General features: G+C 74.3%; 47 protein-coding genes. 23 read left to right on the top strand and 24 right to left on the bottom strand.

All coding sequences use genetic code 11. The features are described 5' to 3' along the window. The first annotated feature begins 245 nt into the window (after nucleotides 1–245). The 3 genes from AB0L21_RS36625 (at nucleotide 246) to AB0L21_RS36615 (ending at nucleotide 3,684) form a co-directional block, all read left to right on the top strand. Nucleotides 246–2,111, top strand: coding sequence for a M1 family aminopeptidase (locus tag AB0L21_RS36625; protein ID WP_365788437.1), 1,866 nt, complete (start codon nucleotides 246–248; stop codon nucleotides 2,109–2,111). 84 nt (nucleotides 2,112–2,195) lie between these two features. After that, complete coding sequence (locus AB0L21_RS36620; protein ID WP_365788436.1) at nucleotides 2,196–3,098, top strand: lysozyme; 903 nt, start codon at nucleotides 2,196–2,198, stop codon at nucleotides 3,096–3,098. Between the two features lie 70 nt (nucleotides 3,099–3,168). Continuing rightward, nucleotides 3,169–3,684: a molybdenum cofactor biosysynthesis protein gene (locus AB0L21_RS36615; protein WP_365706597.1), complete on the top strand. Its 516-nt coding sequence runs from the start codon at nucleotides 3,169–3,171 to the stop codon at nucleotides 3,682–3,684. A gap of 63 nt (nucleotides 3,685–3,747) precedes the next feature. Here AB0L21_RS36615 and AB0L21_RS36610 read toward each other — a convergent pair whose 3' ends face one another. After that, nucleotides 3,748–4,887 (bottom strand): aromatic acid exporter family protein, encoded by a 1,140-nt coding sequence (locus tag AB0L21_RS36610; RefSeq protein WP_365788440.1) that lies wholly within the window; start codon nucleotides 4,885–4,887, stop codon nucleotides 3,748–3,750. 136 nt (nucleotides 4,888–5,023) lie between these two features. After that, nucleotides 5,024–7,132 (bottom strand): heavy metal translocating P-type ATPase, encoded by a 2,109-nt coding sequence (locus AB0L21_RS36605; RefSeq protein ID WP_365788439.1) that lies wholly within the window; start codon nucleotides 7,130–7,132, stop codon nucleotides 5,024–5,026. A gap of 100 nt (nucleotides 7,133–7,232) precedes the next feature. Between AB0L21_RS36605 and AB0L21_RS36600 the strand changes: the two genes are divergently transcribed. Then, entirely contained in the window at nucleotides 7,233–7,631 is a 399-nt protein-coding gene (locus AB0L21_RS36600) for a metalloregulator ArsR/SmtB family transcription factor (protein ID WP_365706595.1), read from the top strand. A gap of 185 nt (nucleotides 7,632–7,816) precedes the next feature. Then, nucleotides 7,817–8,221 (top strand): hypothetical protein, encoded by a 405-nt coding sequence (locus AB0L21_RS36595; protein ID WP_365788435.1) that lies wholly within the window; start codon nucleotides 7,817–7,819, stop codon nucleotides 8,219–8,221. Nucleotides 8,222–8,351: 130 nt separating this feature from the next. Here the strand turns inward: AB0L21_RS36595 and AB0L21_RS36590 are convergent, their stop codons facing one another. After that, nucleotides 8,352–9,509, bottom strand: coding sequence for an FAD-dependent monooxygenase (locus AB0L21_RS36590; RefSeq protein ID WP_365788434.1), 1,158 nt, complete (start codon nucleotides 9,507–9,509; stop codon nucleotides 8,352–8,354). Nucleotides 9,510–9,597: 88 nt separating this feature from the next. Here AB0L21_RS36590 and AB0L21_RS36585 point away from each other — a divergent pair, with 88 nt between their 5' ends. Beyond that, nucleotides 9,598–10,155: a TetR family transcriptional regulator C-terminal domain-containing protein gene (locus AB0L21_RS36585; protein WP_365706589.1), complete on the top strand. Its 558-nt coding sequence runs from the start codon at nucleotides 9,598–9,600 to the stop codon at nucleotides 10,153–10,155. Nucleotides 10,156–10,224: 69 nt separating this feature from the next. Here AB0L21_RS36585 and AB0L21_RS36580 read toward each other — a convergent pair whose 3' ends face one another. The 4 genes from AB0L21_RS36580 to AB0L21_RS36565 all read right to left on the bottom strand — a co-directional run bounded on the left by AB0L21_RS36580 (nucleotide 10,225) and on the right by AB0L21_RS36565 (nucleotide 13,698). Beyond that, complete coding sequence (locus tag AB0L21_RS36580) at nucleotides 10,225–11,400, bottom strand: AI-2E family transporter (protein WP_365788433.1); 1,176 nt, start codon at nucleotides 11,398–11,400, stop codon at nucleotides 10,225–10,227. Between the two features lie 253 nt (nucleotides 11,401–11,653). After that, complete coding sequence (locus AB0L21_RS36575; protein WP_365788432.1) at nucleotides 11,654–12,142, bottom strand: ANTAR domain-containing protein; 489 nt, start codon at nucleotides 12,140–12,142, stop codon at nucleotides 11,654–11,656. 430 nt (nucleotides 12,143–12,572) lie between these two features. Continuing rightward, on the bottom strand, nucleotides 12,573–13,007 hold the full coding sequence (locus tag AB0L21_RS36570; RefSeq protein WP_365706583.1) for a DUF2267 domain-containing protein: 435 nt from the start codon (nucleotides 13,005–13,007) through the stop codon (nucleotides 12,573–12,575). A 199-nt stretch (nucleotides 13,008–13,206) separates the two neighbouring features. Continuing rightward, nucleotides 13,207–13,698, bottom strand: coding sequence for a DUF1360 domain-containing protein (locus tag AB0L21_RS36565; RefSeq protein WP_365788431.1), 492 nt, complete (start codon nucleotides 13,696–13,698; stop codon nucleotides 13,207–13,209). Between the two features lie 156 nt (nucleotides 13,699–13,854). Between AB0L21_RS36565 and AB0L21_RS36560 the strand changes: the two genes are divergently transcribed. After that, nucleotides 13,855–15,126 carry an FAD-dependent oxidoreductase gene (locus AB0L21_RS36560; protein WP_365788430.1) on the top strand — a complete coding sequence of 424 codons (1,272 nt, stop codon included), beginning with the start codon at nucleotides 13,855–13,857 and terminating at the stop codon, nucleotides 15,124–15,126. Between the two features lie 141 nt (nucleotides 15,127–15,267). After that, nucleotides 15,268–15,792: a hypothetical protein gene (locus AB0L21_RS36555; protein WP_030641793.1), complete on the top strand. Its 525-nt coding sequence runs from the start codon at nucleotides 15,268–15,270 to the stop codon at nucleotides 15,790–15,792. Nucleotides 15,793–16,005: 213 nt separating this feature from the next. Here the strand turns inward: AB0L21_RS36555 and AB0L21_RS36550 are convergent, their stop codons facing one another. Next, nucleotides 16,006–16,236 carry a hypothetical protein gene (locus tag AB0L21_RS36550; RefSeq protein ID WP_365788429.1) on the bottom strand — a complete coding sequence of 77 codons (231 nt, stop codon included), beginning with the start codon at nucleotides 16,234–16,236 and terminating at the stop codon, nucleotides 16,006–16,008. A gap of 3 nt (nucleotides 16,237–16,239) precedes the next feature. Here AB0L21_RS36550 and AB0L21_RS36545 point away from each other — a divergent pair, with 3 nt between their 5' ends. Genes AB0L21_RS36545 through hypE form a run of 7 tightly spaced genes read left to right on the top strand, consistent with a single transcriptional unit; the run spans nucleotide 16,240 to nucleotide 24,174 of the window. Continuing rightward, nucleotides 16,240–17,949, top strand: a complete 1,710-nt coding sequence (locus AB0L21_RS36545; RefSeq protein WP_365788428.1) for an enoyl-CoA hydratase-related protein — start codon at nucleotides 16,240–16,242, stop codon at nucleotides 17,947–17,949. Next, nucleotides 17,946–18,524, top strand: coding sequence for a hydrogenase maturation protease (locus AB0L21_RS36540; RefSeq protein ID WP_365706573.1), 579 nt, complete (start codon nucleotides 17,946–17,948; stop codon nucleotides 18,522–18,524). Before AB0L21_RS36545 ends, AB0L21_RS36540 begins: the two co-directional genes overlap by 4 nt. 56 nt (nucleotides 18,525–18,580) lie before the next feature. Then, on the top strand, nucleotides 18,581–19,300 hold the full coding sequence (hypB, locus tag AB0L21_RS36535) for a hydrogenase nickel incorporation protein HypB (RefSeq protein ID WP_365706571.1): 720 nt from the start codon (nucleotides 18,581–18,583) through the stop codon (nucleotides 19,298–19,300). Beyond that, nucleotides 19,297–21,666: a carbamoyltransferase HypF gene (hypF, locus tag AB0L21_RS36530; RefSeq protein ID WP_365788427.1), complete on the top strand. Its 2,370-nt coding sequence runs from the start codon at nucleotides 19,297–19,299 to the stop codon at nucleotides 21,664–21,666. Before hypB ends, hypF begins: the two co-directional genes overlap by 4 nt. 3 nt (nucleotides 21,667–21,669) lie before the next feature. After that, a complete protein-coding gene (locus tag AB0L21_RS36525) occupies nucleotides 21,670–21,960 on the top strand; it encodes a HypC/HybG/HupF family hydrogenase formation chaperone (RefSeq protein WP_365788426.1) in 291 nt (96 codons plus the stop codon). Beyond that, entirely contained in the window at nucleotides 21,957–23,102 is a 1,146-nt protein-coding gene (hypD, locus tag AB0L21_RS36520) for a hydrogenase formation protein HypD (RefSeq protein ID WP_365788425.1), read from the top strand. Before AB0L21_RS36525 ends, hypD begins: the two co-directional genes overlap by 4 nt. After that, the gene (gene hypE, locus AB0L21_RS36515; RefSeq protein ID WP_365706565.1) at nucleotides 23,095–24,174 is read left to right on the top strand and encodes a hydrogenase expression/formation protein HypE; all 1,080 of its coding nucleotides are present in this window, start codon (nucleotides 23,095–23,097) and stop codon (nucleotides 24,172–24,174) included. Before hypD ends, hypE begins: the two co-directional genes overlap by 8 nt. Before the next feature lie 20 nt (nucleotides 24,175–24,194). Here the strand turns inward: hypE and hypA are convergent, their stop codons facing one another. The 10 genes from hypA to AB0L21_RS36465 form a co-directional block, all read right to left on the bottom strand. After that, nucleotides 24,195–24,551: a hydrogenase maturation nickel metallochaperone HypA gene (hypA, locus tag AB0L21_RS36510; RefSeq protein WP_365706563.1), complete on the bottom strand. Its 357-nt coding sequence runs from the start codon at nucleotides 24,549–24,551 to the stop codon at nucleotides 24,195–24,197. A 7-nt stretch (nucleotides 24,552–24,558) separates the two neighbouring features. Further along, nucleotides 24,559–24,780 carry a hypothetical protein gene (locus AB0L21_RS36505; RefSeq protein WP_365706561.1) on the bottom strand — a complete coding sequence of 74 codons (222 nt, stop codon included), beginning with the start codon at nucleotides 24,778–24,780 and terminating at the stop codon, nucleotides 24,559–24,561. Nucleotides 24,781–24,788: 8 nt separating this feature from the next. Next, nucleotides 24,789–24,995: a hypothetical protein gene (locus AB0L21_RS36500; RefSeq protein WP_365706559.1), complete on the bottom strand. Its 207-nt coding sequence runs from the start codon at nucleotides 24,993–24,995 to the stop codon at nucleotides 24,789–24,791. A 26-nt stretch (nucleotides 24,996–25,021) separates the two neighbouring features. Further along, on the bottom strand, nucleotides 25,022–25,609 hold the full coding sequence (locus AB0L21_RS36495) for a DUF5947 family protein (protein WP_365706557.1): 588 nt from the start codon (nucleotides 25,607–25,609) through the stop codon (nucleotides 25,022–25,024). Beyond that, on the bottom strand, nucleotides 25,606–26,148 hold the full coding sequence (locus AB0L21_RS36490; RefSeq protein ID WP_365788424.1) for a NifU family protein: 543 nt from the start codon (nucleotides 26,146–26,148) through the stop codon (nucleotides 25,606–25,608). Before AB0L21_RS36490 ends, AB0L21_RS36495 begins: the two co-directional genes overlap by 4 nt. Beyond that, on the bottom strand, nucleotides 26,141–27,940 hold the full coding sequence (locus AB0L21_RS36485) for a nickel-dependent hydrogenase large subunit (protein ID WP_365706553.1): 1,800 nt from the start codon (nucleotides 27,938–27,940) through the stop codon (nucleotides 26,141–26,143). The genes AB0L21_RS36490 and AB0L21_RS36485 overlap by 8 nt, the downstream gene beginning before the upstream one ends. A 48-nt stretch (nucleotides 27,941–27,988) precedes the next feature. Further along, nucleotides 27,989–29,080, bottom strand: a complete 1,092-nt coding sequence (locus AB0L21_RS36480) for a hydrogenase expression protein HypE (RefSeq protein WP_365706551.1) — start codon at nucleotides 29,078–29,080, stop codon at nucleotides 27,989–27,991. Next, entirely contained in the window at nucleotides 29,077–29,622 is a 546-nt protein-coding gene (locus AB0L21_RS36475; protein ID WP_365788423.1) for a hemerythrin domain-containing protein, read from the bottom strand. The genes AB0L21_RS36480 and AB0L21_RS36475 overlap by 4 nt, the downstream gene beginning before the upstream one ends. Continuing rightward, entirely contained in the window at nucleotides 29,609–31,129 is a 1,521-nt protein-coding gene (locus tag AB0L21_RS36470; protein ID WP_365788422.1) for a hypothetical protein, read from the bottom strand. The genes AB0L21_RS36475 and AB0L21_RS36470 overlap by 14 nt, the downstream gene beginning before the upstream one ends. Nucleotides 31,130–31,245: 116 nt before the next feature. Then, entirely contained in the window at nucleotides 31,246–32,142 is an 897-nt protein-coding gene (locus tag AB0L21_RS36465) for a LysR family transcriptional regulator (RefSeq protein WP_365788421.1), read from the bottom strand. A gap of 62 nt (nucleotides 32,143–32,204) precedes the next feature. Here AB0L21_RS36465 and AB0L21_RS36460 point away from each other — a divergent pair, with 62 nt between their 5' ends. Next, nucleotides 32,205–32,555 carry a DoxX family protein gene (locus AB0L21_RS36460; RefSeq protein WP_365706543.1) on the top strand — a complete coding sequence of 117 codons (351 nt, stop codon included), beginning with the start codon at nucleotides 32,205–32,207 and terminating at the stop codon, nucleotides 32,553–32,555. A 767-nt stretch (nucleotides 32,556–33,322) separates the two neighbouring features. After that, the gene (locus tag AB0L21_RS36455) at nucleotides 33,323–34,861 is read left to right on the top strand and encodes a hypothetical protein (RefSeq protein ID WP_365788438.1); all 1,539 of its coding nucleotides are present in this window, start codon (nucleotides 33,323–33,325) and stop codon (nucleotides 34,859–34,861) included. A gap of 68 nt (nucleotides 34,862–34,929) precedes the next feature. Here AB0L21_RS36455 and AB0L21_RS36450 read toward each other — a convergent pair whose 3' ends face one another. The 4 genes from AB0L21_RS36450 to AB0L21_RS36435 form a co-directional block, all read right to left on the bottom strand. Continuing rightward, nucleotides 34,930–36,012 carry a class I mannose-6-phosphate isomerase gene (locus tag AB0L21_RS36450; protein WP_365788420.1) on the bottom strand — a complete coding sequence of 361 codons (1,083 nt, stop codon included), beginning with the start codon at nucleotides 36,010–36,012 and terminating at the stop codon, nucleotides 34,930–34,932. Nucleotide 36,013: 1 nt separating this feature from the next. After that, nucleotides 36,014–36,427, bottom strand: a complete 414-nt coding sequence (locus AB0L21_RS36445; RefSeq protein ID WP_365788419.1) for an SRPBCC family protein — start codon at nucleotides 36,425–36,427, stop codon at nucleotides 36,014–36,016. Between the two features lie 104 nt (nucleotides 36,428–36,531). Then, nucleotides 36,532–36,636 carry a LuxR C-terminal-related transcriptional regulator gene (locus AB0L21_RS36440; RefSeq protein ID WP_365706702.1) on the bottom strand — a complete coding sequence of 35 codons (105 nt, stop codon included), beginning with the start codon at nucleotides 36,634–36,636 and terminating at the stop codon, nucleotides 36,532–36,534. A gap of 159 nt (nucleotides 36,637–36,795) precedes the next feature. Further along, entirely contained in the window at nucleotides 36,796–37,590 is a 795-nt protein-coding gene (locus AB0L21_RS36435) for a serine hydrolase (RefSeq protein ID WP_365788418.1), read from the bottom strand. Nucleotides 37,591–37,785: 195 nt separating this feature from the next. On the opposite strand from AB0L21_RS36435, the gene AB0L21_RS36430 reads away from it, so the two are divergent. The 5 genes from AB0L21_RS36430 to AB0L21_RS36410 all read left to right on the top strand — a co-directional run bounded on the left by AB0L21_RS36430 (nucleotide 37,786) and on the right by AB0L21_RS36410 (nucleotide 42,321). Continuing rightward, nucleotides 37,786–38,880 carry a permease gene (locus tag AB0L21_RS36430; protein WP_365788417.1) on the top strand — a complete coding sequence of 365 codons (1,095 nt, stop codon included), beginning with the start codon at nucleotides 37,786–37,788 and terminating at the stop codon, nucleotides 38,878–38,880. Further along, nucleotides 38,877–39,608 carry a TIGR03943 family protein gene (locus tag AB0L21_RS36425; protein WP_365706533.1) on the top strand — a complete coding sequence of 244 codons (732 nt, stop codon included), beginning with the start codon at nucleotides 38,877–38,879 and terminating at the stop codon, nucleotides 39,606–39,608. Before AB0L21_RS36430 ends, AB0L21_RS36425 begins: the two co-directional genes overlap by 4 nt. A gap of 263 nt (nucleotides 39,609–39,871) precedes the next feature. Further along, entirely contained in the window at nucleotides 39,872–40,474 is a 603-nt protein-coding gene (locus tag AB0L21_RS36420; protein ID WP_365788416.1) for a hypothetical protein, read from the top strand. 193 nt (nucleotides 40,475–40,667) lie between these two features. Next, a complete protein-coding gene (locus AB0L21_RS36415; RefSeq protein WP_365706529.1) occupies nucleotides 40,668–41,117 on the top strand; it encodes a peptidoglycan-binding domain-containing protein in 450 nt (149 codons plus the stop codon). A gap of 139 nt (nucleotides 41,118–41,256) precedes the next feature. Then, a complete protein-coding gene (locus tag AB0L21_RS36410; protein WP_365788415.1) occupies nucleotides 41,257–42,321 on the top strand; it encodes a YihY/virulence factor BrkB family protein in 1,065 nt (354 codons plus the stop codon). 308 nt (nucleotides 42,322–42,629) lie between these two features. On the opposite strand, the gene AB0L21_RS36405 is transcribed toward AB0L21_RS36410, so the two are convergent. After that, a complete protein-coding gene (locus AB0L21_RS36405) occupies nucleotides 42,630–43,379 on the bottom strand; it encodes an SDR family oxidoreductase (protein ID WP_365706525.1) in 750 nt (249 codons plus the stop codon). Nucleotides 43,380–43,925: 546 nt separating this feature from the next. Here AB0L21_RS36405 and AB0L21_RS36400 point away from each other — a divergent pair. Then, on the top strand, nucleotides 43,926–44,993 hold the full coding sequence (locus AB0L21_RS36400; RefSeq protein ID WP_365788414.1) for a type II CAAX endopeptidase family protein: 1,068 nt from the start codon (nucleotides 43,926–43,928) through the stop codon (nucleotides 44,991–44,993). A gap of 264 nt (nucleotides 44,994–45,257) precedes the next feature. On the opposite strand, the gene AB0L21_RS36395 is transcribed toward AB0L21_RS36400, so the two are convergent. Continuing rightward, nucleotides 45,258–45,579: alpha/beta hydrolase fold domain-containing protein (locus AB0L21_RS36395; protein ID WP_365706522.1), on the bottom strand; the 322-nt coding region annotated here is incomplete at its 5' end.

Raw genomic sequence — 45,579 nt, 5'->3', positions numbered from 1 at the left:
GCGCCGCCCGCGGACCGGCGGGCGGCGCCGGCAACAGGCCCCGCAGCGGGCACCCCTGGCCCTCGCTCTGGCATGGACCGGTCAAATCTGTCACGCTTTCGGCAGTCCGCGCCCCGACCCGCAGGGGCGCGCCGCACCTCCCGCACAGCGATCGCGCAAGCCCCACCCCGACCGCCCCGGCGCACCCCGGCCGGCCGGGCGGTCTTCGAGCAGGCCGGACCCCGGCCGCCGCAAAGGAGTAGCGTGTGAGACCGACCCCCCACAGGGCCCTCGGCGCAGGCGCGGTCACCGCCGCCGCGCTGGCCGCCCTCTGCCTCCCCGGCACCTCCTCCGCTGCCGCCCGGCCCGCCACGGCTCCCGTGGCCGCCGCCTGCACCCCGGCGCAGGCGGTCGCCAACGGCGGCTTCGAGAGCGGCACTTCACCGTGGACCCAGTCGGCGTCCACCGTGATCACCAGCCGCTCCGGGCAGACCGCCCACGGCGGCGGCTCCTACGCCTGGCTGGACGGCGTCGGCGGCACCCACACCGACACCCTCGGCCAGAGCGTGACCATCCCGTCCGGGTGCGGTGCCGCCACCCTCACCTTCTGGCTGCACATCGACACCGCCGAGACGACCTCGTCCACCGCCTACGACAAACTCACGGCCAAGCTCGGCAGCACCACGCTGGCCACCTACTCGAACCTGGACAAGAACACCGGCTACGTGAAGAAGTCGATCGACGTGTCCTCGTTCGCCGGCCAGAGCGTGAACCTGTCCTTCACCGGCACCGAGGACTCCAGCCTCCAGACGAGCTTCGTCCTGGACGACATCGCCCTGGACACCTCGGACGGCACCACACCACCGCCCGCCGACTCCACACGGACCCCGGCGGCCCCGTCGTACACCGTCAACCTGAGCGGCGACACCAGCGGCACCGTCTGGACCGGGCACGAGAGCGTGACCTTCACCAACGCCTCCGCCACCGCGCTCGGCGAGGTCTACCTGCGGCTGTGGGACAACTACCACGGCACCTGCGACGCGATGCCCATCAAGGTGAGCAACGTCACCGGCGGCACCGCGGGCACCCCCACCGTCGCCTGCACCGCCCTGAGGATCGACCTGCCGAGCCCGCTCGCCCAGGGCCAGAGCGCCACCATCGGCTTCGACCTGAACATCACCGTGCCCAGCGGCGCCGACCGCTTCGGCCACGACGGCGCGTTCAGCTTCGTCGGCAACGCCCTGCCCGTCCTCGCCGTCCGCGACAGCGCCGGCTGGCACCTGGACCCGTACACGAACAACGGCGAGTCCTTCTACTCCCTGGCCGCCGACTTCAAGGTCAGCCTGGACCACCCCAGCACCCTGCTGGTCCCCGCCACCGGCACCTCCACGGACACCCCCGGCTCCAGCGGCCGTACCGTCACCACCGCCACCGCCTCCAAGGTCCGTGACTTCGCCTGGGCCGCGGGCCCCTTCACCAAGATCTCCGGCACCTCGGCCGCCGGCGTCCCGGTGAACGTCTACTCCGTCTCGGGGATCAGCTCCACCAGCGCCCAGTCGATGCTCAGCACCGCCAGGAGCGCGGTCGACGCCCACGCCTCCCGGTTCGGCGCCTACCCGTACGGCGAGCTGGACGCCGTCATCGACAACAACTACTGGTTCGGCGGCATGGAGTACCCCGGCTTCGTCCTCGACGTGGTCAGCACCACCGCGCTCACCCACGAGATCGCCCACCAGTGGTGGTACGGCATCGCCGGCGACGACGAGTACACCAGCCCCTGGCTGGACGAGTCGTTCACCGACTACGCCACCGACCTCGCCCAGGGCAAGACCGGAACCAACTGCTGGAGCAGCGTCTCCTGGGCCTCCAGCGCCGAGAAGATCAGCAACTCGATGGCGTACTGGGACGCGCACTCCTCCCGGTACTCCACCGTCGTCTACGGCTACGGCAAATGCGCCCTGCACGACCTGCGGCGCGTCCTCGGGGACACCGCCATGGCCAAGCTGCTGAAGGACTACGCGACCGCGCACTGGTACGGCGTGTCCACCACGGCCGAGTTCAAGGCGGCGGCCCAGGCCGCCACGAGCACGGACCTGACCTCCTTCTGGACGCAGCACCGCATCGAGGGGTGACAGACACCCACACGGGTTGAAACCGGCCGCGTACGGCCTCGTTGGGCGCAACCCGGAGTGCACGAGGACCCGGCCCCGGGTCGGATGGATTCCGTGCGAATCCCCATATCCCGTCCCCGCGGCCGGTCCCGCCTGTGCCTCACCGGCACCCTGACCTGCCTGCTGCTGTTCCTGTCCAGCCCCCCGGCCGCGTCCGGCGCGACCGGGGGCGCACCCGTGCGCGGCACCGCCTACATGGGCATCGGCGTCCTCGCCCACGACGGCGACTCCGGCGACCCGCCCCCGGACCCCCGCGCCTCCCAGACCGAGGGCGTGGACGTCTCCAGCCATCAACGCGACGTCGACTGGCCGACGCTGTGGAACAGCGGCACCAAGTGGGCGTACACCAAGGCCACCGAGGGCACGTCCTACACCAACCCCTACTTCACCCAGCAGTACAACGGCTCGTTCGACGTCGGCATGGTCCGCGGCGCCTACCACTTCGCCACCCCGGACACGGCCGGCGGCGCCGCCCAGGCCGACTGGTTCGTGCAGCACGGCGGCGGCTGGTCGAACGACGCCCAGACCCTCCCCGGCGCCCTCGACATCGAGTGGAACCCGTACGGCGACGCCTGCTACGGCAAGTCCAAGAGCGGCATGGTCAGCTGGATCCGGGACTTCCTCGACCGCTACAAGTCCCGCACCGGGCGGGACGCGGTCATCTACACGGCCACCAACTGGTGGATCCAGTGCACCGGCGACTACGCCGGCTTCGGCCGGACCAACCCGCTGTGGATCGCGCGCTACGCCTCCACGGTCGGGCCGCTGCCGGCCGGCTGGACCACGTACACGATGTGGCAGTACACCTCCAGCGGCAAGACGGTCGGCGACCACGACCGCTTCAACGGCTCCCAGGACGGCCTGAAGGACTTCGCCACCGGCAGAGCACCGGACGCGGAGGTCCTGCAGATGCAGACAGCCGGCTCCGGGACGGCGTCACGATCCTGAGCACCGCGTGGCGGCCGGACCGCAGAGCACCGGGCACCGGGAACGGACCGGCACTGGTTAGGCTCGACGCGTGCCGCATGTCGAGATCCTCCAGCTGCTGGTGTCCCCGGTGCACCGCCTCTCCGGCCGGCCGGGCGACGGCCCGCCCGAGCTGCCGCCCGGCGAACTCGTGACGACGGCCGAGGTCCGCGCGGGCCTCGGCATCGTCGGGGACCGGTACTTCAACCACCCCGCCCACCGCAACGCGTCGATCACCCTCATGGCCGCCGAGCGGCTGCCGCAGCCGGGGCCGTACCCTGCCGACCTGCTGCGGACCCGGCGGAACGTCCTGCTGCGCGGGGTCGACATCGACGCCTTCATCGGCAGGACCGTCTTCCTCGACTCCGGTTCCGGCCCGGTCGAACTGGAGGTGCGCAGCGCCGCCCGGCCCTGCGCCTGGATGGACACCACCCTCGGCCCCGGCGCCCAGCGCGCCCTGCGCGGCGGCGGCGGAGTGCGCTGCCGACCGCTGACCGACGGCGTCCTCACCGTGGGCCCCGCCCTGTTCGGGGTGCGCGAACCGGGGGACACGGCGCCCGGCGCCTGAGACCCGACGACCGGGGACGGCGCCGGGGAGGGGCGGCGAGGCGGCGACCGGCCGGAACCGCGCTCACCCACCCGAGGTGGCCAGCTGACCGGCCAGCCGGTGGGCCTGGGCGAGCAGCGCGCCGTAGGTGGCGACCTCGTCGGGGTCGTCCGTCGTGGAGCGGGCCAGGTCCCGGCGCAGGTCGCCGAGCGTGCCGCGCAGCCGCGCCACCGCCTCGTGCAGCTCGTCCTCGCACTCGTCGCCGAACCGGCTGTGGCTGTAGAGCCGCAGCGCGCGGGCGGTCTCGCACAGGAACTCCGCGTACCGCTTGGCGAGCCCCGGGTGGGGCCGGGGCGCCGAGCGGTCCTCGTCGGCGGCCTCCAGTACCGTGCGGGTCACCCCCGCGGTGTGCACGGCGGCGTAGTCCAGCACCACGAGCGCGTCGTCGTACCCCTTGCCGGGCAGCGGCACGGCCGGCTTGCGGCGCCCGCGCAGGTTGACGCGCAGGCTCTCCCGGCTCCACTCGACCGCCGAGCGGGCCTGCTCGACCAGCCCGTGCAGCCGCAGCGCGCGTTCGTGCCAGGCGCCGGCCTCCTCCGCGTCCCAGCGGCTCCCGGCCAGTCCGTCGGCCACGCCCCGCAGGATGTCGTGGGCCTCCTCGGTCGCGTCCCGCAGCACGGCACGGGTGTCGCGCAGATACAGCGGCGGCCGGACCAGCGCGTTGACGGCGATACCGACCACCGCCCCGAACAGGGCCTCGGCGAGCCGGGCCGCGGAGGTGGCGACGGTGACCGACCCGTTGGTCAGGACGAACAGGGCGCCCGTGGCCGCGTAGATGCCCTGACTGCCCAGGCGCCGCCACTGGCCCAGCAGCATCACGAGGGGCAGCACCACCGCCATCGCGGCCACCGTGCTGTGCAGCAGCAGTCCGACCGCGGTCGCCGCGACGGTGCCGGCCGCGATCGCCGCGAGCTGCTGCAGGCCGTGCGCGATCGAGCGGTACACGGTCGACTCCACCAGGACGACCGCCACCCACGGCGCGACGAACGCCACCGGCGCCCGCAGCCACCAGCCCGCCACCGCCCACGCCACCCACGCGGCCAGCGCCGCCTTCACCGCCTGGACGGCCAGGTCCCGTTCCCGGCACGGTCCCGCCCAGGCCCGCCGCGCCGCGCCCACCGCGCCCGCCGCATCACGCCGTACGCCCTGCCAGATCACTCGTATCCCACGCACGGCGCCCCGGGTGCCACCGTTGGCACCGCCTCATGCCACCGAGGCCGTACGGAAGCGTCGCGGGGGTAGCGGGGCGGCCGACGCCGCCGGGTCGGACGGGGTGTGCGCGCGTGGGCGTCGCCCGGGTTCAGGCCGAGCGTCGCGGAGCAGCCGGCGGCGCCGCCGTCCAGGCGGTCTCGCGCAGCAGGCGCAGGCCGTTCAGGCCGACGAAGACCGTGGAACCCTCGTGACCGAGGACGCCCAGCGGCAGCGGCAGCGTGCCCGCGAGGTCCCAGACGACCAGGCCGGAGATGAACACCGCCGCGATGACGAGGTTCTGCACGACCAGACGGCGGGCGCGGCGGGAGAGGGCGACGACGGCCGGCACCGCGGCCAGTTCGTCGCGCACGATCACCGCGTCGGCGGTCTCCAGCGCCAGATCGGAACCGGCGCGGCCCATCGCGACCCCGGTGTGCGCGGCGGCCAGCGCGGGCGCGTCGTTGACGCCGTCCCCGACGACCAGCACCCGGCGGCCGGCGTCCTGCCGTTCGCGCACGGCGGCCACCTTGTCCTCGGGCAGCAACCCGGCCCGGACGTCATGGATGCCGACCTCGTCGGCGAGCAGGGCGGCGGCACGTGCGTTGTCCCCGGTCAGCAGCGTCGGGCGGGCACCGGTCAGCGCGGTGAGCGCGGCGACGGTGCCGGCGGCGTCCGGCCGGAGCCGGTCCGCGACCCCGAGCACTCCGGCCGGAACACCGTCCACCACGACCAGCACGGCGGTACGGCCACCGGCTTCGAGCCGTGTGACGAGGGCTGCGGCGGCGCGGTCGGGGGCCTGCCGGGTGGTGACCGGAGAAGCGGTGGAGCCCGGCGCGGCGGGGGCGGTGGCGGCGGGGGAGTCCTGCCGGTCCGCGGGCAACGGCTCGGCCGGTGTGCCGTCGTACGGCGTCTCGCTCAGCAGGCGGGCCGGCGCGCCCACCGTGACCGTGCGGTCCCCGACCGTGGCGGTGACGCCGATGCCCGGTGCGGAGCGGAAGCCGTGGGCGTCAGGGACGGCGAGGTCACGGGCGCGGGCGGCGTCCACCACGGCCCGGGCCAGCGGGTGTTCGCTCGGATGCTCGGCCGCCGCCGCGAGCGTGAGCAACTCCCGCTCGGTGAGACCGGCACCGGGCAGCGGTACGACGTCCGTCACCCGCGGGGTGCCCTCGGTCAGGGTGCCCGTCTTGTCCAGTGCCACCGCGTCCACCTGCCCGAGGCGTTCCATCACCACCGCCGACTTGACCAGCACCCCGTGCCGGCCCGCGTTGGCGATCGCCGACAGCAGCGGCGGCATGGTCGCGAGCACCACCGCGCACGGCGAGGCGACGATCATGAAGGTCATGGCCCGCAGCAGCGACCCGGTCAGCGCGGCGCCGAAAGCGAGCGGCACGGCGAACACGGCCAGCGTCGCGGCGACCATGCCGAGCGAGTAGCGCTGCTCGACCTTCTCGATGAAGCGCTGGGTCGGCGCCTTGGTCTCGGACGCCTCCTGCACCAGGCGCACGATCCGGGCGATCACCGAGTCGGCGGCGTCCCGGCCGACGCGCACGCGCAGCGCGCCGGTGCCGTTGAGGGTGCCGGCGAACACCTCGTCGCCGGGTTCCTTGGCGACGGGCAGCGGTTCACCGGTGATGGTGGCCTGGTCGACCTCGCTCGTCCCCGCCAGCACCCGGCCGTCGGCGCCGATCCGCTCCCCGGGCCGCACCAGGACGGTGTCGCCGACGGTGAGGTCCGCCGGCGCGACCGTCTCCTCGGTGCCGTCGGCGCGCAGCCGGGTCGCGGTGGCGGGGGCGAGGTCGAGCAGGCCGCGCACCGAGTCGGCGGTCCGGGCGGTGGCCAGCGCCTCCAGGGCCCCGGAGGTGGCGAAGATGACGATCAGCAGGGCGCCGTCCATCACCTGGCCGACGGCCGCCGCACCGAGCGCCGCCACGACCATCAGCAGGTCGACGTCCAGGGTCCTGTCGGCCAGCGCCCGCAGCCCCGCCCACGCGGGCTCCCAGCCGCCGGCCGCGTAGGCGAGCGCGTACGGCACGCCCCAGGCCCAGCCGGGCGCGCCGGTGAGCTGGAGGGGCAGGGCGAGCAGGAACAGCACCGCGGCCGCCGCCGCCCAGCGGGCCTCGGGCAGCGCGAGGACCCGGGTGCGGCGCCGGGGGGCTGCGGGCTCGGCGCGGGCGGCCCGGGCGGGAAGGGAGCGGCGGTCGGTGAGGACGGAGGGCATGGCGAAGGAACCCTTCGGCAGGGTGGACGATGTGGCAGCGATGCCCACCATACAGGTACATATGAAGAACCTTTCAAGTGTCATCTGTATGATGACTGCCATGGGCCATGGAGCGACTCCCGCGCGGACGGCGGTTCCCCGAACACGCCTGGACGCGGACAGCGCCACGCGCGTGGCGACCACGCTCCAGGCCCTCGCCACTCCGTCCCGGCTCCTGATCCTGTCCCGGCTGCGCGAGGGTCCGTGCGCGGCCACGGAACTCGCCGCCGAGGTCGGCATGGAACAGTCCGCGTGCTCGCACCAGTTGCGGCTGCTGCGCAACCTCGGCCTGGTCGTCGGCCGCCGCCAGGGCCGCTCGGTGATCTACGCCCTGTACGACGGCCATGTCGCCGAACTCCTCGACCAGGCCGTCTATCACATCGAGCACCTGCGGCTCGGCCTGAGCGACGGCGCGGACGCCGGCCTGCCGGAGGAGACGCCGACCGGAACCGCGCGTTAGGGGTTCGCCGGAAGAGGTCTTCGCGGGAGGGAGCCGGGCGATGGGCCGGGGGACACGGAACGCCGCAGTGGACGAGGAAGCGCTGCGCAGGGCGGAACAGGCCGCCGCCGCCCACGGGTGGGGCGAAACGGACGCACGCACAGCGCATCGGCAGCCGGATCACCGGCCTGGGCTGCGTGTCACTGATGCCCGCACTGCTCTGCCTGATCTTCGGTGCCGGCATCTTGACCGGCCCCTACGGCCCCGGGGCGAAAGCCGTCGCCGTCGGTCTCCTCGTCCTGATGGCCGCCCTCCCCGTGGCCGGTTTCCTCGCCGAGGGCCGGCTCACCCACCGGGACACCCGGCTCCGTGTGTTCGCCGGGGGCGTCGTGGTGACCGAGGGCGTGGCCCGCACCCACGCCCTCACCTGGCCCCGGCTGACCGTCACCGAACGCACCAAGACCACGTCCTACGGCCAGAACAGCCACGGCCCCACCGTCCACTGGCTGTATCCGGCCGACCCGGACGGCACCCCGCTGGCCCGGATCAGCACCCACAACCCCGCCGGCACGGCCATCGCCCGCGGGAAGGCCGAGCGGACCGGGACCTGATCGGCTGAACCGGTTCCGGGGCGGGCGTGCGGGCCTGCGCGGTGACGCGGGAGCCGTCCCCCGGCTGTCCGAACCTGGACGAGACGGCCCCCGACCGGCACTGATGAGCGCCGGCGACCCGGCCGCCCCGTCACCCCAGGCTCGGCGGCGTCCAGTCGGCGTGGCGCAGGATCGCCCGCATCGTCGCCCGGGAGGGGGCCAGGCGCAGCGCGGTGTCGCGCAGGGCGACGGCCAGCGGCTGGGACAGCTGCTGGCCCAGTCGGCCGGCCTGCCGGGCGGCGCGGGCGACCGCCTGGGCGCGGGGGCGGCGCTCGGCGTCGTACCGGGCCAGTGCCGCGCCGACCGACGCCTCCCCGGCCAGCGCGGCGGCCAGGGTGACCGCGTCCTCCAGGGCCTGGCAGGCGCCCTGGCCGAGATGCGGCGTCATGGCGTGCGCCGCGTCGCCCAGCAGCGCCACCCGTCCCGCCGCGAACGACGGCAGCGGCGTGGCCAGTTCATGGATGTCGTGGTGCAGCACGGCCTCGGGCCGGGTGGCGGCCAGCAGCGCGGGGACCGGGTCGTGCCAGTCGCGGAAGCGGTGGCGGAGCGTGCCCAGCGGGTCGGCGTGGCGGACCCCTGGCGGCGCGTTGAGCACCGCGTGCCACTCGGCGCGGCCGTCGGTGAACGCGATGTGCCCGAACTCGGCCCCCGCACCCCAGGTCAGCTCGAAGTCGGTGGCCACCTCCAGCGGTCCTTCGGTGACGGCCCGCAGTACCGTCGAGCCGGCGTACACCGGCCCGGAATGGTCCGGGAACAGCAGCCCGCGCAGCCGGCTGTGCACACCGTCCGCGGCGACGACCAGGTCCGCCTCCAGGACACCGTCCCCGGCGGGCACGCCCACCCGGCCGGGGGCCGAGAGGTCGAGCGTGTCCACGGTCGCGCCGACGAGCAGGCACTCCTCGGGCAGGGCCGCGCGCAGCAGGCGGTGCAGGACCGCGCGCGGGATGCCGACGATGGCGGAGCCCAGCTCGCGCTCCAGCAGGGTGCCGTCCATGCGTGACAGCCACCGGCCCGCCGGGGTGCGCGTACCCCCGGTGTACTGCGGGCGCGCCGCCGCCCGGACCGCCGCGCCGACCCCCACGGCGTCCAGCGCGCGCAGCCCGTTGGCGTGCAGCGAGATGCCCGCGCCCGCGTCGGCGAGGACGGCGGCCCGCTCCACCACCCGGACCTCCCAGCCGATCCGGCGCAGGCCCAGTGCCGCGGCCAGCCCGCCGATACCGCCCCCGACCACCACCGCCGTACCGCCCATGCCGGTCCCCTCCCCTGGGTTTCTACATCTGTAGAAGCACCCTAGCGCGCCGTTCTACAGCCGTAGAAGGCGGGTGTAGAAAGAGGGGGTGGCCACAGACCGACGGACTCTCCTCGCCGACACGGCGATCACCGTGCTCGCCGACACCGGCATGCGCGGGCTCACACACCGCGCCGTGGACCGCGCGGCCCAGCTGCCGCCCGGCACCACCTCCGCGTACTACCGCACCCGGCAGGCCCTCCTCACCGCACTGGTCCGGCGTCTGGTGGCGCTCGACCAGGCGGAGCTGGAGGAGAGGGGCGCCGCCACGCCCGTACCGCGGACCGCCGACGAACTGACGGCGGGCATCGCCGCGCTGGTCGCGGTACGGCTCACCGGGGAGGGCCGTCGGCGGTCCCTCGCCCGCTACGCCTGCGCCGTCGAGAGCGCGCACCACCCCGAACTGCGCGAGATCCTCGTGCCCCGCGAGAACCAGGGGCGGCGGATCGTGCGCGCATTCCTCGCCGCGCAGGGCGTCGCGGACCCGGAGGACCGCACGGTGACCCTGCTGACCTGCGTGGACGGCCTGGTCTTCGACCGCCTGGTGCACGGCGGGAGCGTCCAGGAGGAGGAGATCCGCGGCCTCGTCGCGGCCGCCCTGCGCTGAGCCGTACGACGACGGCTCCTCACGATGACGGGGGCGGCCCTCTTCAGCGCCACCGCCCGTGGGGTCCCGTCACGGTGGCACCGCGCGCAGCGCCCGCAGAACCGCCCAGACGACCGAGACCAGCGGGACCGCGACGACGGCGCCGATCACCCCGGCGACGATGCTGCCCGCGATGACCGACACGGCCACGACGAGCGGATGCAGCCGCACCGCCCAGCTCATCACCAGCGGATGCAGCACATGTCCCTCCAACTGGCCGATCACCACGATCAGCACCAGCACGCCGACCGCCGTCAGCGGACCCCGCCCGGCGAGCGCGACGACCGTGGCGACCCCCAGCGCCACCGGAGAGCCCACCAGCGGCACGAACGCGGCGAAGAACTCCAGCAGGGTCAGCGGCAGCGCGAGCGGTACCCGCAGCACCAGCAGGACCACTCCCACCAGGACGGCGTTGGTGGCGGCCACGATGATGATGCCGCGCGTGTATCCCGCGAAGGTCCGCCAGGCCGCCCGCCCCGCCCGGTCCCACACCGGGCGGGCACCGCTCGGCAGCAGCTGGTCCCGCGCCCAGCTCCACAGGTGCTCGCCCGAGTACAGGAAGAAGACCGAGGCGAACAGCGCCAGCGCGGCGCCCGCGATCAGCTCCACCACCCGGCCCAGCTCGCTGACCGCGCTGCTGAGCAGAGCCGCCCGGTGGGTGGAGACGTAGTGCGTCACCTGGCGCTGCAGCCCGGCGAGCGCGTCGGCGCTGAGCCGGAACGGCGGCCGTCGCAGCCACTCCTCGATGCGGTGGACACCGCCCCGGAACTCACCCGCCAGCCGGGCCGACTCGCCCGCCACCGCGCTGCCCACCAGCGCGAGCAGGCCCAGCAGCAGCACCAGACTGCCCACCAGCACGATCGCCACGCTCAGCGGCCTCGGCAGCAACCGGCTCAGCAGATCGGTCAGCGGGCGCAGTACGGACGTCACGACCAGCGCGAGGAACAGCGCGACGGCGATGAGCTGGAAGCTGCCGAGAACGCTGAAGACGCCGTAGACGACGACGCCGACGAGGATCAGCCGCCAGGCGTAGGCCGCGGCGATCCGCAGCCACGGCACCGTCCGCTCGGCCGGCGGCACCCGCGGCTCCGGGCGGGTGACGGACGGCAGCCGCACGGAGTACGCCGGCCGGCTGCCCGGCACCGCGCGCCCGGCCCGCCGCCCACCGCTCCGCCGGGCCACCCGCCGGCGCGCATCGCCCACCACCGTCCCACCTCCTCTCCGCCCTGAGAGGCACCTGACAGCCGGTCACCTCCACAGCACCGTAAGCACAGGACGCGGAAGGGGCGCGCCGAACGCACCCGGGGGCCTGTGGCGCGAAGGCCTGCCGTCCGAGAACGTTTGGAAAGGATCACGTCGGGACAGAGCGCGCCACAGGACCTTCACCACCGGCGAGGGGGGACGCACCAGGTCCCGGGCACCGCCGGGTGTCGCCGGCAGGAGGGGGTACCTCCAGCGATCACCGTCGCGCTTGTGCTGCTCCCCGTGCCCGGTCTGCCGCTGTACCGGCGGGACCAGGCCGAGGACCGGTGGCTGGAGCGGCCCCGGGCGGCCCGTCGTGCCCGGCACCGTCTGCCGACGCGGGCAGGTCGTCACTGAGCACCGCGGGCTCCTCGCACCGGCGGTAGCGGACGATCGCCTTCCCGAGTTCGATCCGTTCCGGCTCCGGAAGCGTGCCGCCCTGCGCGTACGCCAGGATGTGCTCGGCGACCGTGCGCAGCTTGACGTTCGTGCGCTGGGAGACGTCCCGCAGCACACGCCAGGCCTCCTCCGGTGCCGTCCGCCCGAGGACGACGACGGCACCGATCGCCTGGTCGATCACGGCATGCGAGGTCACGGCGCGCTGCAGTTGCCGGTTCTCTTCCTGCAATCGGTGGTACTCCGACGCGAGGTCGGTGGCTGAGAGCAGGACCAGGGGCTGGTGCCGGGAGAGGGCGAAGAAGGCCATGGAGCACCTTTTCGGATGGGGGGCGTCACTGCTACGCCTGCCCCCGGTGGGCGCTTGCACACGAATTCAACCAGCCTCGCGGACCCCGGTCACGCTGTGCGGCCCGCGCGGTGCGGCGCACCCCACCCCGAACACCCGTCTCCCGACGCCGTCCGGACGCCTGCGAGCCGGCTCCTCGTGGGCCGGGCTTCGTGTCAGCCCGGCATCTCACGGGCCGGGCTTCGTGTCCGCCCGGCTCCTCACAGGCCCGTGTTTGCCCGGCTCCTCACGGGCCCGACTCCGTGCCAGCCCGGTTTCTCGTGGGCCGGGCTTCGTGTCCGCCCGGTCCTCACGGGCCCGTGCCAGCCCGGCTCCTCACGGGCCCCACTCCGTGTCAGCCCCGCTCCCCGCCGCCCCGGCTCACGTCAGCCCGGCAACCCCGGCAACGGTGTCAGCCCCACCTCCCCGTGTCCTGGACCGCGCGCTCCACCGGCAGCAGTTCGCGGATGTCAGCCGGCAGCGCCCCGGCCATCCGCTCGGTCAGTTCCGGGGCGAGGGCGGCGTCCAGCACCTCCATGACGGCGGCGGCCTCCCGCAGCGCCGTCTCCTCGTCGGTGCCGGCCCGGACGGCGATGCGTCCGGCGAACGCCGTCAGCCCGAACCGCTCGGCCGCCGTACCGGAGTCCGGTCCGGCGGACGCGTCGGCCGCCTCCCGCATGGCCGCCGCCATGTCCGGCGGCAGCTGGGCGGCCACATGCCGGGCCAGCCCGGCCGGTAGCCGCTCCGCCAGCGTGCTCGCGACCGCGTGCGCCGCCCGCTCGGCCGTCCCCCGGTCCGGCAGCTGGGCCAGCGCCTGCACCTTTCCGATCATCTCGTCGTGCCGCATGAGACCGGTCCCTTCCGCACGAAGTGCCGACCACGCCCGTCCCCCCCGGGCGCAGCGGCACCGGGCGAGTACCCCGCAGCGGCGCCCGGTCACCGACCGACGTGCGCGGTGTGCACGGCGGACGCGGGGCCGGCGCCGACCGCCCCGACGGACGACGGACAGCCGGACGACGAACAGCCGTCACCGCCGCGGTCCGGCCTCAGCTCTCCGTCGTCTGCTGGGTCCACGTCCACGCGTACTGCAGCCAGTCCGCCACCGTCAGCGCGCCGAAGCCCCCGCACACCAGCCGGGTGAACCGGGGCGCCGCCGCGTAGGAGCACACCAGGGCCCCGGTGGTCCAGGCGGCGACGCAGAACGGGCAGGACACCAGGTCGCCGACCGCGCGCCGGAGCCCGTCGCCGCGGGGCTCGTCCATGACCTCGCTCGCCTCGCCCTCGTCCGCGCGACGGGTGAACGGCGCCCGCAGAAAGCTGGTGATCTTGTCCTTGGCCAGCACCCGCGACGTCTTGTACGCCGCCGCGCCCAGCAGCGCCACGTCCCAGGGCGGCACCTGCTGCGGCAGGCGGACGCCCCGGTGCCGGGCCAGCAGCGCGAAGGTGCCGGTGCTCGCCAGGAACACGCTGGCGAGGGCGGCATAGCCTCCCAGCGGGACCTCGCCCCGTTCGTCGTAGCGTGCGGCGTCCGTGGCCATGTGACCTCCCAGCCTCCCGGGGCGTCTGCGGTCCTGCTCAGGAAGCGCAACGAGTTCCCCCCTCCACGGTGGCGACACGTGACCTTCCGGTCCGCCCGGGGTATAGTATTCATCATCTGATGAATTACTGCTCTCGACGAGAAGGGCAGAACCACCATGGAAAAAACCACATGCTGTGTCGTCGGGGGCGGCCCCGCGGGCATGGTGCTCGCCCTGCTGCTGGCCCGGGCCGGGATCGCGGTGACCGTGCTGGAGAAGCACGCCGACTTCCTGCGCGACTTCCGCGGCGACACGGTCCACCCGTCGACCCTGGCGCTGCTGGACGACCTCGGTCTGGCCGGGGAGTTCGCCCGGCTGCCGCAGCGCCCCGTCCGCACCGTCCAGCTGCCGCTGGGCGCCGGCCGCTCGGCGGTCACCGTCGCGGACCTCTCCGCGCTGCCCGGTCCGCACAACTACGTCGCGATGGTGCCCCAGTGGGACCTGCTCGACCTCCTCGCCGACCAGGCCCGCCGCGAGCCGTCCTTCGAGCTGAGGATGAACACGGAGGCCACCGGCTTCATCGTCGGGTCCGGACGGGTCACCGGGGTTCGCTACCGCACCTCCGACGGTCGCACCGGCGAGCTGCGCGCCCTCCTCACCGTCGCCTGCGACGGCCGCGGCTCACTGGCCCGCTCCCTCCCCGAACTGGGCCTGCACCACTTCACCTGCCCGATGGACGCCTGGTGGTTCCGCCTGCCGCGGCGCGAAGGCGACCCGAGCGGGCTCGTCGGCGGCGCAGGTGAGGGCTTCCTCACCGCGATGATCGACCGCGGCGACTACTGGCAGTGCGCCGCGCTCATCCCCAAGGGCACCGACGCCGAGCGCCGCGCCGCCGGCCTGGACCGCTTCCTGGCCGCCTTCGCCGATGCCGTCCCCTGGATCGCCGACCGGACGCACACCCTGCGCTCCTGGGACGACGTCAAGCTCCTCGACGTCCACCTGGACCGGCTGCGCCGCTGGCACCGCCCCGGTCTGCTGTGCATCGGCGACGCCGCGCACGCCATGTCCCCGGTCTTCGGCATCGGGATCAACCTCGCCGTGCAGGACGCCGTGGCCACGGCCCGCCACCTGGTCGGGCCCCTGCGCCGCGGCACGGTGGGGCTGCGTGACGTACGCGGTGTGCAGCGCCGCCGCCGTCCCACCACGGTCGTCACCCAGGCGCTGCAGCGGGCGGCCCACGCCCGCGTCATCGCGCCGGTCCTGCGCGGCCGGCCGCCCCTGGGCGGCGCGGAGCGCGCCCAGCGCCTCGCGGACCTGCTCAGCGGCGCGCCGTGGCTGCGCCGCGTCCCCGCGTACTTCATCGCCTACGGCGCCCTGCGGGAACGCCCGCCCGAGGAGGCGGTGCGACCGCGGACGGCGGGCACACCGGCGGGCGGAAGCTCCCGGTGAGCGGGTGAGAGGCGGGCGGAGGGGCCCGGTGCGTGGGTCAGGTCACATATGACCTGGTACGCACCCCCTCCCGGCCGTGCCCGGCGCGGGGCTACCGTTGCGTGGAGCCCTGTACCCCTTCGCACCTCGGACGGCCCGGCTGTGCTCACTGATCTGTCTCCCCTGATAGCCGCGACGGCGCGCTGGCTGACGGTCGCCTACCCCCCGTGCGGCGGCGCGCTGGCCTCCGCGCTGTGCGAGGCACAGGCCCGGCAGGCGGTGACGGTCGCCGCCTGGCTGCGGTATCCCACGGCGATCGACGCCGGCCTGGTCACCATGGCGGGTCCCGGAGGCGCGGCCCGCCTCGACTGGATCGCCGGCGCCGAACGCGCCGGCGAGCACCCGGCCGAGGACTGGGCCTGGCGCACCTGGGTGGACGAGGTCGTGGCCAGCTGGGCCGCGGCCCTGCTCACCGACCCCGAGCTGGCCGATCTGGCCGTCGCCGCACTCGCCGGCAGCGAGCACGCCGCGACGCCGACCGAGTTCCGCCGGCTGCTCACCCCCGACGACGGCGACCGCCGCGCGGCGGCCCTGCTCCGTCACCCCGACCTGCTGTGGCCGGTGGCCGAGCTGCACCACGACCAGCTCGTGGACCGCCTCGCCCCGGGGGAGACCCTCGCGGCCTGAGACGGCGGGGCCCGCCGCGGCGCGCGTCCGTTCCGGCGGACTCACCGGCACAGCACAGGCCCCCGGTGTCGTACGCCCCCACAGGGGTCTGCTGACCTGATGCGGAAGCCGCCCGTCGCGGGAAAAGCCCGGCCATGACCTTCGAGAACCCCGTCCACCGCGGCGGCCCGCGCCGCGGCCGGTTCGAGCAGCTCGCCGGATACGCCTCGAACTTCACCAGCTCACCGCTGTTCTTCCGGTTGTGCCGAGACGCGCGCCGAGCACGCGATCCAGCGCAAGCTCGACGCGATCGCCGCCGCCCTGCTGGAGGCGCACCGGGACGACCGGAGCCAGGCCTTCGAGGATCTGCGCGATGCGATCCGGATGGAGGAAGAGACCTGACCGCGGCCGGCGAAACGCCGCAGCGGTCCTTCCCGGCACCCGGGCGAGCGACGACCATGCCATGTCATGGACATTCTGCTCGTCGCCAGCGCGTTCAACAGCCTCTCCCAGCGCCTGTACGCCGAACTGTCGGACCTCGGGCACCAGCTGGACGTCGTGCTCGCCGCGCACGGCCCCGACCCCGTCCGGGCCGCCGTGCGCGAGCTGCGCCCCGACCTGATCATCGCGCCGATGCTCAGGACGGCCCTGCCCGAGGACGTGTGGCGGGAGCACACCTGCCTGATCGTGCACCCCGGCCCGCCGGGCGACCGGGGTCCGTCCTCGCTTGACTGGGCCCTCGCCGGCGGGGCCGGGCAGTGGGGCGTGACCGTGCTCCAGGCCGAGGCGGCGATGGACGCGGGCCCGGTCTGGGCGGCCGAGCCGTTCCCCGTGCCGCCCGTCGGCAAGAGCGACCTGTACCGCAACGAGGCCTCCGACGCCGCCGTCACCGCCGTCCTGACGGCCGTACGGCGCTACGCAGACGGCGCGTACAAGCCCCTCCCGCAGACCGACGAGTCGGTCACGGTCGTCTGGCGCGACGCCTTCCGGCAGGAGCGGCGGCGGATCGACTGGGAGCACGACGACACCGGGACGGTCCTGCGCAAGCTCCGCGGCGCCGACTCCCAGCCGGGCGCCCTGGACGAACTCCTCGGCCACGAGGTGTTCCTGCACGGCGGGCACCCGGAGGACGAGCTGCGCGGCCGTCCCGGCACCCTGCTGGCCCAGCGCGCGGGCGCCGTCTGCCGGGCCACCCGGGACGGCGCGGTCTGGATCCCGGAACTGCGCCCCCGCAAGAACTCCGGCGACCCGGCGCCGTTCCGGCGCCCGGCCGCCTCGGTCCTCGCCGCGTACCGGCCCGGCCTCGCCCTCCCGGAGGTCCCCGCCCCGCTGGACCTCCCGCCCGGCCGGCGCACCTGGACCGACATCCGCTACCGGCAGCACGGCGACACCGGCTTCCTCGCCTTCTCCTTCCCGGGCGGCGCGATGAGCACCGACCAGTGCCGCAGACTGCTCGCCGCCTACACCGAGGCGCTCACCCGCCCCACCCGCGTCCTCGTCCTCGGCGGCACCCGCGACTTCTTCTCCAACGGCATCCACCTGAACGTCATCGAGGCGGCCCCCGACCCGGCCCAGGAGTCCTGGACCAACCTCACCGCCATGGACGACCTCGTGGAGGCCGTACTGCGCACCACCGACCGCCTGGTGGTCGCCGCGCTCGCCGGCAACGCGGCGGCCGGCGGCGCCATGCTCGCCCTCGCCGCCGACCAGGTGTGGTGCCGCACCGGCGTCGTCCTCAACCCGCACTACCGGCGCATGGGCCTGTACGGCTCCGAGTTCTGGACGTACACCCTGCCGCGCCGCGTCGGTCCCGAGCAGGCCGAACGGCTGACGACGCAGGCCCTGCCGGTCAGCGCCGCGACCGCCGCACGGCTCGGCCTCGTGGACCGGCTGGTCCCGGCCACGCCGCGGGACTTCGCGGCCGAGGTCGAGCGGCTGGCGACCGGGCTCGCCGCCACCCCCGACCTGGACCGGCGGATCGCCGCCAAGGCGGCGGCCCGCGCCGCCGACGAGCGGGAACGGCCCCTCGCCCGGTACCGGGAGGCGGAACTGGCCCGCATGCACGCCCTCTTCTTCGACCCCGAGGCGCCCTACCACGCCCTGCGCTCGGCCTTCGTCCGCAAGACACCGGGCGGCTCGGCCCGGCCCCTCGCCCCGGCCGCCGGACACACCCGGTGACGCCACGACTGCTGGTGGCCGGCGTCGGCAACATCTTCCTCGCCGACGACGCCTTCGGCCCCGAGGTGATCCGCGCCCTGGAACAGCGCCCGCTGCCACCCGGGGCACGGGTCCACGACTACGGCATCCGCGGCCTGGACCTCGCCTACGACCTGCTGTCCGGCTGTGCCACGGCCGTCCTCGTCGACGCGGCCCCGCGCGGGCACCGCCCCGGCACCCTCTCCCTGATCGAGGCCGAGCCCCCCGACGGGACCGTCCCGCCCGAGGCCCACGGCATGGACCCGGCGAAGGTGCTGGCCCTGGCCACCCACCTGGGCGACGAGCCTCTGCCCAGGGTCCTCGTCCTCGCCTGCGAACCCGGCGTCCTGCCCCGCGACGACGACCTCCTCCCGGGCCTCAGCGCACCGGTGCGGGAGGCGGTCGACCGGGCCGTCGACGCGCTGCACGCGCTCGTCCCCGCCCTCCTCGCCGACCCGGCCGGGCCCCTGCCCCCGTTGGGCTGCCCGATGGAATCCGGGACCCCGCACCCGGCTGCGCTGCCCGGCACGGCGCCCGGCGCAGCCGAAGATCGGTGAGACCCCCGGGCCGCAGGACGCGGCCCGGGCATCACCGCACCCGAGGAGCAGCGCCCATGTGCCGGTCCGACGTCAAACAGGCCGTGCTGGCGAAGAACGACGGCCTGGCCGCGAGCCTGCGCGACGACCTCGCCCGGCAGGGCGTCACCCTGGTCAACCTGCTGTCCAGCCCGGGCAGCGGCAAGACCGAACTCCTCGCCCGGGTGCTGGCCCGCGCCGGGGAGCGGGGCGTCCCGGTCGCCGCGCTCACCGCGGATCTCGCGACCGAGAACGACGCCGTCCGGCTGGCCCGGTCCGGCGCGCCCGTCCAGCAGCTGCTCACCGACGGGCTGTGCCACCTGGAGGCCCGGCAGGTCAGCGCCCGGCTGACCGGCTGGCTGCCGCCGGACACCTCGGTGCTCTTCGTGGAGAACGTCGGCAACCTGGTCTGCCCGGCCGCCTACGACCTGGGGGAGACCCTGCGGATCGTGCTGATGGCGGTCACCGAGGGCGAGGACAAGCCGCTGAAGTACCCGACCGCGTTCGGCTCCGCGCACCTCGTCGTGATCACCAAGACCGACCTGGCCGGACCAGCCGGCTTCGACGAGAGCCTCTTCCACGAGAACGTGCACCAGGTCAACCCGGGCGTGGAGATCATCCGGACCTGCGCCCGCACCGGCACCGGCGTCGGCACCCTGCTCGACCGCGCCCTCGCCGCCCGCGACGGCGCCCCGCCGCACCGCCCGCCGCTCGCCCCGCACCCGCACCACCACCCCGCCTCCGCCCCCGTCTCGTGACCGCGCCCGTCACCGGCCCGGTCCGCCGCCGGATCACCGTGCGCGGCACGGTCCAGGGCGTCGGCTTCCGGCCGTACGTGCACCGGCTGGCCGCCGGGCTCGCGCTGACCGGGTTCGTGAGCAACACCGCGGACGGCGTGCTCATCGAGGTCGAGGGCCCGCCGGACGACGTGAACCGGTTCGCCGGCCGGCTGACCGAGCACCCGCCCCCGCTCGCGACCGTCACCGGCGTCGGCTGCGAGGACGTCCCCGCCACCGGCGCCACCGGCCCCTTCACCATCCGCCCCACGGAACACTCCCCGGGCCGCACCCAGCTCCCGCCCGACACCGCGACCTGCGCCGACTGCCTGCGCGAACTCGCCGACCCAGGCGACCGCCGGCACCGCCACCCCTTCGTCACCTGCACCCACTGCGGCCCCCGCTTCACCGTCGCCACCGGCATGCCCTACGACCGGCCGGCCACCACCATGGCCGGCTTCCCGCTGTGCCCCGCCTGCGCCCGCGAGTACGGCGACCCGGCCGACCGGCGTTTCCACGCCCAGCCCGTCGCCTGCCCCGACTGCGGCCCGCGCCTCGCCCTCGTCCCGGCCGCGGGCCTAGGCGTCCGCCCGGCCCGGGACGCGGAAGCCCTCACGACGGCACGGGCACTGCTCGCCGCCGGGCGGATCGTCGCCGTCAAGGGCGTCGGCGGCTACCACCTGGCCTGCGACGCGACCGACGCCCGGGCCGTCGCCACCCTGCGCCGCCGCAAGGAGCGGGGCGGCAAGGCCTTCGCCGTGATGTGCGCCGACCTGGAGACGGCGGAACGCGTCGCGGTGCTCTCCGCCGCCGAACGGGCCGCGCTCACCAGCGCCCGCCGCCCCATCGTCCTGCTGCGCCGCCGCACACCCCCGGACGGCCTCCGTCTCGCCGACCAGGTCTGCCCGGGCAGCCCGCACGTCGGTCTGCTGCTGCCCTACACCCCCGTGCACACCCTGCTCCTCGGCCTGCCCGGCGACCCGTCCGGGCCCCGGATCCTGGTCATGACCAGCGGCAACCGCTCCGGCGAACCCATCGTCACCGACGACGCCGAGGCGCTGACCCGGCTGGCCGGACTCGCCGACGCCTGGCTCACCCACGACCGGCCCATCGCCTCCCCCTGCGACGACTCCCTCCTGCGGGTCCGCCCCGACGGCACCGCACAGGTCCTGCGACGCTCCCGCGGCTACGTCCCCCGCCCCCTGCGCCTCCCCCTCCCGGTCCGCCCCACGCTCGCCACCGGCGGCGACCTCAAGAACGCCCTCTGCCTGGGCGAGGGCGACCAGGCCTGGTTCGGGCCGCACATCGGCGACCTCGGCGGCCTGGCCGGCCTCGCCGCCGCCGAACGCGCCGAACGGCACCTCACCCGCCTCACCGGAGTCACCCCCCGCCTGGTGGCCGCCGACCGCCACCCCGGCTACCACTCGACCCGCCGGGCCGCGCGCCTCGGCCTGGGCGAACCGGTGCTGGTCCAGCACCACCACGCCCACATCGCCTCGGCGATGGCCGAACACGGCCTGGACGGCCGCACACCCGTGATCGGCGTCGCCTTCGACGGCACCGGATACGGCGACGACGGCACGGTGTGGGGCGGCGAGATCCTGCTCGCCGACTACACCGGCTACCGGCGCCTCGCCCGTCTGACCCCCGCCCCGCTGCCCGGCGGCGACACCGGCGTCGCCAACCCCTGCCGGCTCGCCCTGGCCCGGCTGTGGACGGCGGGACTGCCGTGGGAACCCGCACTGCCGAGCGTCGAGGCCTGCACCGAGACCGAACTCACCGTCCTGCGGCAGCAGTTGACGCGCGGACTGGCCTGTGTGCCGACCTCCGGCATGGGCCGGCTCTTCGACGCCGTGTCGTCCCTCGTGGGGCTGTGCCACCGCGCCGGCTACGAGGCGCAGGCGGCGCTGGAGCTGGAGGCGGCGGCGCTGCAGGCCTGGGACGCGGACACGGGCGCTTACCCGCTCGGGGTCACCGAGTGGCGTCAGCCGGCCGGCCGGCAGCTCCCGGCCGGCTGGGAAATGAACCCGGCCCCCGCCCTCCGCGCCCTGCTGCACGACCGGGCCCGCCGCACCCCCGTACCCGTCCTGGCCGCCCGGTTCCACCGGGGCGTCGCCCGGGCGGTGGCGCAGCTCTGCCGCCGGACCCGGGCGGAGACCGGCCTCACCACCGTCGTCCTCACCGGCGGTGTCTTCGCCAACGCCCTGCTGGAGGAGGAGACCACCGCGCTGCTCACCACGGCCGGCCTCACCGTCCTCCGGCACGGCGAAGTCCCCCCGAACGACGGCGGTCTGGCACTCGGCCAGCTGATGGTCGCGGGAACAGCAGCCCACCACGAGACGGAGTGACCCATGTGTCTGGCAGTGCCCGGCAAGGTCGTGTCCATCGACCACCGTGCCGACCCGCTCACCGGCCTGATCGACTTCGGCGGCGTACGCAAACAGGCCTGTCTGGAGTACCTGCCCGACATCCAGGTGGGGGAGTACGTCATCGTCCACGTCGGCTTCGCGCTCCAGCGCCTGGACGAGGAATCGGCCCGCGCGTCCCTGGAGCTGTTCGGACAACTGGGGCTGCTGGAGGAGGAGTTCGGTGACGCCTGGGAGCAGGCGGCACGGCAGGAGAGCGGGACGGAGGCCCGGTGAAGTACATCGACGAGTTCAACGACCCGGAACTGGCGCGCCGGCTGCTGGACGAGATCCACGCCACGGTCACCCGGCCCTGGGCCCTGATGGAGGTCTGCGGGGGCCAGACCCACTCCATCATCCGCCACGGCATCGACCAACTCCTCCCACAGGAGGTGGAGTTGATCCACGGCCCCGGCTGCCCGGTGTGCGTGACCCCACTCGACGTCATCGACAAGGCCCTGGAGATCGCCGCGCGCCCCGACGTCGTCTTCTGTTCCTTCGGGGACATGCTGCGCGTGCCCGGCACCGGCCGGGACCTGTTCCGGGTCAAGGGCGAGGGAGGTGACGTACGGGTCGTCTACTCGCCGCTGGACGCCGTGGACCTGGCCCGCAGACACCCCGACCGGCAGGTCGTGTTCTTCGCCATCGGCTTCGAGACGACCGCCCCCGCCAACGCCATGGCCGTCCACCAGGCCCGCCGCCTGGGCCTGGCCAACTTCAGCCTGCTGGTGTCCCACGTCCGGGTCCCCCCGGCGATCGAGGCCATCATGGCGGCCCCCACCTGCCGGGTGCGCGGCTTCCTCGCCGCCGGGCACGTGTGCAGCGTGATGGGCACCGCCGAGTACCCGGACCTCGCCGAACGGCACGGCGTCCCGATCGTCGTCACCGGCTTCGAGCCGCTGGACATCCTCGAAGGCATCCGGCGGGCCGTCCACCAGCTGGAGCGCGGCGAGCACCGGGTGGAGAACGCCTACCCCCGTGCCGTGCGCGACCAGGGCAACCCGGCGGCCGTCCGCATGATCGAGGAGGTCTTCGAGGTCACCGACCGCAACTGGCGGGGCATCGGCCGCATCCCGGACAGCGGCTGGCGGCTGTCCGACGCCTTCCGCGCGTACGACGCCGAACACCGCTTCGACGTCACCGGCATTCGCACCGAGGAACCCGCCGTGTGCCGCGCCGGCGACGTCCTGCAGGGGCTGATCAAACCCACCGAGTGCGCGGCGTTCGGCACGACCTGCACCCCGCGCACCCCGCTCGGCGCCACCATGGTCTCCAGCGAGGGCGCCTGCGCCGCCTACTACCTGTACCGCAGGATGACCGACAGCCCGGCACCCCAGGGATCCCGTATCCCGCGCGAGGAGATGAACCCCGTTGGCTGACCTCGCCACCACGGACACCGCTCCCGTCGACCCCGCGAACTGGACCTGCCCCGCACCCCTGCGCGACCAGCCGGTCGTCGTCATGGGCCACGGCGGAGGCGGCGCCCTGTCGGCGGAACTGATCGAGCAGGTCTTCGCCCCCGCCTACGGCAACCCCACACTCGCGGCGCTCACCGACTCGGCCGTCCTCGGCCTCGGCGGCGCCCGGCTGGCCTTCTCCACCGACTCCTACGTCGTACGCCCGCTGTTCTTCCCGGGCGGCAGCGTCGGCGACCTCGCCGTCAACGGCACGGTCAACGACCTGGCGATGAGCGGGGCCCGGCCCGCCCACCTCTCCGCGGCCTTCATCCTGGAGGAGGGCGTGGAACTGGCCGTGGTCGAGCGCGTCGCCCGCGCCATGGGTGACGCGGCCCGGGCCGCCGGCGTCACCATCGCCACCGGGGACACCAAGGTGGTCGAGTCGGGGCACGGCGACGGCGTGTACGTCACCACCGCCGGCGTCGGCCTGGTCCCCGAGGGAGTGGACATCCGCCCGCAGCGCGCCCGGCCCGGCGACGCCGTCCTCGTCAGCGGTCCGATCGGCCTGCACGGGGTGGCCGTCCTGAGCGTGCGCGAGGGCCTGGAGTTCGGCGTGGAGATCACCTCCGACACCGCGCCGCTCGCGGACCTGGTGGCCGCCATGCTGGCGGTCACCCCGGACATCCACGTGCTGCGCGACCCCACCCGGGGCGGCCTCGGCGCGTCCCTCAACGAGATCGCCCGCGCCTCCGGCACCGGTGTACGGCTGCGGGAGCGGGCCGTCCCGGTCCCGGACGAGGTCGCGAACGCCTGCGGCTTCCTCGGCCTCGACCCGCTGTACGTCGCCAACGAGGGCCGGCTCGTCGCCTTCGTCCCCGCGGAGCACGCCGAGGCCGTCCTGGCGGCCATGCGCTGCCACCCGCAGGGCACGGGCGCCGCCCTCGTCGGCGAGTGCGTCGCGGACCACCCGGGCATGGTGGTCGTCGCCACCGGCCTCGGCGGCACCCGGGTGCTGGACCTGCCGCTGGGCGAGCAGTTGCCCCGGATCTGCTGAGACCGCCCCCGGCCCCGCCGTCAGGCCGGGGCCGGGACCGGCTCCACGTCCGTGATCTCCAGCTCCCGGCCGCCGCGCAGCTCCTGCGAGGGCCGGTCGCAGCGCGGGCACCAGAAGAACGGCGGCATGCCGAGCGCGAACTCCTCGGCACACGCCTCGCACCAGGCCCGCGCCGTCACCTGCTCCACGATCAGCCGGGCTCCGGCGAGCGCCGTGCCGTCGCGGGCCACCTCGAAGGCGAAGTGGAGCGCGTCCGGCACGACACCGGCCAGCTCCCCGACCCGGACGGTCACCGAGGCCACACCGTCCGCGCCGTCCGCGCGGGCGATCTCCGCCGCCTGTTCCACGATCGCGGTCGCGATCGACAGCTCGTGCACGGCCGGCTCAGCGCGGACGCCCGGCGCCGGACCGCAGCTTGATCATGCGCCAGATGCGCACCTCCCGGACGATGCCCGGGAGTTCGAGGACGAGCAGCCCGAGCGTGAGGGCGCCGAGCGCGACACCCTGTGCGATCAGCACGCGCTGCGCCGTCGTCCCCGTCCGCACCGGTCCGGCCGTCGTTCCCGCCGGCCGCATCCTCATGGCGATGCCCTTGTGCTGTCTCATCCTGTTCCTCATCCCGGGGAGATGTTCGGCATGATCTTCATGGTGGCGTTGTGCCGCTTCCAGTGGATCCCGGTGGAACGGCGCGCGTCGGACGTGCCGTCCTTGTGGTGTCCGGTCTGGTGCTTGTAGGGCCCCTTGTTGCCCTGGTGCAGCCCGCGCACATGCCCGGGTGTGTCGGGCTTCGCCTGCGGGCGGCCCACTCGGATGGTGCTCATCGCCGTTCTCCTCTCCTGCCAGGCCCTCACGGCCGCTCGGTGAGCTCCGCGAAGAACCGCTCCACGGCCGGCCAGACCCGGCCGCCTCCGGCGAGGCCGCGCCACTCCCGGCGGACCAGCGCGACCATCCGGAAGCAGTCGTCCACCGGCACGATCCAGTGGTGGTCCAGGCCCCGCACGGTGTTCACCAACAGAGCCTCCACCTCGGGTGCCATGGTCGCCAGCGCGGGACACGCGGCGCACATCTCCGCCCAGCGGTCCGCCTCCACCTCCCAGCGCATCGCCCCGGCCGGGCTCGGGCCCTGCGCGGTGAGCGTGCCGTCCGCGCGCGGCACGAAGAACACCAGCCCGACCGGCACCCCGAGCGGCCCGGTGTCCACCGGGGCCAGCCGCACCCGGCGGCTCGGCACCAGCAGATACCGGCCGCCGCCCGCACCCTCACCGGCGAACAGCACCGCGCACGCCCCGCAGGCGCACAACAGCTCCTCGCGGTCGGCGGCGTACAGATGGCGGTGCTCCTCCGGCACGGCCTGCGCGCACAGGTCGCACCGCTCGGGACGGTCCCGCTCGGCGGCCGAGCGGATGACCCGGGCCAGCGCACCGTCCACTCTCACCGCGCCTCCCGCACCAGCAGCGAGTCCAGCGGTACGAAGGCGGGGGCGGCCGGAGCGGGCAGCTGCTCGACCGCCGTCAGCTCGGGGGCGGCCGCCAGCACGGCCTCCCGTACGGCGTCGGCGACCGTCGGCCCGCCGCCGCAGCCGGACCCGCAGCCACCCGCCTCGGTGACCCGCACCCGGGCCACCTGCCCGTCGACGCCGACCAGTTCCACGTCGCCGCCGCGCTCGCGCACCGCCGGCCGCAGCCGGTCGAGGGCGCGTTCGGCCCGCCGCGCGGGCGGCTCGGGGTGCAGCCCGTGCAGCACCAGCAGATGCCCCAGCAACTCGTCCTCGGCGAGCCGTGCGGCCGGCTGCTCACCGGCCAGGTCGAGCACCCGGGCCAGGGCCTCGCCGTAGACCTCGGTCAGCACCCGCACGGCCTCGACGGCGCCGGCCGCCGCGGGACCGGGCGCGGACTCCAGCCCGGCCAGCAGCTCGTCCAGCCGGGCCAGCCGCGCCTCGACCACCGGATCCGCGAGCCGGACGGCGTCAGCCATGGTTCGCTCCGTACGTCGGCGAGTGCACGGTGCTGAGCGTCCTGCCCTTGCCCATGTACATGTGCACTCCGCAGGGAAGACAGGGGTCGAAGCTGCGCACGGTGCGCATGATGTCGACGCCCTTGAAGTCGTCGGGGCCGTTCTCCTCGAAGATCGGCTGGCCCTGGACGGCGTCCTCGTACGGGCCGGGGGTGCCGTAGATGTCGCGCGGGCTGGCGTTCCACGGGGTGGGCGGGTACGGGTGGTAGTTGGCGATCTTCTGGTCCCTGATCACCAGGTGGTGGGAGAGGACACCGCGCACCGCCTCGTGGAAGCCGCAGCCGATCGCCTCGTCCGGCACCTCGTAGTCCTCGAAGATCTTCGTCTCGCCGGCCCGCAGCAGCGCCATCGACTGCTCCAGGAACTGCAGGGCCATGGCGGCGGCGTAGGCGACGAAGTAGGGCCGGGCGCGGTCCCGTTCGATGGTGTTGCTCCATTGGGGGATGCGCCACTCCAGGGTGGTCTCCGGCAGCTCCTCCCCCCTGGGCAGGGAGATGCGCACGCTGTCGCCGGTGGCCTTGACGTACGGCGTGTCGACCAGGGCGCTCAGCGCGGTCGACCACAGCCGGGCGAGCGGGCCGCCGCCGGTGTCCAGCGCCAGGTGCTGACCCGTCTCGGGGTGGTACCAGCGCGGGCTCATCACCCAGCTGTAGTTGCCGGCGAAGTCCCGCTTCTGCGGCACCGGGACGGTGGTCTGGTTCCAGGGGTGGCGCATGTCGACGGGGTTGCCGAGCGGGTCGTGGGTGACGAACGGCTGCTCGTTGACCCAGTCGTCGTAGAAGGAGCTGCCCAGCAGGACGCGCAGGCCGAGGTTGATGTCGATCAGGTTGTTGGTGACCAGCTTGCCGTCGACGATGATGCCGGGGGTGACGTACATCGCCTTGCCCCAGCGGTCCATGTTCTCGTACCGGTAGTCGACCACGTCCGGGTCCTGCCAGGCGCCCCAGCAGCCCAGCATGATGCGGCGCCTGCCGACCTCCTCGTAGCCCGGCAGGGCCTCGTAGAAGAAGTCGAAGACGTCGTCGTTCATCGCCACCGCCTTCTTCACGAAGTCGATGACGCGCATCAGCCGGGCGAGGTAGTCGGTGAAGGTGTTCGGCTGCGGCATCGTGCCGACGCCGCCCGGGTACAGCGTGGAGGGGTGGACGTGCCGCCCCTCCATCAGGCAGAACATCTCCCGGGTGACCCGGCTGACCTTCAGCGCCTCTTTGTAGACCTCGCCCTCGAAGGGGTTGAAGGCCCGCATGATGTCCGCGATGGTCCGGTAGCCGTGGATGTCCCCGCGGGGCGCGTCGGTGCGCTCTGCGCGAGCCAGCACACCGGGGTTGGTCGCCTTGACCATCGCCTCGCAGAAGTCCACGAAGACCAGGTTGTCCTGGAAGAGCGTGTGGTCGAACATGTACTCGGCCGCTTCGCCCAGGTTGGTGATGTTCTCGGCCATCCGCGGCGGCTTGACGCCGTAGGCCATCTGCTGGGCGTAGTTGGAGCACGTGGTGTGGTTGTCGCCGCAGATGCCGCAGATCCGGGAGGTGATGAACCCGGCGTCGCGCGGGTCCTTGCCCTTCATGAACACCGAGTAGCCCCGGAAGAGCGACGAGGTGCTGTGGCACTCCACGACTTCCCGGTTGGCGAAGTCGATCTTCGTGTAGATGCCGAGGTTGCCGATGATCCGGGTGATCGGGTCCCAGGACATGTCCACGATCTGCGCGGGCTTGCGCCCGGTGACCCGGGTCGGGTCCTCGGTGGTCGTCATGTCGCTTCCTGCCCCTCGTTCGTCGTAGGCGTGGGTGGGTGCCGGCGCTCAGGGACGCCAGTGCGGGTCGTAACCGGTGGTGAGTTCCGGCCCGTTGTGGTGCCACTTGGGTTCGCGGTTCACCGCGATGCTGGTCAGCCCGCGCAGCCGTCGGATGACGGCGCCGTACGGCTTGAGCAGCGCGGACGACAGGGCACCGCCGGTCGGCTCGTCCATGAACGGCATGAACGCGTCCGGGAAGCTGGGCATGGTGCAGCCGATGCAGATGCCGCCGACGTTCGGGCAGCCGCCGATGCCGGCCATCCAGCCGCGCTTGGGTACGTTGCAGTTCACGACCGGTCCCCAACAACCGGTCTTCACCAGGCACTTCGGGGAGTTGTAGTCCTTCGCGAAGTCCGCCTGCTCGTAGTACGCGGCCCGGTCACAGCCCTCGTGCACCGTCTTGCCGAACAGCCATTGCGGACGCAGCATGTGGTCCAGCGGGGGCGGCGGTGCGGCACCGGCCGCGTGATAGAGCACCCAGATCAGGGTCTCCATGAAGTTCTCCGGCTGGATCGGGCAGCCCGGCACGTTCACCACCGGCAGCGCGCCCTGCGACGTGAAGTCCCAGCCCAGATAGTCCGCGAGGCCCATGCAGCCGGTGGGGTTGCCCGCCATGGCGTGGATACCGCCGTACGTGGCACAGGTGCCGGCGGCCACCACCGCCCAGGCCTTGGGCGCCAGTTGGTCGATCCACCAGTTGAGGGTCTGCGGCTCGCCCGTGTCCGGGTCGTTGCCGAACGACGTCCAGTAGCCGTCGCCCTCGATGATGTTCTGGTTCGGCACCGAGCCCTCGATGACGAGGATGAACGGGGACAACTCCCCGCGTGCCGCCGCCCGGTAGGGAGCGAGGAAGTCCTCGCCGCCCAGGCTGGGGGAGAGGACCTTGTTGACCAGGTTCACCCTCGGCAGGCCCGGGATGAGTCCGGCGACCAGGTCCTCGATGCCGGGCTGCCCGGCGGCCGTCATGGACACGGTGTCGCCGTCACAGCTCATGCCCTCGGAGATCCAGAGGATGTAGATCTCCTCGAACCCGTTCCCGCGCGCCTCGGACCGGCTGGGTTCACGCGTCACTTCGGTGGTGCCGCTCTGAGTGGTCATGTCGTCGGCCTCCGCTGCAGTCGGTCCCGGAGTCGGTCGTAGGCCGCGGCCACGGGGGCCGCGAAGGTCAGGGCGGGCGGCTGGTCGGGAGCGTGCGGGTGCGGGCGGGTCGGCGCGGCGGCCTTGGCCCGCCCGATCAGCTCGCCCAGCCGGTCCAGTTCCTCCTGGGAGACGGCCTCCCGCAGCCGGGGCATCAGGGTGCCCTCCTCCTCCTCGATGTGCTCCGCCACCGCACGGCGCAGCTCCGCCACCAGCTCGCCGGTCCGCTGGTCTCCCTCGCCGAGCCGGTCGAGCGAGAGGAGGGTCTGCTTCACCCCCATGTGCTCGCTCAAGTGCTCGTCGATCTCCCGCTCGCCGTCCGGCAGCACCTTCCTGGCCAGCGGATACAGGAGCATCTCCTCCAGAGCCGCGTGCTTGGACAGCTCACGCACCAACAGCTCCACGACACCGCGCCGCTGCCGGTCGGAGGCCGCGGCCTCGTAGTCGCGGAACAACTGCTCGACCATCCGGTGGTCGTGCATGAGGACGTCAAGGGCGTCCATCGAACCGTCCCTCCTCCGGCCCGCCGGCCGGACGCTCGGTCGGCCGCGGGGACTGCGGCCGGATCGGCCGGCCCGGACCCGGTGGGGCAGGGGGGCCGAGCGATTCGACCTCGTCGGGCCGGAAGTAGTGGAAACGGCCGTACCAGCCGTGGAGTTCGGCGGCCGGATCGTCGTCGACCGTGACCGCCAGATGCGTGCTGCCGTCCACGTCGTGGAAGACCGCGGCCACCCGCGCGGTGCGCCCGGCCAGGAACATGTCCTGGGCGTCGGCGCCCCGGCCGCGCGGACGCAGCCGCACCCGGCTGCCGCCGCCCACGGGCACGCCGTCCACCAGCACGGTGTCCGTCGCCGGGGACAGCCCGTCGTCGCCGCCCTCCTGCCACCAGGCGGGCCGCTCGGCAGCGGGGGCCGGCGGCCGTCCGGCCGCGGGGGTCCGCGGCGTCAGGGAACGGATGGCGCCGTGCAGCCGGGAGAAGACCTCCCGGGGCATGGTGTCCACCCGGTCGAGGATCCGCGCGGCCCGTGGGTCGGTGGCCCGGGCCTCGGCCTTCTCCTCGTCGGTCAGCAGCATCGTGCGCAGCGTGAGGATCTCGTCGATCTCCGCCGCGTCGTGCAGATCGCCCGGGCTCTCCGGCGCCACCTGCGGGTGGTCGGGGAGGATGACCGGCGCGGACAGCAGCAGCGTGCCCGTCGCCCCGTCACCGCTCGCGGACTGCGGCGGGGCCCCGCCCAGCACCGGGAACGTGAACGCGTTGCGGCAGCCGCGGACCTGCTCCGCGAGAGCGGGCGGCGGATCGATCAGTGACACGAACTCCACTCCGTCGCCGGTGAGGAGGGTGTGCGTGGCGAGCAGCGCCTGCCCCAGCACCGCACTGCGGGAGGCCCGGGGGTCCGGCGCGTCACCGGCGTTCTCGGTGCGTACCCGCAGCCGGTACAGCGCGGGCCCGAGCCGCTCGGCGGTGACCGTCGTCCCGGCCCGCACCTCCCGGCGCCGGCGCACCGTCCGCCCCGCCCCCGCCGGCAACGGCTCGTACTCCGCCCCGGCCGGCGCTCCCACGGCGACGCTCCGGCCGCCGCGCAGCAACTCCTCCAGCGGCAGCACCAGTTCCGTCTCGCGGGGCACGGCCTCCTCGAACGACAGGTGGGCGGTCCCGTCGGCCGCCCGCAACGACTCGACCGGGCGATGCGCCCCGTCCCCGTCGGCCGCCTCCACCTGCTTGTGCTGGAGTTGCAGGTACCGCACCCGCACCCGTACGGCCGCGTCGGCGCGCCGCACCCGCAGCAGACACTCGGTCTGCTGGTACCAGGAGTCGGCGGAGCCGGAGACACCGGGCGTGACCGGGCCGTCCCGCTCCGCCCAGTTCCGGGGCAGCAGCACCCCGAACTGCCAGCGGACCCGGTTCTTCGCCGAGGAACGGCGATAGGGATAGAGCAGATAGCCCTCGTACAGCACGGCGTCCGCGACGGCACTCAGCTGCGCACAGGCCCCGCCGGTTCCGTTCGCCATGCCCTCTCCTCGCCACTGGTGCGTCCGCGGACTCCACCCCCACGGTCACACCGGTCACGCCCCCTCGCCCCTCCGGCGCACCGTCATTGCGCCGGACAGGGGAGAACACGCGTCCGTCACGTGGTGCGGGCCAGGTCCAGGCAGCAGCGGACGAAGTCCCGTACGACCGGGTTCCGGTCGTCGGCCGGTGCCCATGCCACGGCGACCCGGCTCGGGCTCACCCCGGTGACCGGGCGGTAGACCACGCCGGGGCGGGCGTAGAACCGGGCGGCGGACGCGGGCGCGAGGGCGACGCCGTACCCGCTGGCGATGGCGCTCAGCCAGTCGTCGGGCTGCTCGGTGACCGCGCCGATCCGGACCGGGCGGCCCTCGCGTTCACCGGCGGCCAGCCAGTGGTCGCGCCAGGCGCCGGTCTCCGGCGGGGCGGCCACGAACGGCTCGTCCCACAGCTCCCGGAAGGCGATCTCCGCCCGCTCCGCGAGCCGGTGCCCGCTCGGCAGCGCCACCCAGCGCTCCTCGCTGAACAGCACCTCGACCCGCAGTGCCTCCTGCCCCGGGAACGGCAGCCGCAGCAGCGCCGCGTCCACCTCGCCGTCCGCCAGACCCGCGCTCGGATTCGTCCAGGCCGCCTGCCGCAGCTCGGCACGCCACCCCGGCCGCCGCCGGGCGAACTCGGCGACGATCGCCGGCGTCGCCTCGTTGGCCGCGCTCGCGACGAAGCCCACGCGCAGCACCCGGGCCGTGTGCCGGCCGGCGGCCCGCGCGGCGCGCAGGGCGTCGTCCCAGGCCGCGAGGACGTCCGGGGCCCGGCGCGCGAGTTCCTGGCCCGCGTCCGTCAGCGCCATGCCGGTGCGTGAGCGCTCGAAGAGCCGTACCCCGAGCCGGCTCTCCAGCTGGCGGATCTGCTTGGTCAGGGCCGGCTGGGACACGTACACCCGCTCGGCGGCGCGGACGAGGCTGCCCTCCTCGGCGACGGCCAGGAAGGAGCGCAGCAGACGCGAGTCGACGTCCATTCCAGCAGGTTATAGACGCTGGTATTGGACGTCGCGGCGATCCTCCGGCGAGCGTGGAGGGCATGAACCTCGCTTGTCTCACCGTCACCTGTGCGACCGTCCTGGCCAACGCGGGCATCGCGGCGGCCGACCTCGCGAAGGCGCCGTTCGTCCTCGCCAACTCCGCCCAGGTCGGCGTGTCCCCCCGCCGGCTTCCCGCACTCGCGCTGCTGAAGGCCGCCGGAGCGGCCGGGCTGCTGCTCGGGCTGCTGGGCGTACGCCCTCTGGGAATCGCCGCCGGCGTCGGCCTGGTGCTGTTCTACGTCGGCGCGGTGGCCGCCCACGTACGGGCCCGGGTCTTCCGCACGATCGTCTTCCCGGGCCTGTTCCTGGCGCTGGCGGCCGGGGCCCTGGCAGCGGCGGCGGCCCGCTGAACGGCCCGGCTCGGCGCGGCAGCGGATCCGGGCGCAGCCAGACAGCGGATCCGGGCTCGGCGCGGCAGCGGACACCGGGTGACGAGGGACCGTGCCCGGTCGGCGTCGACACCGAGGGCCCGGCCGAGGGACCCCCAGCGCTGCTCGCCGTCCTCCTCGATCGCTCCGGCGGCCTTCAGCGGCACCGTCCGCCGCTCGACCGTGCGGATGTGCTCGCTCCCGTCGCGGCGCGGGCCCCGAGAGTCGGAGTACGCGGGTTTCGGCTCGCCGCCGTCCTCCAGGGCGGCTCCCACGATGCCCTCGTGGGACTGGTGGCTGTGTGCGGTCACGCCGGTCCGGCGAGGGCCGGCGGGGAGCCCGGCCGCTCGGGCAGCCGTCAGCGCCACCGGTGCCGCGTCGTCGCCCAGGTCGCCGTGGACGTGCCGGACGAGGTCCCGGCGCGGGCCGGCCACCATCGCCTCCGGGGGGCCGTGCCGGCGGAGCGGACCGGCGTGCGCCGCGCATGCCGGCCTCGCCCCCTTCGTCGTCGGTACCGCGCACCGCTCGGCCGGCCCGGGCACGGCCCGCGGGGCGATCGGGCAAACGGGGCATGAGGCACATCAGGCTCGTGCGGGAAAGGGCGGGCGTTCGCCCCTCTGTCCGGTATGCCCTCGCGCCCGTACACTGCGGATCCACAGACATGCGGGCGGAGTTGACCGGGGGGAGCCATCATGTCCGGAGGTCCGTACGGTCCGGGTCAGGGTTTCGGCGGGCCGCCGCTGCCGCCCATGCCGCCGGGTCCGCCACCGAGACCGGCGGGCCCGCCGCCCGCGCCGCCGGACCCCTGGCGGGCCATCGCGGTCGCCCTGCTCAACCTGAGCGGGCTCGGCCTCGGGTACGCGCTTCTGCGCCGCTGGGTGGCGACGGCCGCGTGCTGGGTCGCGACCGGCGTGCTCCTGCTCGTCGCGCTCCCCGCCGACGCCGACGGCCTCCCCGGCGCCGCACTCGCCGGCTACGCCACACTCCTGCTGGTGGTGGCCGTCCACGGCGGAATCGCCGGACTGCGTACCCCGCTCGCCCGGCCGCGCAGCGCGCCGCTCGCGCTGCTGCTGGGCGTGGTGCTGCTCGCCGTACCGGCCGGCGGGGCCCTCTGGTACGAGGACGCGCGTGACGAGGCCGTGGAGCAGGCGCTCCTCGGCCGCCTGGAGCGCGCCGACGACCTGGTGGCCGAGAGCGGCCGTCAGTCCTTCGGCGCCGCCCGGTCCGACTACGGGACGGCCCTGGAGGTCTACCGCGACATCGCCGTGCACCACTCCGGTTCCCGCGCGGCCCGGAAGGTCCCCGACAGCCTGCGGACCTACTACACGACGGTCGGCGCGGCCTACGGGCACCGGGAGTACTGCGACGCCATAGAGCCGCTGAAGTACCTCCGCACCGTGCCGGACACGATGCCGCAGGAACAGCTCGGCTCGCTGGCGCGGTGGCCCGACGACCGGCTCGCGACCGCCCTGTACGAGTGCGGTGCGCGGCACCTGGCGAGCGGCGAAACGGACTGGGTGAACCGCTTCGGCGACCTGCTCGACACCTTCCCGCGGTCCGGGGCGGCGGCCAGGGTGGCGCCCGCGGTCGACGCGGCGGTGGCGAAGACGGAGAAGGCCGTCGGCGGGGACGAACCCTGCACGGCCGTCGAGAAGCTGCGCGACCTCGACACCCGGATCGCCGACCTGTCCAGGTCGGCCGGTGACACGGACGGGCGGCTGGCGAAGGCCGCGAGCCGGGCCGGCCGGAGCGGCGACGCCGGCGTGTACGCCTGCGGTGTCGACCAGTACAGGGACGGTGACTTCGACGCGGCGCAGAAGACCATGGAGCAGTTCGCCGCCGACCACAAGCACGACAAGAACCGTGCCCGCGCCCAGAAGATCGCCATAGCCGCCGAGGTCGCCCAGACCCTCCCCGCGGCCGGCAAGAAGCTGCCGACCCTGGCCTCCGGTGGCAGCATCTCCGTCACGGTCAAGAACGACAGCCCGGACGACATCACCGTCCTGTACACCGGCCCGGTCACCGGGAGCTTCACCCTCAAGGGCTGCGGCGGCTGCAAGGCGTACACGTTCGCCGACACCGCGTTCTCCACCTTCAAGCCCTGCAACGACAGCAGCAAGCACTACCCGCAGCGCACCATCAGCCTCCCCGTCGGCACCACGTACTTCGTGCACAAGCCGAACGGTGACAGCACCGCGACCCCGGCCTCGGACACCGCCAAGCTCCGGTCCGGCTACCTCTACACGGAGTGCGCCTACTCGACCCAGCGGCTGGGGTCCGGGTTCTGACCGCGGTCCGAACCCAGCAGGCCCTGACCTGTTCAAGCGCCCGGCACGCGTGTCACCGACGTCCCCGGTCAACGCACCGGGAGCCCCTCGCCGAGGGCGGCGATCACGGCCGGTCCGTGGCCGGCGGCCATGAGGGGGGCCCGGATGTCGCCATCGAGGTCCGGGACGTAGCCGAACAGGACATCGGCGGGCCCGGTCACCCGGACCTGCCCGAGTGCGGCCGGCAGCAGCAGGGTCCGCGCCCGGCCGAGCCGGCCGGTCCAGCCGCCGCAGGTGACGGTCACCGGGGCGCCGGCGTTGCTGAGGATCTGCGCCGTCGCGAACGTACGGGTGAGGGGAGCGGTGCTGCCGGCCGTCCAGCGTTCCAGCGCGAAGTACGGTCCCGCGCACAGCACCGTGCGCATCACCGAGTCGTCGACCGGCACGCTCAGCCCCGGCTGGAACTCCGGCCGGGGCTCCGGCCGCCACTCGTCCAGCAGCCGCTCGATGTTCGCCTCCCGCTCCCGCTCGGCCAGCGGTGCGCCGTCCTCCATCCGCCACGGCATGGCGTGCTGCTGGATGTCGGAGGTCTGCTCGATCTCGTACACCAGGGTGCCCGGCCCGAAACTGTGCAGGGTCCCGCCCGGTACGTACACGGTCTGCCCGGCGCGCACCGGCAGGCGGCGCATGACCGCGTCGAAGTCCTGCGCGAGCAGCGCCCGGCGCAGCCGCTCCCGGCCGACCCCGGGACGCACCCCGACCAGCGCGGTCGCGCCGGGTACGGCGTCCAGCACATGCCACGCCTCCGTCTTGCCGTTCGGCTCGCCCTCCAGGCGGCGGGCGGTGGCGTCGTCGGCGTGCAGGTGTACGGGCAGCGCGCGCGTGCCGTCGATGAACTTGGTGAGCAGGGGGAAGCGCGGTCCGTGCGGGCGTTCGCCCAGCAGACCGCCGGGATCCTCCGCCATCAGCTCCCGCAGCGACCGCCCCGTCAGCGGCCCCTCGGTCACCGTGGCACCCTCCCCGTCGACGTCGCTGACCTCCCAGGTCTCGGCGACCGGGCCGTAGGGCAGCCCCGTCCGGCCCAGCCGGTCGGGGAGGGCCCGGCCGCCGAACACATGCTGTCTGACGGGCGTGCTCAGGCGCAGCGGGGACCAGCTCACCGGGCGCGCCATGTCAGCCGGCCGCGTTGTCGACCCGCATCCGCACCTGTTCCTCCAGCCGGCGCAGGCTGCCGTCCAGGGCGTCGCACACCGCCCGCTCGCCCGGGTCGTGGCCCTCGTCGAAGAAGGACAGGTGCACGGTCACCTCGCTGGCGCCGCTGCCGATGCCGGCGACCTGGAGCCAGCCGGCGTAGCTGCCCTGCTCGCGGGTGCCCCACTCCAGGCGCATCTGGTCCGGCTCGGACCGCAGCAGGGCGGGCGTGTCCTCGCCGGAGCGGTCCTCGTGGACGGTCACGGCGGGCGGCTCCTGGACGTCTACGTGCAGTTCGCCCGGGAGCCAGGCGTCGAGCTGGGCGGTGTTCGCCGCCTGGTCGAAGACCTGCTCGGGCTGTGCGGGCATCGTGCGGGAACGTTCGTACTCGGCCATCGCGGTCTCGCCCCTCCGGTCGGAAGTCGTACCCCGACCGCGTGCCCCTTCCACGGCGGCCGAAAAGCCCCGGCGGCACCTTGCTCCCCGGCCGGCCCGGGTGGTCACAGGCCCAGGGCGATGGCCATGCGGGTGAGCTCGGCCGTGTTGGTGATGTTGAGCTTGGCCCGGATGCGGCGCAGGTAGGCGTCCACGGTGTGGGTGGACAGTCCCAGTTCCTCCGGCGGAACGGCTGGGGGGGTATCCGTTTAGGGTGATTTGCCCTTGTTCCACCGGATTGCTGGCCGGATTTCATGAGAGTGTCCGCCGGCTGTCACAGACGTGTCACGGGGACGGGCACATAGGTTCGAACCACTGGACGGGACTGCTCATGTCACGGCCGCGCGCGCCGTCCGCTCCACCAGGGACACGCCGTCGCTCATGGACGCGCTGCCGTCCGACAGCACCGCGACGAGATACCGGTGACCCTTGACGGTGACCTGACCGACGCTGTTGACGTCCCACAGGCCCGTCGTATTGCGCCGCAGCCAGCCGTTCTTCAGGGTCTTCCGGGAGCCCTGGGCGCCGGCCGCCGGGACGCCCCAGGCCTGCTCGGGGGCGACCCGGCTCATCAGGGAGCGGATGTAGGCGCGGGAGTCCGCGTCGAGTCCGCCGGATCCCGGGCGGACCGTGCCGCCGGTGTCGAACACCGCCCGCAGCAGCCGTATCTGGTCACGCGCGGTCGTCCTGGTCAGCCCCCACTTGGCGCCCGGCCCGCCCGTCGTCGAGGTCAGTCCCAGGCGCTTGTTGGCCGCCGCCAGCCCGGGGGCCCGGCCGATCTGCCGCCACAGGGCGTTGGCCGCCGCGTTGTCGCTGCGCCGGATCATCGGCTCGGCGCGCTCCCGTTCCCGCGCGGTGAGCCGCCGTCCCGCGTCCTGCGCCTGGAGCAGCAGCGCCGCGAGGATGTCGACCTTGACGATGCTGGCGGTGTCGTACGCCCTGTCCTCGCCGTGGACCACGGGTGTGCGGTCGGTGCCGTCCAGGTCGAGCACGGCCGCCGTGGCCTGCGCCGAGGCGGCCGCGGCCGGGGTGGGCTGCAGCAGCCCGGTGGCGAGGAGGGCGGTTGCCGAGGCCGCGAGGGCGCAGGCCTTGGCGCGTGCTGTGCGGGAGAGGCGGGGCGACATGGGTCACGAACGTAGACAACAGCGGCGCCCGGCGACGTGGCGCCCGTCACCTCCGGCCCCGTTCTGCCCTGATTGTGAGAAGAGCCACCGATGGGGCGCATTGTTCCGGCCGGGCCGCCGGGGCGGCGGCGTGTACGCGCTTCCGGGCGGCGCTCCTCGCTTATCGTCGGCCAGACACCGACATCCGGAGTGAAAATGGACAAAGCGGATGAACTGGTTGGTGTGACGGGGGGCGTGGCGGCCGTACCCCACCCCGATCCGCCCGCGCGCCGCATCCGGCCGTGGCCCCTGGGCGCCGGCCCAGGCCCCTCGCCGGCGGGCGCTGCCCCCCGACCGCGGCCCCTCGGTGCCGCTCTCGCGCTCACCGCCGGCGCCACGGCCGCCCTCCTTGTGGCGGGCACGCCGTGGCTGACCCATCCGGCCGTCCAGGCCTGGCGCACCGTCTGCCTGGCCATCACCGTCCAGGCGCTCCCCTTCCTGCTCCTCGGCACCGCACTGTCCGGCGCCATCAACGCCTTCGTGCCGGCCGACCTGTTCACCCGGGTGCTGCCGAAGCGGCCGGCCCTCGCCGTCCCGGTCGCCGGCGCCGCCGGCGCGGTCCTGCCGGGCTGCGAGTGCGCCTCCGTGCCCGTCGCGAGCAGCCTGATCCGCAGGGGCGTGACCCCGGCCGCGGCCTTCGCCTTCCTGCTCTCCGCGCCCGCGATCAACCCCGTCGTCCTCACGGCCACCGCCGTCGCCTTCCCGGGCGACCCCGCGATGGTTGCCGCCCGGCTGCTCGCCTCCCTCACCACGGCTGCCGTCATGGGCTGGCTGTGGCTCTGGCTCGGCAAGGAGAAGTGGCTGCGCCCGCTCCTGCGCCACCGGCACACCGGCCACCGGCACGGCCACAGCCGCTGGACCGAGTTCCGGCTCGGCTTCCAGCACGACTTCCTGCACGCCGGCGGCTTCCTCGTCCTCGGCGCGATGGCCGCCGCCACCTTCAACGTCACCGTGCCGGGCTCCGTCCTCGACGCCTTCTCCGGCTCGCCCTGGCTCTCGGTGCTCTTCCTCGCCGTCCTCGCCGTACTGCTGGCCGTCTGCTCGGAGGCCGACGCGTTCGTCGCGGCCTCGCTCACCGGCTTCTCGCCGACCGCCCGGCTCGCGTTCCTGGTGGTCGGCCCGATGGTCGACCTGAAGTTGATCGCCCTGCAGGCGGGCACCTTCGGCCGCGCCTTCGCCTGGCGGTTCTCCACGGCGACCACCGTCGTGGCCGTCACCGTGAGCGTCCTGATCGGAGGCGCGCTGCTGTGAAACGCCCTCTCCAGGCCCTGCTCCTGGCGCTGACCGGCACCGGCCTGCTGCACACCGCCCTGCTCACCGACACCTACCTGCGCTACGTCAAGGCCGGACTGCGCCCGGCGCTGATCGTGTCCGGCGCCGTCCTGCTGCTGCTCGGCCTGGCGGGAGCGGTCACCCGGGACCGGCAGCACCCGGCCGGCGACACCGGGCACGGCCACGACCACACCGGCACCCCGCGCGTCGCCTGGCTGCTGTTCCTCCCCGCGCTCAGCCTGCTCTTCCACGCCCCGCCCGCGCTCGGCGCGTACACCGCGGCCCGTGCCGACACCAAGCCCGTCGCCGTACAGAAGAAGGGGTTCGCGCCGCTGCCCGCGGCCTCGCCGCTGCCGCTGACCCTCACCGACTTCACCAAGCGGGTCCAGCAGGACCGCAGCCGGGCCATCGAGCACCGCACCGTCCGGCTGACCGGCTTCGTCACCCCGGCCGGCGAGGGCGACGGCTGGTACCTGACCCGCATCATCTTCTCCTGCTGCGCGGCGGACTCCCAGACCATCAAGGTGCGCGTGTACGGCAGCGAGGCACCGCCCGCCGACACCTGGCTGGCGGTCACCGGAACCTGGCACCCGCGCGGCACCCTCGGCACCAGGACCGCGGAGGCGGCACTCGACGCCAGGGACGTCCGACCCGTCGCCCAGCCGGTGAACGCCTACACCGACGACCTGCCGCTCGCGCCGTCCTAGGAACTCGGGGCCGCCGGTTCCCGTGCCCCCTGAACCGGCCCGAGCGGCCCTGCGCACCTGGTCCCCCAGGCCGTTCCGGGCCGGTCAGGAGGCACGGCCGGCCGGAGCCCGCCCGGTCCGGAAGCCAGGCCCGGCCCGTAGCGGACGACCGGCCGGGAGAGGTGCAGGATGGTGTCATGACCCTCGCTCCGGCGACCGGGTCCGGGAGACCGCGGGGGCCACTGCGGGTTCCGGCCGGCGGTGGGCGAGAGGAGGCGGTGACGATGACACGGACACCTCCCACGACGGTCACCCGGGTGCGGCTGTGGCGGTGGCGGCGCAACCCGCTCCGGCGGCACAGCGATGTCGTCGAGGCATGGATCGTCCTCGCCGGCTGGGTGCTGGCCCTGGCCGTCGGGGTCTTCGCGGGCCTGTGGGCGGCCCAGACCTCCGAGTCCGCGTTCGCGGCGCGGCTGGCCCACGTACACCCGGTGTCCGCCGTGCTCACCGACGACGCGGCACGGACCCCCGCCGCGGGCAGCGGCTACGACGACGGGCGGGTCTGGGCCGCCGTGCGCTGGACGGGCCGGGACGGTTCGGCGCACACCGACCGGGCGAAGGTCTTCCCGGGCGCCCCCGCCGGAACCCGGGTGACGGTGTGGACGAACCAGGCGGACCGGGTCGTGCCCGCCCCCGTCACCGGACCGGCGGCCGACCTGCAGTCCGCGCTCACCGGCGTCCTCGTCGCCCCCGCCGCCGGCGCGCTGGTCTGGGGCGCCGGATGGCTGGTCCGCGGCCGGCTCATCCAGCGGCGCCTGGCCGAGTGGGACGAGGAGTGGAGGCAGATCGGACCCCGGTGGGGAAACCTCAGCGGAGGGCGGGGCTGACCCTGGCCCGCGACCGGCGCGCGCCCCTGGTACCCACCCGCGCCCCCTGCACCTACCACGGAGGTTGTACACCGGCCCGGCCCTACCGCGGCCGGTGGAGCGGGGCGTCAACTTCCGGGTTGGCGACGTGCGGACCCCCGGCACGTAGCTTGTGTGCCGTGCCGGGAGGCACTCGTCAACCAGGGGGAAACACATGCGGACGAACATCTTCACCAGGACCCTCGTCGCCACCGCGACCACGGTGGCGCTGGCCGCGGGCAGCATCGCCGCGGCGGGCACCAGCTTCGCGGCGCCCGCGACAGCCCACCCGGCGGCGGCCACCGAGGCCGTCACCCCGCAGGCGGTCAACAACCTCGGCCTGAACGCCACCGAGGCGAAGAAGGTCCAGCGCTGGCTGAAGACGTACTGGAACTACCGGAACTCCATCGACGGCAAGCTCGGCACCAACAGCTGGAAGGCCTTCCAGCGCTGCCTGAAGAAGTACTGGGGCTACACCGGCCCGGTCGACGGCGTCGTCGGCAAGGGCACGATCAAGGCGCTCCAGCGGCTCCTGAAGGACAGCTACGGCTACCGCGGCCCCATCGACGGCATCGCGGGCTCCGGCACCAAGGCCGCGTTCAAGCGGTTCGCCAACGCGCACTGAGCCCGGTGCGGCGGCCTGCCCGCACGCCCTCCGTCCCGCTGCCGGGCGGAGGGCACCGGACGGGGCAGGCCCCGGAGAAGACGAGGCCGACGAGTGAACCGGGGGGCGTGATCACGCCCCGTCGGGTTACCCGGCCGGTATGGCGAAGCTGCACGTACCACGGCGGCACCACAGGCAGGCCGCCGACGAGACCCAGGCGCCGCGGATCCCCGCGCCGGACGAGGCCGGACCCACCCAGGACGTCGAGCGGCGGGCGCCGGACACCCCCGCGAAGCTGCCCCGGCGCGCATGGTCGGCGGTGCTCAAGGGCTCACTGCGCGAGTTCCGCGACGACGAGCTGACCGACCGGGCCGCGGCGCTCACGTACTACGCCGTCCTGTCCCTGTTCCCGGCCCTGCTGGTGCTGGTCTCCCTGCTGGCCGTCGCCGGCCGGTCGGTCACCGACAAGGTCCTGGCCAACCTGCGGAACCTCGCCCCAGGCCCCGCCCGCGACATCATCACCCGGGCCGTCGAACAGCTCCAGAACGGCGCCGGTACCGGCTCCCTCGTGGCCATCATCGGCCTCGTGCTGGCCGTGTGGTCGGCGTCCGGCTACGTGGCCGCGTTCATCCGCGCCGCCAACGCCGTCTACGACATGCCCGAGGGCCGCCCGGTCTGGAAACTCCTCCCGGTACGCGTCGGCGTCACCGTCGTCCTCATGATCCTCGCCGTGGCCAGCGCGCTCATCGTGGTCTTCACCGGCGGCCTGGCCCGCCGCGCCGGGGACGCGCTCGGGCTCGGCGACACGGCGCTGACCGTGTGGGCCGTCGCCAAATGGCCCGTGCTGGTCCTGCTCGTCACCGTGATGATCGCCATCCTGTACTGGGCGACCCCGAACGCCAAGGTCAAAGGATTCCGGTGGATCACCCCCGGCAGCGTCCTCGCCCTGCTGATCTGGATGGCCGCCTCCGTCGGCTTCGCGTTCTACGTCGCCAACTTCGCCTCCTACAACAAGACGTACGGCACCATGGCCGGCGTCATCGTCTTCCTGGTCTGGCTGTGGATCACCAACCTGGCCATCCTGCTGGGGCTGGAGTTCGACGCGGAGACCGTACGGCAGCGGGCCATCGCCGGCGGCCATCCGCCCCGGGCCGAGCCGTACACCCAGCCCCGCGACACCAGGAAGTGGGACGAGGAGGACGTACGCCGCCTGGACGAGACCTGACGCGCCCGCGCGGAGGAGGCCGGACGTGCCTGCGTGGAGGAGGCTGGACGGGCCTGCGTGGAGGAGGTCTGCCGGGCCCGCGCGGACGAGAGGCTGCTGCTGCGCAGGGGCGTACGCGGCTGGTACGTGTACGTGCCGCTCGGCGTCGTCGTCTGGGCGCCGATGCACAACAGCGGCGTGCAAGACCTGACGGACCCGCGCGGACGGGACCTGACGGACCCGCGCGGAGGAGGTCTCACGCGCCCGCGCGGACGAGGCCGGACGTGCCCGCGCGGACGAGGTCTGTTGCGCCCGCCTCGCCCGCTCGGTCAGGCCGCGTATCCGCCGTCCACCGAGAACTCCGCGCCCGTCACGTACGCCGCCTCCGGCCCCGCCAGGAACGCCACCATGGACGCCACCTCCTCGGCCGTCCCGAACCGGCCCAGGGCGGTCATGGCCGCCTGACCGGACGCGTACGGGCCGTCCGCGGGGTTCATGTCCGTGTCCGTCGGCCCCGGATGCACGACGTTCGCCGTGATCCCGCGCCCGGCCAGCTCCCGCGCCAGAGCCTTCGTCAGCCCCACCACGGCCGACTTGCTCATCGCGTACAGCGTGGCCCCCGGCCCCGGCACCCGCGCGGTGACACAACTGCCGACCGTGATGATCCGCCCGCCGTGCCCCATGACAGCGGCGGCGGACCGGGCGGCCAGGAACACCCCACGCACGTTCACCGCGAGGAGCCGGTCGACGTCGGCGAGGGACAGGCTCTCCAGCGGCCCCATCATCCCGACGGCGGCATTGCCCACCAGCACGTCCAGCCCGCCCAGTTCCTCCGCCGCGCGCCGCACCGCGCCGGCCGCCTCCGCCGCGTCCGCGGAGTCCGCGCGCAGGGCCACCGCCCGCCGCCCCAGCGCCTCGATGTCCCGCACGACCTCCCCGGCCGCGTCCTTGCCCCGCACATAGGTCACGGCGACGTCCGCGCCCTCCCGTGCCAGTCGCCGTGCCGTCGCCGCGCCGATGCCCCGGCTGCCGCCGGTGACCAGTGCCGTCCTGCCTCGCAGACGCGCTTCTGATGTCATGTGTCCATCCCAGCTGACGGCCAGGGGGAGCACCGGCGGCGAACGGACATCGACCTCGGCGGGCCCGGCGGCCGGTCAGCCCTGCCGGGCACCCCGCGGACTGATCAGGCCGGTCTCGCAGGCGAGGATCGTCGCCCGGACCCGGTCGCGCAGCCCGAGTTCGGACAGCAGGGCGTTCACATGACCCTGACCGTGCCGTGGTGACGCCGAGTCCGGCACTGCCCTCGCCGTGCCGGCCACCTCCTCAGGTTCACCCCGCCGGGCCGCCCCGGCGAGCGCCCCCGTGTGCGCCGGCACGGCGTCCCGCTTCGGCCTCCGCCGCCCGGTCCGCCTGCCGCATCGAGCTGGCGAACGCGCAGTCGTCGTATGACCGCAGCCGACGACGCCGTACGACCAGCCCGGCACCCCACACGGCGGCGAACACTGTGGCCGGCGGCACCGACAGCGCGAAGTCCGGCAGGACGGCGCCACCCGGACCCGTCGGATCACCCGCCACCTGCCGCAGGCCGATGGCGCGCCCGGGGTGTCTTTGGGCAGGCTGACGGCATGACACAGCCACAGCCACTGATGCTGCCGCACGCACAGGCACAGCTCACCGAGCAGCTCCCGTACCACCGTCTGGCCCGCCTCTCACCGCGCTACCGGTGGTGGCGCCCCCTGCTCGGGACCCTGGTCGTGGCCGTGACGTACGTGATCACCGTGGTCCTCCTCATGCTCGTCCTCGCGGCCCTGGGCTCGGGCATGGGCTACCCCCAGGACGACGACGGCTGGCCGGAGTTCGGCCCCGTCTCCGGCACCGCCGTGGACCTGCTGTGCATCGCGGTCGGCATACCCGTCCTGCTGCTGATCGTGCGCTGGATCGGACGGCGCCCGGCCGGCACGGTGTCCTCCGTGACCGGCCGGCTGAGATGGCGCTGGCTGCTGCTGTGTGTGCTGACCGCCGTGCCGATCCTGGGCCTCGCGATGGGCTGCATGGTCCTGCTCCCCGCGGACGGTGAGCCGGAGAGCCAGTGGGTGGGATGGCCGGCCTTCGGACGGGCCCTCGCCGTGCTGGTGGTGCTGGTGCCGGTGCAGGCGGCCGCCGAGGAGTACGTGTTCCGTGGCTGGCTGACGCAGACCGCCGGGGCGTTCCTGCGCTCGCCGTGGGCCGCGCTCCTGCCCCAGGCGGTCCTGTTCGCCGCCGCCCACGGCTGGGGCACGCCCTGGGGCTTCGCCGACCTCGTGGTGTTCGGCCTGGCCGCGGGCTGGCTGACCTGGCGCACCGGCGGACTGGAGGCGTCCATCGCCCTGCACACGGTCAACAACCTTCTCGCCTTCGGCCTGTCGGCCGCCGTCGTGGACGGACTCACCAGCGACGACACCGCGGCGGACGCCGGCTGGCAGCTCGTCGTGTTCGACGTGCTGAGCATCGCGCTGTACACGGCGGCCGTGGCGTGGTGGCTGCGCCGCCGCCGACTGGACCGGACGGCTCCGGCACCACAGCCACCGGCTCTCGTACCGGCGTACCCGTACGGCAACGGTGTTCCGCGCAGCAATGGGAGGGACAGCCGGGGCCGGGTGCGGGGGGCGCTGTGCCGTGGGTGGGGCCCGGATGGGGACCGGGGGTGGCAGTAGCTCCGCCGTGGGTCGGACAGCAGGGACCCGGTGCGGCCGGTGGCGGACCGTGGGCCGGTCAGGCCGGACCGGGTGCGGACGCTTCCCTGACGGCACCGGACGGCGCCGCCCCGCCACCACCCCCGGCCGGCCGACCTGCGGCAGGTACGGCCCTTCCGCCCGCGTCTGCGGGCACCGGGGGAGACGGCACGGACCGTACGTAGGCCGCGGCCGGCCTCGGCGCCCGGGCACCCCCGTCCACCGCGCGGGCGCCGCCTCCCCGGCTCAGGCGGTGTGCAGGGCCGAGTGCAGCGTGCGGACCGCCAGGTCGATGGCCGCCGAAGCCGCGTGCGTGCCGCGCAGGGCGTTGAGCATGACGAAGTCGTGGATGATGCCCTGGAAGCGGACCGCGGTGACCGGGACGCCGGCCTCGCGGAGCTTGTTGGCGTAGGCCTCGCCCTCGTCGCGCAGCACGTCGGCCTCGCCGGTGATGACCAACGCCGGGGGAAGGCCGGCCAGTTGCTCGGTGGTGGCGCGCAGCGGGGAGGCGGTGATCTGGGCGCGCTCGGTCTCGTCGGTGGTGTACTGGTCCCAGAACCACTGCATG

It is taken from the genome of Streptomyces sp. NPDC052721 (assembly GCF_040678315.1).
Taxonomy (GTDB): Bacteria; Actinomycetota; Actinomycetes; order Streptomycetales; family Streptomycetaceae; genus Streptomyces.
The sequence above is the reverse complement of the archived record's forward strand: the minus strand, read 5'-3'. Positions and strand labels throughout refer to the sequence as shown.

Bases quoted from the DNA above. Each gene is read 5' to 3' on its own strand.
- AB0L21_RS36620 (WP_365788436.1), top strand. From the start codon at position 2,196: ATGGATTCCGTGCGAATCCCCATATCCCGTCCCCGCGGCCGGTCCCGC.
- AB0L21_RS36605 (WP_365788439.1), bottom strand. From the start codon at position 7,132: ATGCCCTCCGTCCTCACCGACCGCCGCTCCCTTCCCGCCCGGGCCGCC.
- AB0L21_RS36600 (WP_365706595.1), top strand. From the start codon at position 7,233: ATGGGCCATGGAGCGACTCCCGCGCGGACGGCGGTTCCCCGAACACGC.
- AB0L21_RS36595 (WP_365788435.1), top strand. From the start codon at position 7,817: ATGCCCGCACTGCTCTGCCTGATCTTCGGTGCCGGCATCTTGACCGGC.
- AB0L21_RS36590 (WP_365788434.1), bottom strand. From the start codon at position 9,509: ATGGGCGGTACGGCGGTGGTGGTCGGGGGCGGTATCGGCGGGCTGGCC.
- AB0L21_RS36575 (WP_365788432.1), bottom strand. From the start codon at position 12,142: ATGGCCTTCTTCGCCCTCTCCCGGCACCAGCCCCTGGTCCTGCTCTCA.
- AB0L21_RS36570 (WP_365706583.1), bottom strand. From the start codon at position 13,007: ATGCGGCACGACGAGATGATCGGAAAGGTGCAGGCGCTGGCCCAGCTG.
- AB0L21_RS36565 (WP_365788431.1), bottom strand. From the start codon at position 13,698: ATGGCCACGGACGCCGCACGCTACGACGAACGGGGCGAGGTCCCGCTG.
- AB0L21_RS36560 (WP_365788430.1), top strand. From the start codon at position 13,855: ATGGAAAAAACCACATGCTGTGTCGTCGGGGGCGGCCCCGCGGGCATG.
- AB0L21_RS36550 (WP_365788429.1), bottom strand. From the start codon at position 16,236: ATGGCATGGTCGTCGCTCGCCCGGGTGCCGGGAAGGACCGCTGCGGCG.
- AB0L21_RS36545 (WP_365788428.1), top strand. From the start codon at position 16,240: ATGGACATTCTGCTCGTCGCCAGCGCGTTCAACAGCCTCTCCCAGCGC.
- hypB (WP_365706571.1), top strand. From the start codon at position 18,581: ATGTGCCGGTCCGACGTCAAACAGGCCGTGCTGGCGAAGAACGACGGC.
- AB0L21_RS36525 (WP_365788426.1), top strand. From the start codon at position 21,670: ATGTGTCTGGCAGTGCCCGGCAAGGTCGTGTCCATCGACCACCGTGCC.
- AB0L21_RS36505 (WP_365706561.1), bottom strand. From the start codon at position 24,780: ATGAGACAGCACAAGGGCATCGCCATGAGGATGCGGCCGGCGGGAACG.
- AB0L21_RS36500 (WP_365706559.1), bottom strand. From the start codon at position 24,995: ATGAGCACCATCCGAGTGGGCCGCCCGCAGGCGAAGCCCGACACACCC.
- AB0L21_RS36490 (WP_365788424.1), bottom strand. From the start codon at position 26,148: ATGGCTGACGCCGTCCGGCTCGCGGATCCGGTGGTCGAGGCGCGGCTG.
- AB0L21_RS36485 (WP_365706553.1), bottom strand. From the start codon at position 27,940: ATGACGACCACCGAGGACCCGACCCGGGTCACCGGGCGCAAGCCCGCG.
- AB0L21_RS36480 (WP_365706551.1), bottom strand. From the start codon at position 29,080: ATGACCACTCAGAGCGGCACCACCGAAGTGACGCGTGAACCCAGCCGG.
- AB0L21_RS36475 (WP_365788423.1), bottom strand. From the start codon at position 29,622: ATGGACGCCCTTGACGTCCTCATGCACGACCACCGGATGGTCGAGCAG.
- AB0L21_RS36470 (WP_365788422.1), bottom strand. From the start codon at position 31,129: ATGGCGAACGGAACCGGCGGGGCCTGTGCGCAGCTGAGTGCCGTCGCG.
- AB0L21_RS36465 (WP_365788421.1), bottom strand. From the start codon at position 32,142: ATGGACGTCGACTCGCGTCTGCTGCGCTCCTTCCTGGCCGTCGCCGAG.
- AB0L21_RS36460 (WP_365706543.1), top strand. From the start codon at position 32,205: ATGAACCTCGCTTGTCTCACCGTCACCTGTGCGACCGTCCTGGCCAAC.
- AB0L21_RS36455 (WP_365788438.1), top strand. From the start codon at position 33,323: ATGCCGCCGGGTCCGCCACCGAGACCGGCGGGCCCGCCGCCCGCGCCG.
- AB0L21_RS36450 (WP_365788420.1), bottom strand. From the start codon at position 36,012: ATGGCGCGCCCGGTGAGCTGGTCCCCGCTGCGCCTGAGCACGCCCGTC.
- AB0L21_RS36445 (WP_365788419.1), bottom strand. From the start codon at position 36,427: ATGGCCGAGTACGAACGTTCCCGCACGATGCCCGCACAGCCCGAGCAG.
- AB0L21_RS36435 (WP_365788418.1), bottom strand. From the start codon at position 37,590: ATGTCGCCCCGCCTCTCCCGCACAGCACGCGCCAAGGCCTGCGCCCTC.
- AB0L21_RS36430 (WP_365788417.1), top strand. From the start codon at position 37,786: ATGGACAAAGCGGATGAACTGGTTGGTGTGACGGGGGGCGTGGCGGCC.
- AB0L21_RS36420 (WP_365788416.1), top strand. From the start codon at position 39,872: ATGACACGGACACCTCCCACGACGGTCACCCGGGTGCGGCTGTGGCGG.
- AB0L21_RS36415 (WP_365706529.1), top strand. From the start codon at position 40,668: ATGCGGACGAACATCTTCACCAGGACCCTCGTCGCCACCGCGACCACG.
- AB0L21_RS36410 (WP_365788415.1), top strand. From the start codon at position 41,257: ATGGCGAAGCTGCACGTACCACGGCGGCACCACAGGCAGGCCGCCGAC.
- AB0L21_RS36405 (WP_365706525.1), bottom strand. From the start codon at position 43,379: ATGACATCAGAAGCGCGTCTGCGAGGCAGGACGGCACTGGTCACCGGC.
- AB0L21_RS36400 (WP_365788414.1), top strand. From the start codon at position 43,926: ATGACACAGCCACAGCCACTGATGCTGCCGCACGCACAGGCACAGCTC.